The following is a 57,671-nucleotide window of genomic DNA, read 5'->3' on the forward strand; positions in this document are numbered from 1 at the left end:
TGGGGACTGGGGACTGGGGACTGGGGACTGGGGACTGGGGACTGGGGACTGGGGACTGGGGATTAGGAAAGAAGCAGGGAAGCAGGGGAAGTAGGGGAAGAATAACAATGACAAATGACAAATGACAAATAACTATGACAAATGACAAATAACTATGACTCAAGAAAGGGGCAAAGTCTACCTCGTAGGTGCTGGGCCTGGAGATGTGGCATACCTAACAGTAAAAGCTTACAATCTCTTAGTTGCTGCTCAGGTGTTAGTCTACGATGCTTTAGTAGATGCTCAACTATTGCAGTGCGTACCAGATGATTGCCTGAAATTGGATGTCGGCAAACGCGGTGGTAAACCCAGTACAAACCAAGCTGAAATTAACAAGTTACTAGTAAAGCACTGCCAGCAAGGAAAACAAGTTGTACGGCTAAAATCAGGCGATCCGTTGATTTTTGGGCGTTGCACTTCCGAAATTGAAGCGTTGAAAGCATCTGGTTGTGATTTTGAACTAGTACCAGGAATTTCCTCAGCCCTTGCAGCCCCATTGTTAGCAGGAATTCCCCTCACAGATCCAGTTCTCAGTCGCACTTTTGCAGTGTTTACAGCCCATGAACCAGAAGTTTTAGACTGGGAGGCACTCTCACGCTTAGAGACACTGGTAATTTTGATGGGAGGGCAACATCTACCGGAGATTGTACATCAACTGGTGCGGCACAGGCGATCACACTTAACACCCATTGCCATCATCCGTTGGGCAGGAACTCCTCATCAACAAGTTTGGACAGCACAACTGGGCAATATTTTGGAACAAACCACCGGATTATCCCTTTCTCCAGCAGTAATTGTGATTGGCGAAGTTGTTGGGCTACGCAAGTACTTACAACCTGAGAAAATAGATTGTCAGGATTCGACTACAGTCAAAACTTCTAGCCCCCCTGCTATGTCAAGCAATTTCTCCCTATCTCCCCTTCCCCTTACTGGTAAAACAATCTTAGTGACACGTTCAGTTGGCCAGTCCAGTCAATTTAGCGATCGCCTCATTGCATTAGGTGCAATAGTCATCGAAATGCCTACCTTAGAAATCGGCCCGCCTTCTGGTTGGGAAGCTTTGGATGATGCGATCGCTCATTTATCTGATTTCGACTGGTTAATTCTTACTTCTACTAATGCCATAGACTACTTTTTTGCAAGGCTAACCACCCAAGGTAAAGATACCCGTGCTTTAGCAGGCGTCAAAATTGCCGTTGTTGGCGAGAAAACAGCCCAAAGTCTCAAACAACGCTCTCTCCAAGCAGATTTTATTCCCCCCAACTTTATTGCCGATTCTTTAGTGGAAAATTTTCCAGAGAAACTGGATGGTAAAAAGGTTTTATTTCCCAGAGTTGAAAGCGGCGGGAGAGAAGTTTTAGTTAAGGAATTAACTCTCAAGGGAGCAGAGGTAATTGAAGTTGCCGCATATCAATCTTGTTGTCCTAGTGGTATTCCACCTGCGGCAGAGTTAGCTCTCCAAAACCGCAAGATAGATGTGATTACCTTTGCCAGTTCTAAAACTGTACAATTTTTCTGTCAACTTACTGACAAGATATTTTCCAACAACTCTGATGCTAGCCAATTCTTAGAAGGAGTTTGTATTGCCTCTATCGGCCCCCAAACCTCCAAAACTTGTCATGCTTTATTCGGACGTGTGGATGTAGAAGCTGAAGAATATACTTTAGATGGTTTAACCCAAGCACTGATAACATGGGCAACAAATTCTTAGATAGAGGAACAGGGGAGAATGACAAATAACAAATAACAAATGACAAAACATATAATCGGCTTAACCGGAGGTATTGCCACAGGTAAAACCACTGTCACAAATTATTTAGCTAGCACTTATAATCTGCCAATTTTGGATGCAGATATTTATGCTAGAGAGGCAGTATCTTTAGGTTCGCCTATTCTCAGTGCGATCGCTCAACGTTACGGCGAACAAATTTTACTACCAGATGGCAGCCTCAACCGCCAAAAGCTAGGCGAAGTTATCTTTAATCGTCAAGATGAACGCAACTGGATAGATGATTTGATTCATCCTTATGTGCGCGATCGCTTCCTCAAAGCAATTGCCCAGTCTTCCTCACAAACACTGGTATTAGTAGTGCCTCTATTATTTGAAGCGGGAATGACTGATTTAGTTACAGAAATCTGGGTAGTGCGTTGTTCCCAAGAGCAACAACTACAAAGATTGATACAACGAAACCATTTAAATAGAGAACAGGCACAAGCTCGGATCAACAGCCAACTACCTATCGAAGAGAAAGTGGCTCATGCAGATGTAGTTTTAGATAACTCTTCCACCCTAGAAGTACTACTGAAACAGGTAGATACAGCCCTAAAAACTATGAGCGGTAACTAGAGTTTATCTATCTTAAAAAAGATACATGAACGCCATTCTTAAGACATAAAAGATTGATAAATTCATATTATCTCTTTAAGCAAAAAACACTCATATCTGACCAAATATTGTCTAATAATTAGGTGATTTTACAGTTGAATCTGCGGTGAATCGTACTGTAAATTTAAGTGAATAGTGAAACAATGACTGCTATCATCTCTGGTATTGCATGAGATACTTAATATTGGAGGTAATAAAGTAGTCAATAATATTAACAATAGTGAAGTTTTTCCTGACATATAGCATCATCATGACATCAATAGTTTATCTTACAAAAGATACATTTAGTATAAATTAAACATTAATATCTCAGAATTAAGTCTTAAAACAACTGAATTTTGAATTATTAATTCTATTTTTAAATTGCTTTTAAGTGCCTTATCTTCAATCAGAACAGGTATGAACTTAAGTTTTAGTTTTTTAAATAAATTCCCTCTGGTTAGTTTTCCAGCTAATCTATTAAAACAAAAGAATAAAATCCATGATTATAGCCAACAAGTTTGGGGAAGCGACTATGTATTTGAGCGCCTTAATGAAGGAATGATCGGGTATATGACTGGAGTAGGGAAAGGTATCAAACCCTGCGATCGCATTATTTTACGAGAAGGTTGTGAATCTTATCAATATCAAATTGAAGAAATTGATTACTATTCCGATCCGTCTGATATGTGGATAGCTTTACTCAAAGAAATACCGACTGACTAAATATTAAAATCAATCGGTTAGTTTAATTTCATAGGTGAAGATTCTTCTTCTCTTGCTAGACAACTAGACAATAAGATAAGTGAGATATCTATTTTAAATTGAGCAAAAAATGAGCTATTAAAGTATTCCTTTCGTAGGATAGCAAGTAAAGATGTAAAAGATTTGGGTTATCTTTATCAAGGTGCATTACTGAACCATCAACTGCTAAGTGGTGATGATCTATCCAACGCTCTTGGGAATCTAGTAAAAAACTGAAGTAAGGGCTGACATCTGGATGATTTTTTGTTAATTCATCGTAGCTTTGATAAAAAGGAGGTATCCCAATTCCCATCGGCATATATAAGCCTTTAGGATACTCTTTCACAGGCAATTGAGGAAGGTTTTTCAGATTCATCCCACTAATAAATAATCTATTTTGTTCATTAGTCTTAGTATCTGTAAATACTAACTCAATTTCTTGTAAATTTGTTTCAACACCAATCGGTTTAATATTCCTTAGAATAGCTTTATCAAATTTGCCTATTCTCCAGTATTGATTTGCCCAAGGCTTATTTTGATCGTAAAATCCTGGGGGTCGAAAACTGGCAAATTTAATTTCATTTTTAGCGTCATAAAAATCTCTCCATTTTGTGATATTGGTAGCTAGCGTCGTTCTCACTTTTCTACTTTGCTCTCCCGATACAATTATCTTTTCATCAAGGGGAAACTGAGTAGCGACTTCTTTTTGATCAATGACATTTCTCAGAAGATTAGTTGTTACTATTGTGCCACTTGGATCTTGCCAGTGTTCTAATTTCCACCAATGCCGCCAATAAGAAATATGATTAATATTTTCAAAAATATTTTTGTAATGTCCCATTGGGAAAGTGAACCAACTTTGATAATAAAGAGATTTATTACCATCCTCTTTAGTAAAAAGTAAAATTTCCCAAAATCCTGCATTTAAGCAATTATTAGCCAAGGCGACCTCTACAAGGTTTTGCTTTTCAAAACCGTCTCCTCCAACAATTTCTATATTTTTGGAATTAGCAGGAAAACTAACCTGTTGTCTGTTCCACTCCCGGTCTGTAAAAGCGATTGTTTCTAAACCTTGATCTTTTTTAACCCATTCGGGTGCTTTCGGGACTAATAGCTCTAAATCAATATTTTTTATAACTATTTGTGCTGTTTTGTTATCTGTTGGCTCAAGCACAAAATCAAAATGCGTATCATCTCTCTTAATAATTGTTAATTTTCTCTGAGAATATCTTTGAAAGTTTTTGCCTAAAGGCGCAGGATTGACTGGATAATCGACATTAGATAATTCTTGTAACTTTACAGTCATCTTATTATCAAATTTATATCTGGATTTAAACCAGAAACCACCCAACCCCAGCAAACCAAGGCATAGGATGAGGGTACTAAATAAAATCTGTTTCTTCGTGACTCTGAAATTAGTTTTGCCAAATTGGGAAATGCCTGCAATTTTTTCCTTCGCAGAGGTATTTTTCATTGGACAAATTTCTTTTGGTGGAAATGCTGCTTAACAGCATACCGTTTTGTAAAACTAATTCCTCATTTTTATTGGCAAAGGTCACATTAATAAACAGTTATCTGGAATTAAGGGGGATTTAATACCCATTTTCTGCGGATGTGGAACGCTAGCTAGTTCTCTCTTGAAAAATTGCTCTTTTTGGGGAGACCACAAGAGGAGCAATTTTTCGCTACACTTAGTTTAAGTTTCAGTCATAGTCTAAGCTCGACAAGCTGCTAAAAGCGTCTATGCATAGGCTGAAACCTTTATTTATTAAGAAATTGAAAAAGTTCAATTTCACCATAATTAGTCACAATAGAAAAACTTTCACGCTCCAGAACAAAACTTTTGCCTAATAAAGTGGGCTACTTCCCTTAATTGGATAAAGTCGAACTCAGTTGTCGAAGAAACTCAATATTCAAATCTAGCTTTTCTCCTAACCATAGGGAATGAACCGCGTGGTCTGCCACAGCATCGCCTGTTTCAGGGTGGACGAGAATATCCAATCCCTCACGATTGAGCATTAACCAAGGAACAACTTTATCAAACTGATTCGGTAAGAAAGCAACTTGATACATTCCTTTTGTGTGGGGCCCGATGGGCTTGTCAAACCAGCGTCCGAGTTGCACGTCAAACCTAGCGCCCAATCCTTCACGTACACGCGCAGCTACATCGCGACTTGCAGGATCGAAGTAAACATGAGCGTGAAAACCAGTGATCTCGATAGTCTCTTCTTTCATAGATCCACCTTTCGCTCATATAGGTCATAGATTGAGGTAATTAAGTAGGCGAGAACAAAGTAAATTCAGAATTTGGCTCACTAAGACTTATGCAATATTAGTAGTTAATTAACGCTGAAAGTCCTTGTAGTTTCTTTGACTACTTCATCTTTTTTAGGAGTAACTGAAAGATGGACAACATGCACTGAACAAGGAGCATGGTGAAGGACATAGTTACTCACACTACCGATAAATAGTTCCACCAGCCCAGAATGACCCCGACGCCCCATAACAATTAGGTCAGCGCCATAAGTACGGGCTAAGTCACAAACAATCCGACCAGGATTACCAACATTTTGTGTAAATTCCGTAGTCACACCTGCTGTGTTAGCTTGAACACAGAAAGATTGCAACATCTGGATTCCTAGATTTTTAAAGATATCCCACTCTTTTTGGTATAACTCGAAGCTTTGATGGCTCAATCCTGGATAGTAGTCAAAACTGGACAGCATAGGCCCGTAAGGACTCCCCTCTTCTTCGGGAGATAAGACATGCAGTAGCATTAAGCTAGCTTGTGTTAACTTTGCTAAACCCAACGCTTCATCAAATACCTGTTGCCCTATTTCCGAGCGATCTAATGCAACTAGAATCTTTTTAAACATCATATAGACCTCCGATTTCATTGGTAATTGGTCTTTACGGTTTTGGGTTTCCAAATACTGGATTCTCAAAAATGACTAAACCCTCAACTATGTTTAGCAACTTTTTAATTTTAAATTTGTTAAAGATTTTTACCCCATACTTATGTTTATAGCAAAACAAGTTGAGGAACTTGTGAGGAAAGCAAGCATTTATCTTTGATTCTCAAGGAGCATCCCTTTTTGAAAGAAACACCTTTTGACTCTCACCAAAACAGTGCTTGTTAGCAGATAGCTAGGGTTTACCCCGTGCCCAAGAACAAGTGCTGAGTAAAAAACTTATTTTTATTATCTCAGTTATCTGAGTTTGATTTTCATAATTGATCGAATTGTTTACTAAAATCTGCAAAGCGATGTCTACAAGGGTCTATGCCTACGCACCTTGATATAACATACTTCGGATTTTCGTGAGCGATCACTCTCATAAATGTTAAGAAAAATGCGGGTAATATATGGCCTTTTAGCAGAGAGATTCAGATTGGATTGCATACATAGGGCGCGTGGCAGCTTCCCGCAGAGTTCGAGCGATCGCTATATGAGTAATCATTCATAAAAAACAAGATCCCCGCCTTCTCTAAGAAGTCGGGAATCTATATCTTGCGGGCACAAAAAAGCACTAGCGGAGGTTTAATCAAACCAAAGGCAATAAGATTTCAAATTTTGTACCTATACCAGTCTGTGAATGAAAATTCAATTTCCCACCATGTCTGACGGTAATAATTCGATAACTTACTGCTAAACTAGTATTTTTACCATTCTTTGTTTCCAGCGAAAAAGACTCCATAATTTGCTGCTGTAACTCTTCAGACATTCCAGAGCCATTGTCAGCAATGCGAATTAAAATCCAGCGAGAATCTGCTACATTAGGATTGCTTGCTTCTTGGGAAATAACTTCTGTGGTAATCTCAATTCGGGGTTTTTGAACAGTTTTAGCCTCTTCCAAATGCAACTGCTGTCGAACTGCTTCATTGAGTAAAGTATCTACAACTTCGCTTAAAAGATTCATCAATACCTGGTTTAATTGCCCCATAAAGCAATATACTGGGGGTAATTGTCCATAATATTTGACGATTTCAATTTCTCCTTGAATCCGGCTATTAATTAATAAAATGATACTATCTATGCAAGCATGTAAATCTACTGGTTTGGGATAAAGTTCATCGATATGACAGAAGTTTTGTAAACTAGTGACAAGTTTTTTTAATCTTTCGGCTCCCGTGCGGATACTCGCAAGCGATCGCGACAAATCTTGTTCTAAAAAATCAAATTCAATCTCTTCTTTAATCTGATTAATTGCCTGAGAAACTGATGGTAACTCTTGATCGTAAGCCGCTATCAGCTTGAGTAAATCTTGGCTGTAGCTGGAAACATAAGTTATGTTACCCCAAATAAAACCCACTGGGTCTAGAATTTCGTGGGCTACGCCGTCTACCAAACGTCCCAGGTTTGCCATTTTATCATTTTGAATCATTTGGGCTTGGCTGCGTTCATACCGCACCAGATTGTCGATTCCTCGAATTTGCCAAGAAATAATATTTAATTCTTGAACATCTAACAATCTATAAGCACCAGATTCAGTTTGTACTACAATTGGTTCTGCTAATAATTCTGGCGATCGCTTCAAGCTAAGTTGCATCGCAGTTAAAATCGATGTTGTATCAGCAACCAGCAAAATTGGTGTTCGCGCATAGCTGTAGAGAACGGCTAATGGTTGCTGAACAAATAACTCTTGTCCATAGGGGCGAATCAAAAATTCCAGCAGTCGCCGCCGGGAAATCATCCCAATGAATTGTCCCTGTTCTACCAAAATTACTCCTGGTAGTAGGGGATATTTTTCCAAAAAACTAGCCGCTTCCATACCGGTGTGGTTGATTTCTACCGGGAAGTTGTACATTGGTAGTTCTTGGAGGGTTGACTCTAAACCAAGATCGCGATCGCTACCCTCAGACAAAAATGGCGGTGAGATTTGGCAACTGAATTCTTCTGGCACTAGACACCCTGATTTTTACAAAGACAGGTAAACAATAAGTTAATATTTTACATTCTGCCACCCTTAAAATCCGGTTTCAGTTTGGGTATTTAGTAAGACTAGTGATCTGTCAAGGGCAACTGGAAGTAGGTGGCGGGCGATTTCTAATCTGGGTAGAGAATATTTAAAAGGTAATTTATTGTTGAGTGGCGATGAAAGAGCCGATCATCTGCCCAATTGCGTAGACGCAAAGCGGCTTGTCGTGAGAAGAAACCCAATGTTTTACCATGAATTACGAATTATGAATTAAAAAGGGCTGGTGTAAAAGAGTCATCTGTGGCTTAATTTGTTTAGATACAAATTTTACTGCTACCAGGGTAATCACGATGACGAATAGACCTCCTTCCGAACCGGAGTCATCCCAAAGAACTGCCCTTGGCTTTGATGAATTTATAGCCATTCTGGTTGCCTTCACCACTATCGGAGCGATTCTTTTTTGGTCATTGTCCCGCAGGGATTCTAGCTGGAACTTAAACGGGCTGCTGTCGCCTTCTTCCACTCCGTCTGCTAGTGTTCAACCAAATCAGGTATTGCCCTACCCTACTCCCAAGGTAGAACCAAATGCAGTCCCCAACAAGGCTTTGCCCTCTTCTCCACCTGAGGCTGTTGTTGAACCCCAGACACCTTCACTCCCCACGAACAGCGCAACTCCTTCCCCCGCAGTGTTGCCATCTGCTCAGGTAATCCCAACTCAATCTCCACAACCACAGACGCCTGTATCCCCTTCAACAGGTGTTGAGTCATCAATTACATCATTAGCATTGCCTTTAGTAACTCCGGCAAAACAAAAATCAATTATTCCGCCGCCAATTGCATTTAACGATGTGCCCAATAACTTTTGGGGTCGGCGTTTTATAGACGTTCTTTCTTCCCGTAGTATTCTCAAAGGGTTTCCTGATTATTCTTTTAGACCAAATCAGCCTGTAAACCGCGCCGAATTTGCTGCCATACTGCAAAAAGCCTTTGACCAAGAACCATCTAAAACTGCGATCGCATTTCAAGATGTACCAGCAAAATTCTGGGCAAGTCCAGCAATTGACCAAGCCATCAATGCCGGATTTCTCAAAGGCTACCCGAAAAAAACCTTTAAACCACAACAAAATATTTCACGAGTGCAAGTTTTAGTTGCCCTTGTCAGTGGGTTGAATTTGAAAGCACCCACTTCTCCAAATCAGATTTTAAGTGTCTATAAAGATGCTAAAGATATTCCAAACTATGCTATTGGCAAAATAGCCGCTGCTACAACTAATGGTCTGGTAGTTAACTATCCAAATCCACAAGTCCTTGATCCCAACAAAGTAGCTAGTCGGGCTGAAGTAGCGGCGATGATTCATCAAGCTTTAGTAAAACGCGGCAAGTTGGAGGCAATTCCATCTCAAAATATAGTGCGTAGGCGTAACCCGCCGCAGACATCGCGTAGCGTGTCTCCAGTCCCTTCACTCGCTCCAAAGCCGAACCTAAAAGGTAACTTGTCCGCAGGAAGCCCGTCTCAGTGAGTATTTTAGATTTTTAATTAAAAATTGGGATGCTCAACCCCCTGCGGGGAAATTCAAAATTCAAAATTAGAGACTTAAAATTAAAAATCTTTTTTTGAATTTTGAATTAGAGCATTCGCGCAGCTTCTTTGCAGGGGAAGCGATAGTCAGATATTAAGCTTCTGGAATTTGCTTACCAACCACTTGTGATTTCAGAGTGGTGATTTCACTAGTTAACTCTTTCCTGGTTGAGGCTTTGAGTAAATAGCGGTAAACAAACCAGGCAGAATAACCAATACCGATCAACTCAAAAGTAGGTGCTACCAAGGGGATATCATTCAAAGCATCTAATATTGCCAAGAGTACCTTAACCCCAACAATCGCTCCCACAATTAAACCAACAGTTACCAGGGGTTGCTTATATTGATTAAAAAAGCCTCCCAGATATTCTGGTAATGTTGCTAAAAAGGTAGAAATTTGTTCCCCATATTTTAGCCATTCGTCTTGAGACTGTGCGGGAGGCTGAAGTTTGGTGATAGTTCCGGTTTGGCTATTGATCTCTGCCACTGTAGTCTCTTTGGATGCGGTTTCCGTAAATTCTTGTTCTGGCATTTTCACTCCCATAAATTTGACAGTTGAGTTTTTCTAATCTGGATAATTACAACCAAAAGGCTGTTGATTAGGTAATGTACAAGTGCATCATTACAATTGGGTAAAGGGCACAAAAGGGTTTTGGTGTCCTATAACCATAATTGCCCCGTAATATCTACTGCATCAACTACAAGGTAGACAGTCAGTAGGAGGATAGAACTCAGAAGGCAGCAAGATGTATTATAATCAACCATCTGAGTTCTATTTTTTGGAATCAACTGGAATCCTCAGGTTGTGATTATCCCATTCCGTGTCATTTGCTCATAATCGTACTAAATCTAAGTACAAATCATGCAAAAATCAGTCCACCTCTCATTTATATAAGCCTAGAAGCGGATTTCATCTGATATTAAAGCTATCTTAAGCCGCGTTCGTCAATTAACCCATTCGTATTGATATTAATACGTAATAAAAGTTTTTGTGTATTCATATAGACTAGACTTTTAATCTATTTTATGATAGAGATGCCTGGAGAGCAGGGGGAGAAGAATTAATAACCAATGCCCAATGCCCAATGCCCCATACCCAATACCCAAGCAACTTCAAACCTTTTGTTTTTTTCCTGATTGTATTAATTTCATAAGGAAGCAGTAAGGTAGAGTAGTGGCGTACCTGATGGCAAGAACTCATTGCTATCAACTGCAAGAAGTGTGGTAAGGAAAAAACGCTCTCAGGCGGGTCTTTAGTGAAGGGAACTATTCGTTGCTGCTGAAAAAAGTGAATTCTGCTGATTTAGTAATTGTACTTATTAATGTTGCTATAAAAAGCACTCTCATAGTATAGACTATGCTAATTATTTAGTAAGAAATGATTTGCTCTTGCTATAAAAGAAGATAATGTAGATGTTAAAGACTAATTGAAGTGTTTGTACAAGCTAGACTAATTTGGTGATTTTTGCGGGAAGGCAAGGAGGTTTGAGAAATGCCAACTCAAAAGCCAACCCCTAACGACAGCAGTTCAGAAAGCAAAAAAGTGTCAGCCGAAGAGCCATCGACAGACGAACTCCCAACCATAGAATTTCCCTCACGAGGGAAACTCAAAGCTAGTTCTTGGCGTATCCATCAAAAAATTGGCTATGGGTACTTTGTAGCTATCGGAATTGGCTTTTTTGGCTCACTGACTGGATTAGTGATCGCCAATTACTACCGGGGAAGGGAAGTTAGACAATTCAATCAAGCCTATGAACAAGGGCAACTACTGAGTAATTATAAAGATGCAGTCATCGGGGCGCAATTACATAGTTCTAACCTAGTTGCTGTATTGGAAAATTCACAGCAACTGCAAAGCAAAAAAGCTGATTTTCTGAAGAATGTTGAAAAAGCCAAGCAACTAGAGTCAAAAATTGGCGGATTTATCGACAGTAAACCTAAAAGACTAGCAGCAACAAGTTCGACTTTACAGACGTTATTACTGGATTACAAGACTAATTTAAAAGCTTACGTTGACAAAATCGAGGTTGTCTTACAGAAAATTGACTCTCCAAAAGTGCAGCCTCAGCAGATTTCCTCTGCCCGATCGCAGTTATTGACAATTATGCGTGGTGAAACAGCCATGCGGCTAGACCAGCTTTCGCAAAACTTGACTAACATCCTGCAAACTGCTGAAGATCAAGAGCAAGAAAGGCAAAAAGCGGTTGAGCAGGCAAAAATCGTTGAGCGATTCATCGTGATCTTGAGTATGCTGGTTTCGGTAGCGATCGCAGCTATTGTAGCTTGGCGTACCAGTCGGGCGATCGCTGAACCAGTTATTACTGTCACCCAAGTCGCTGAACAAGTGGCGAGGAAACATAATTTTGATTTGCGAGCGCCCGTCACAACTGAAGATGAAATTGGCCTACTCGCCAAATCTCTAAATCGTCTGATTGAGCGGGTATCTGAGCGAACAAAAGAACTACAACAAGCTAAAGAATTAGCCGAAGCAGCTAGCAAGGCAAAAAGCATATTTCTGGCCAATGTCAGCCACGAATTACGCACACCATTAAATGCTGTCATTGGCTTAAGCCAACTTCTAGAAGACGACGCCACCGATCTTGGTTTATCGGCAGACTTTATCACAGACTTAGAAACAATTAACTCTGCTGGTAAACATCTGCTGCATTTGATTAACGAAATCCTCGACTTGTCAAAAATTGAAGCGGGGAAAATGACCCTTTATCCTGAGACATTTGAGATTGCGACGCTGATTCATAACGTTGTCCTGACTGTCAAACCAGCTATAGAAAAAAATGCCAATGTTTTAGAAGTGGATTTTGATGAGCAACTTGGTATCATGTACGCCGATCAAACCAGGATGCGGCAGGTGTTGTTAAATTTACTCAGCAACGCCAGTAAATTCACCACAAACGGTAAGGTGACGCTGACAGTCAAGAGAGAAAAGGATGAATTTCGACCGGAGGCTCCTTTGGGGAGCATTACTTTCACCGTTACCGACACTGGTATAGGGATGTCTCACCGTCAACAGCAGCAGTTATTTCAACCTTTTACACAAGGAGATACCTCGACTACGAAAAAGTATGGAGGTACGGGACTGGGGTTGGCAATTAGCCGCCACTTTTGCCAGATGATGGGCGGTGAGATTATTGTTACAAGTCAGCCAGGAATTGGCTCTACTTTTACTATTCGTCTACCAATGACTGTGCAAGATTGAAGGAGACAGGATTTAAGGTAAAATCGGCGGTTATAAACCGCGTCTACACGCGGCTTTCAAACACTCAATGTTTCCTACAGCCTGGTCTATTTACCTGAAAATAGCTGTAACAGGAGATGATAAGAGCAAGCAGAGAATGCTTGTCAGTACTGGCTTCTAGGTTAAACTGACACCAGTGAACTTCTGTGTGCCCCGACAAAAGGCTTATATCCATAAAATTCTCTAACTCTGATACCATTTTCTGTAATTTCCTGCTTGCTAAAAAAATTAGTCGAATAGAATTAAGTACTTAGATAAGGAAGAGTGAAATGGGACTTAGCGAAGGACTTTTGAATCCGACCAAAAAGGCTATGGTGATAGATGACTGTTGCAACATGATAGAAAGACAGCTTGCATCCAAGTCAGGGATGAGCGGCATTGCTATAAAAACTGCCTTCGCCGCCCTGAAGGGGGTCAAGCCAGGGTATATCCCATACGTAGTTGAGCAGATCCTGCCGCAGTGCTTCACAGCACTTGATCCTATGTGGAGTGAAGGCGTAGAGAAAGGCAACCCAATTGAACACCTGAGTGCAAATCGCTCTCATACGGCAGATGCGCTACTGGGTGTCACGGATGCGAGAGTCAAGAATGCAAAGCGCCAAATCGTGCGAGGAACCTATGAAAAACTTCGCGGTTCAGCCAAAAAGCACGTAGAAGAAGCGGTGCCAGACTTAGCCAAAGTCATCGATAATTACACTAAGGTCTGAGCCAGAAGGGAAGAATCACAATAAACGTATGCCGCCGTTCGATGCGTCGGTGGCTGGCATACGGGGCAGATATTTATTTAAGCATTTGCGCCCAGAATAGAAGAGTCATACTGCTGTAGCAAATCTTCTGGATCATTGTAAATTGCGATCGCTCCCGACAGTTGTTCATCGCTAAAGCCACCGCAGCGCAAAGCAATCACACCTACCCCTGCTTTGCCGGCAGACTCAATATCGTAGGGCGAATCTCCTAGCATCACGACTTTTTCAGGAGTCATTTGCCCTTTGTTCAAGGCAGCTTCTACAATGTCAGGAGCAGGTTTAGATGCTTCGGCATCATCGGATGTAGTTACTTCCGATAGCAAATCATCTACTTGGGCAATTTTGAGCATGATCTCAAGTTCTTCAGAACTGGCTGAACTAGCGACAACCAGATGCAAGCCCGATTTTTGCATCTTTAATATTAAGTTTCTGCTCCCATTAGCAGCAGTTATTTTCGGTATATATTTGTCAAATAATAGTTCTTTGCGTAGTTTAGCGATCGCTTTGCCAGTTCCTTCTTCACCATTTAATTCTGGCACTACTTTGGGAATAAGTTGATCTCCACCCATGCCCATAAGTGGTCTAACTTTTTCAAATGGCACTTCCAAATCATAAGCTGCAAATGCCTCTACCCAGGTATTTGCATGAATATCATTACTTAAAACTAGTGTGCCATCAATATCTAAAATCACCCCTTCTAATGCCATGAAAAACCTCGGCTGACGTTTTGTTTCATAGCTGATGATGGCATGGCAAATAATTTACTTCATCGTCCTATGAGAGGAGAAGGGGGTTAGAGAAGAGATGGCGATCGCTCTGGCTCACATTCGGGTTATTCTGCAACGCCTCATGTACTCACTTGCAAGCCTACAAAATTTGTGAAAGCGTTATCTATTTATCTCCTAGCCTGATAATTTAGGATTACTAACCAACGTTCGGCAATACTTTTAAAAGTTGCAGCTTCGTGACTAAAGCTTTCTGAGGGTAAGCTTACCGACAAAGAGCGCAGGGCAATTATTAACTCATCAAGCAATTCGCACTGTCGGTCTACTAACGTAATATCCAAAGCAGTTTGTACTTCTTGGCTAATTTGCAAAAATAGGGGTAATACAGAGTTAATAGCTTTTGGCAATGGCGAAGGCATCCAAGCTAACTGATTGGAAACGGTAGCTATGTCTTCAATCGTCTGACAAGAATTAAGTGCATCCATAGCAACAATAATTAAATCATTAATAGCAGCGCTTTTTCTGGGAGTGGAGTTGATGAGATATCCAACAGCTACGCGAGCATCAGCCAAATTTCCATCATAGGCTTCTATTATTAACTCTAAAGTCCGCTGGAAGTGGAGTTTATCTAAAGGATAGCTGGGTACTACTGGCACAGGAATAATAGAGCATAATAGTGTTACTATTGCAGGAATTAAAGGTAACCACCAACCTAATATCAAAGCCATGTAACAACCACCAGCAAGACAAATTATTGCTATAAAGATACTGGGGGTTGACAGTTGCAAAGAACGCAATCTCCATAACACTAAACTAATACTTGCTCCCACGGCTGACCAGGCGAAGATCCACAACCATTCCATTGGCTCAGACCAGGTTTTGATTAAAGGTCGCTTATCTATTACTGCACCAAGGATCTGGCTGACCATGTGAGCTTGTACCAGTACTCCTGGCATTTGCTCATATAAAGGAATGCCATAAGGTGTAGACCAGGTGTCTGGAGAACCCCCCTTTGCAGTCACACCAATGAGAACAATCCGGTTTTTGATGGCATTGGGGTTAATTGGACTAGATAAAAATTGCGTTAGCTTTACCTGTTCGGCTATTTCTTTTGAAGAACGATAGTTGAGTAAGATTTGACCGCCATTGGCATCGATATTGTAACTGGTACGAGACGAAAGGTTTTGAAAAATAGTCTTACCCAACTGCAAATTTCCTTCAGAGGTGAACTTTGTTTGAATTCCTAAAGGGCGCAGATAAAGGGATGCTAGTTGTAAACTGAAGGAATATGGAGCAGAACACAATGATGTCGCCTCTTGGTTCATAAAGAGAAGATGCCGACGTATTACTCCATCGCGATCGTGAATAAAGTCACTGAATCCCAGATTTGCTGGAGGGATTTCTGGTGGCGGCTTAATGCCTTTGATATTTCCTGAGCGATCGCTCCCCTTGCATACGCCAACCAAGTTCTGAGTTTGCTGGAGACGAGTAATTAAATCTGGCTCTTTGACCTTAAAATCACGGTAGATATATAAGCCGATCACTCTGGGTTTATACTGTTTTAGTTTTGCCAGTAGTTTGTTGAGAGATTTTTCGGAAATGGAAGCTCCGATCAAGGACTCGCCATTTTGTCTTTGAATGGCTAAATCTTCATCGTCAATTGTGATTACCAGCAGACGCGGATCAAATCCCTCAGCAGGACGCGATCGCATTATCTGATCATAAGCTGCTAATTCCAAAGGTTGTAGCAAGCCATAAAGACGTAAGACAGAAACACAGCCTGTAATGCTTACAGCTTTAATCAAGATCATTAATATTACCCACTTAATCTTAATTTTCTGCTCTAGAGGTTCCCGTTTTGCTTGCTGTTGAGCTGTTGTCAATATCTCGTTTGCATTTACTACACGAGTGAGTCTATCTTCACTAAGCTTACGTCGTGTTCTTTCTTTTTCAAGCTGTGTAACTAATGTCTCTCCCTGTTGTTGGCGAATCAGAGATACTAAATAATCATGCACCAGTTGATAACGGTCAGATGGAGATTCTGGTAGCAGCAAGACTAACCTTGATGCCACAAAAATCTCTAACACCAAATCCAGTTTATCGGCTTCTACTACCAAATCTGCTACTAATTCAGCACGAGTCTTCAGGGGACGAGTACCATTTTCATCTGTGAGTAAATATAAAACCAGTCGTGCAACACGTTCATGTTCAGCACCACAATCTGTAATTACTTCTTTTAAAAATCGCTCAACCAGTTTTTCTTTAGTACCAAACTGACGATACTTATCTAAAGTTGTAATTCTATCAGTTTGCAGTTGCATCCCCACAATTTGTAACTCAATCGGGCGTACCTCACCCAATTCACCTGCTAAATCCCGCACTAATTCATCAATCAGTACAGGCTCTAAGTAAAAGTGAGAGCGTTCTGTTAAACTCTGCACAACTGCTTTAGCATCGTCTGGCGAAAAGTTACCCAAATAATAGCGAATATTTTTATCGAGAATATTATTATTAATTGCACTTAAATTAAACAGACGTTCTAACTCTAATAAATAATGTAAATAATCTTCCCGCAAAGACAGAATTATTTTAACAAAAGGAATATCGAGACAAACGCGCAAAAACTCATAAAATGCTCGTCGTTGACCTTGGTCTGGATAAACAAAGAAGAACTCCTCAAACTGGTCAAACATTAAAACCGTCAACAAATTCCGGTCAGCATTTCTCCGTAATTGTTCTAAAATAGCCGCGGAAGAATCAAGATTAGCAAATAATTCCTTACCTCTAACTTCCTCAAAAGCCGTAGCCAAACTCCGCCCCAAGATCCCTACCCAATCTGTATAAACTCGCAACAAAATGGGTAAACCATCTCGCTCACCAATTGCTTCCTGTTGCAACGCCGGGATTAATCCACCCTGCAAAATTGAGCTTTTACCCACTCCTGACTGACCATGAATTATAGTCAATTTATGCTCAGTCCCACCAATTCTTTCTCGTAACTGCTTAACATCTTGTCCCCGACCAGAAGCTGCAATCTCTTCAGCAATGGTTTCAGGATTTTCTATTTGCAACTGTGCAGAATTAATTGCTTGTCGCTGCGGGTTGAGATAAGATGCACCAACAAAAGCGCGGAAACCGTACTGTTGTTCAATCTGTAATTGCTCTTGCTTAATATTAAAAGCTTTAAGATATTCACCTTGTTCAAAGTAGAGTAAACGCAACCTTTCTAATATAGATATATATAATTGTGGATTGTACTGATGATTACTTTCCTTTTTTGCATTTTTTAAACTATTAATTGCTACTTTATATTGACCTAAACCCTGTTGAGATTTTGCTAAAATAAACCGATACAACCCAAATTCATCTGATTGAAGATTAGGGATATCAGCTAATATTTGCAATGCTTGCCCCGCAAGTTTACGAGCTTCTTCCCAGCGTGACTGTTCTAAAGCTACTTCTGCCAAAAAACCATAATCTTTAGCCAACTGCAACGGCGTGCCATAATTTTGATGTAGCAGCAGAGATTTATCAACAAGGCTTTGCAACTTTGACCATGCTTGTAAACGTCGCAGCACTTCAGCCAGTTTAGTAATGTGTTTTGCAACTAAATCTGAACGTTGTGCTTGTTCAAAAATTTCAATAGCTTGCTGAAGGTAATTTTTAGACTCTTGCCAATAGCGTTGATTTTCTGTCTGATTTTTTTCAGCTTGGCGGTTATAAACTGAAGCAATATTAACAAGTAATATACCTTGTCGCTCTAAATAATTACTTTGTCGCCAGAACTCCAAGCTTTGTTGATAATATGTTAAAGCAGAATCTATCTCATCATGTAGATAATCATTTAAACCAAGCACAAATTTTAAACTTGCTTGCAGTCCTAGCTTTAATACCTTTTGACGGTTTTGCAAATCTTGACGAGCAGTTTCTAGTTCCCGGCAAATTTGGGGATTCGGCGTAACATCACCAGCAAAGATTTCATCGCTTTTTTTCTGAAGGAAATTGACTAACTCATCGGTAGGGTTTTCAAATTCAGTGATAGTTGCCCAATTTTCTAAATCAGTTGCTAATCGAATAAATTTTTGCAGAACTGAATCATTAACCCACAACAATATCGGAAACGGGAAGTTTTTTCTAAACTCCTCCCGTACTTGGTTAGCTGAAGTCAGAACTGTATCAATATCTTTAACTGACTCCAAACCAAAAATCATTAATGCAGGTGGCTGTTCATCTCCCAGTTGTTCGCGTATATTTGTGTAAAGCGTTTTGACTGATGCAGGTAAAGTAATTTCGCGAATGTGTACAGGAGATAATTGGCGCAGGCGTTCTACCATGCGCTGACGTAAATCAGTATAGTTACAGCGCAGTAAAATCAGCGAAAATGTTTCTTGAGAAAGGGTAATTGTTCGCACCAGAGTTTGCAATGAATGCTCATTGTCAAAGGCTAAATTTTCTGGCTCTTGCTGATTACTCATAACATACAGCAGTTTTCTTTTGCATGAAGTACAAAGCTACGGGTTTTGAGGCAGGGGGCAGGAGGCAGGGGGGCAGAAAGGATGATGAACGATTTCTGCTAGTTGTAAAAGCTGTAGTTGTGAAGATGACAACTGACACGGCTCCCGCACTTGTTGATATAGCTCCCGCACTTGTTGATATAGCTCCTGCACTTGTTGATATAGCTCCCGCACTTGTTGATATAGCTCCCGCACTTGCTGATATAGCTCCCGCACTTGCTGATATAGCTCCTGCACTTGTCGATTTAGCTCCCACACTTGCTGATATAGCTCCCGCACTTGCTGATATAGCTCCCGCACTTGCTGATATAGCTCCCGCACTTGCTGATACCGCTAACGTTGTGCCATTTTACAAAATACCTGATAGTTAAGGGCGTAGAACTCTACGCCTCACAGCCGATTTATAACTTAAATTCCTTGGCTTCTGCCAAAATCGGATTGACATCAAACCACGAACCATCCTCATTCCGGTATTCAAATACAAACATACTGCGGAGCAAAAGTTCGTATCTTTCATGACCTCTCAAGCTTTTCTCTTGCGTCACCTCACGCAGTAATTCCCATTCATCGGGCGTAATTGCCAAAGTTAGCTCATTGCGGCGTTGTTTAATCACCCTATTTACACACTCACGCGACAAAGGTGGGTCTTCTTGCTGAAGACAGCGAAACAATAACATCAACAAATTACGCAAATGACCACCGCTAACTTGGCAAAGTCGCTCTAAAGTATCAGGACTATCAAAAACCTCAGTAATTAAATTCCGACTTTGTTCCCAACTGACACCAGGAAAAGCCCTCGCCATGACCATCTGTTGCAGTAGCGTAATTCCTTGTGAGAATTGCGAACCATCTTGTAATTGCACAGGAACCATCGGTAAAACCTTGGGGTCTACGCCAAAGCGATTTGTTAACCTTCCTAAAGCGTTGGAAAAAATCAACACTAACGGAATGGTATAAACAACATGACAATTTAGCTGGTTTAACTGTTCACCCCGTTCCACAAAGAGATATTCTGGCTGGTAATGACCGGAAGGTTTCTGAGAGTTATCTACTCTGTCGAGATTATCTATAATTACCACCAGTCCTTTTTTACCCTGCTGCTTGAGTTTTTCTCTAGCAGGCTTGAGCAATTCTTTGTTAATTGATTCTAAAATGCCATTGGTGCGCGGTTCTAAATATTGCCGTAACTGACCGCGAAGTTTGGGACTATCTTTAGTTTTGGCGGTAATCTTGGCAATACCTACAGATAATTCCGCCTCAACGCCTATATCTAGCGGCGTTTGCAAAAACTCAGAAATTTCCGTAAACAGATTTTTAAAGTATCCTGGTTTGAGGTTAATTTTGATTGCTTCTAGACTTTGACTCACCTCACGAGCTACTGCTAATAAAATATCTGTAACATCAATATCAGCCATATCCAGGCTTTGGCTAGACTCGAAATAAACGACATGCAATCCCTGCTGCTCTAACTCTGCTTTCAGCCGCAGTAACTCAGTGGATTTGCCACAACCTATATGTCCTGTAAATAATTGACAGGTAGGTTCTTCAGGTGCAAGGCGGGTGATAGTTCGTCCTAATTCTTCAATAATCTTGGCACCACGAACTTTAGAGAAATCAATATAATACTGTCTATCTTCCGGTTTGCTTACAACCAGAGTCTTACTGGGGTTGCAAGCCTGAAAAAACCTGACTAAATCTAGTTTCATCAAAAATCACCTGAAATCAGCCTGACGCTCTTGCCCATTTCAGTGATTATACAGACGACAAAGCCGCTATTTCGGAAAAAACTTCTTCAAAATGACTGATTAAGAACTTCCAAGCGAAAAAATATCTAACTTTTCTTGTGGGGCGCGTGTCTCACCCGCCTACAACCAAGGGCGGACAAGATGTCATTGGTGTCAAGTTAAGCTCAAACTTCCTATGTCAATAAGCATTTAGGCTTAAAAATTCGGTTTGAAAGGGACAAAAAACGAACTTTTTCATGGACTATTAATGCTTTGTTTATTAGCATCACTCCCAGCTTGCGTATAAAAGTCAGAAAAAAGTTCACCTTTATACTTCGTTCCTAACAAAACCTATCGTTGACAAATGGGTTTTAACCTTAAGTTGACACTAATGACAAGATGTCCACCCCACAAGAAATATCTACAATTTCAATTTCTCACCGCGAATCGAATAATCTAACAACTCCATCGGGTGAATAACTGAAATCTTCTTACCTTGCAACTGCAAATGTTTTGTAATCTGCAAAGTACACCCCGGATTAGCAGAAGCAATTAACTCAGCACCAGTATTCAACAAATTCTCTACTTTTTGCCGACCTAATTCTTCAGAAACTTCTGGTTGCAGCATATTATAGACTCCAGCACTGCCACAACATAAAGCTGCGTCTATTGGTTCTCTCAACTTCACCCCTGGAATTTGCCGCAATATCTGACGCGGTTGGACGCTAATCTTTTGTCCATGCAATAAATGACAAGCATCTTGATAAACTAAATTCAAGGTTTTATCAGTCAGTGGCGATAATTTTGCTGTTAACCCAACAGTTGCCAAAAATTCTTGAGCATCTTTAACCTTAGCTGCAAAATCCTTTGCCTTTTCCCGATATTCTGGGTCATCTTCTAAGATATGACCATATTCTTTCAAAGTATGACCACAACCAGCAGCATTGATAATTACAAAATCCACATCCGTCTTGGCAAAACTATCAATCATCTGCCTTGCTAAAGCTTTCGCCTGTTCTGTTTGTCCTTGGTGTTCGGGAAGCGCCGCACAACAACCTTGAGATTTCGGAATCACAACTTCACAACCATTGGCTGTTAAAACGCGCACTGTTGCTTCATTCACGGGGGAGAAAAATAGCCTTTGGACGCAACCTAAAATCATCCCAACTCGGTAGCGCTTCTCACCTTTAGCGGGAATCACAGTAGGTAAACTATCCTGAAAAGATTTGAGAGTGATTTCTGGCAGAATTGATTCCATTGCTGCCAAACGGGGTGATATTTTATTGAGTAAACCCGTAGCCCGAAATAATTTGGCAAAACCCAACTTTTGATAAACCAACAACGGAACTAGTAAAACTCGTAAAAGATTGGGATAGGGAAACAGAGAAAATATCAGTTGACGAAAAAATTGGTCTGGTAAACTGCGGGGATAATTCCGTTCAACTTGGTGACGAGTTGCAGAAATTAACTTGTCATACTGCACACCAGAAGGACAAGTACTCACACAAGCAAGACACCCCAAACAAGAATCAAAATGTTCTACTGTTGCCGTATTCAGGGCAATCTCACCCTCATTAATCGCATCCATTAAATAGATACGTCCTCTAGGAGAATCCATCTCCTTGCCAAGTACCCGATAACTGGGACAAGTCGAGAGACAAAATCCACAATGTACACAACTATCAATCAACTTCGGGTCAGGCGGATGATTAACATCAAACCCCTTTAAATTCTTTAAACTAGCTGTATTATTAACAGAATTTTCTGAAACTTGCATATAACTTCTTGTCCCCTCTCTCTTTGCGTCTTTAGAATCCTTGGTGGTAGCCTGCGCCAAGTTGCTGGCTGCATGTCTACACTTTCTTAAAACTAAATTTCACCCACAAACCGACCAGGGCTTAAAATATTTTTACTATCAAATTGTTCCTTAATACGGCGCATCAACGGCAAAGCGTTGCCAGTATAACCCCAAACATCTATTTGTTGTTTAACCGCTATTGGTGCTGACAAAATTGTTAAAAAACCTCTATGAGCTTGAGTGCGATCGCGGATTTGAAAAACTTGATTTTTACTCTCTAATTGTAACAAACCTAAACCACTACTAATATGAATTAAACCCCACTCTACCTGAGTCAAAATCTCTATAGCAGCAGTAGGTAACACTCCTATTTTGCAGGTAATTACAGATTCTGTAGCAGTAGTATGTATTTGTTCTTGCAATCTCTGCCATAGATTAGCTTCATCAGTATCTGCAAAAATTGTCCCATCTAATCCCAACTTTTGCCCAACTTGCAAAACTCGGTTTGACTGTTCTTTAACACTCTCACTAATACTTTGAAAGCGAGCAATTAATCCCAGTCCTTGACCCAACCCTAAACTAGACACCAATTTAGTTGATAGCAAATCAGCCTGGACTGGTGTTAACGCCGAACCTCGAAGGATATCAGCCGCTTGGGATACAGCCTCTGCACTGCCGGTCAATACCACCGTCCCTGATGCTTCTGATAGCGGATACAGGCGAAAAGTTAGCTGACTAATAAAACCTAATGTGCCATAAGACCCCGTAAGCAACTTCATTAAGTCATATCCAGCAACATTTTTAACTACTCTTCCCCCAGCTTTAGCAATTTCTCCATCAGCACGGACAAAGGTAATACCTAGTAACTGGTCGCGCACACTACCATAGCGTTGCCGCAGAGAACCTGTATCACCTGTGGCAACAATACCGCCAATAGTAGCTGACTCTGGTGCTGTGGGATCAAGGGCGAGAAATTGCCGCGACTTTGCCAAAAGTGCTTGCAAATCGGAGAACTTCATCCCCGCTTCTACTGTGACAGTCAAATCGCCAACAGCGTGTTCAATCAGTTGGTTGATGCGTTCCGTACTAACTACGACATCAACACCCTTAGCTAAACCACCCCAGTTGAGTTTACTGCCACTACCACAGGGGAGGACACGCCAGTTGTTTGTGTGAGCAGTAGCGATGACTGCGGCTAGCTGTTCTTGGCTACGAGGATAGACAATACAACTGGGAAGTTTCCCAGAAGCTATAGCCTGCTGGATACGTTTTTGCTGACCTAGTTCGAGATTTTCCCAAAGACAAATAGCATTTTCTTCATCGACGATAGATGCAAGTTCAGAAGCGCAGACGCCTTGCGGCTTGTCGTTAGACATCGCTTTCATTGAGTTTATTTTTTTACGCCCTACTTCTAATTTACTGGCTAACTTGACCAAAAAAGCGCATTGCCATTAATACACGGTGGGTAATTCTGTTGCGAGTTCTGCTTCAAAAGAGTCAAGGGAGCAAATCCCCTGTCTTGACTCTTTTATAAATTTCTTGCAAAAAAAGCCTTAATATCAATCAGCGATGAAGATGCACCTAACATTTATTAAACGAACTGCCAAATACGCCAAGAGTCAGGGGAAGCATCCCAAATTTGGAAATTTCAGGAGAGAAAGTAGCAGGTGAGTAAATTTTACTAACCTACTACAGGTAGAGTTAGGAGACAGTTGGAATATTTACAACATCTTAATATGGGAAAAATCATAAATTACAGCAGTATTTGTTGAATAGACTAGAGAGGTTTGGAGAGATATTTAGGCTTAGTCTATTCATTTGAATATTGCTATATAAGTATTATTTTTAATAATAAATTTATGTCGCTCTGATTAACTTTAAAAAAAGGTAGCAGATGAGTATAATTACCCCTCTGCTACAAGCAAACGGAGGTATAAACTTGATTATTTAATTGGCATGAACCAATTCTTGAGGCGCTGCGGCATCATATTCTACAGCTTTAACAAATTCCTTGAGAACGTCTTTGAGTCTTTGCTCAATTTCCTCATCTAACAGGACGCTGTTATCAGCTTGTCGTTGAACTTGTTTGTCTACCGCATAAATAGTAGCTAGGATATGCCGCGCTCCTAATTCAGATAACACAGGTTTAAGAGCATATTCAATTGCCAATAAATGAGCGATCGTCCCACCCAGAGCAATTGGTAACACAGGTTTACCTGTCAATGATTTTTGTGGCAGCAAATCTAGAAATGTTTTTAGCACTCCTGTGTAAGCAGCTTTGTAAATTGGCGTGGCAATAATCACACCATCTGCTTTTGCTAGTAAAGCTTTTGGCTGTTCTAAAGCAGGGCTGTCGTATCGTCCAAAAACTAAATCTTCAGCAGGCAAATCTCGAACTGAAATAATGTCTACATGCAAGCCTTCTTGTTGTAAAAGCTTGGCAGTGTATTCGACAAAACCGTAAGTTCTAGATGGATGGGTTGGACTACCTGCGATCGCTAAAATATTTGCCATTGAATTAAACTCCTATGTATTAATGGGGATTGGGGAAGGTGGGGCCCCCTCTGGGGATAAGGGGTAATGGGGGACTGGGGATTGGGATTGGGGATTGGGGACAAGGGGGAATTATTCAACAAGTCTCTTCCTTGTCTACCCCCTCTTCCTTTTCTCCCTTGCCTCTTCTGCATTTTCAATGCCCAATCCCTAATACCCTAAACTTTACTAGGATATGGATGTGGCTTTCTGGTTATGCTGCTGCTTAGGGAAATCTTCATTTGCAACAATCTCGCCAAATGGACTTAAGACATGTTGCTTCTCTACTGCGGGTAAGTTCTCTAAAGGCAAATGGGGAAACAGAAGTTCTGCAACTCGATAAGCTTCCTCTAGGTGGGGATAGCCAGAAAGGATAAAGGACTCAATACCTAAATCTGCATATTCCAACATCCTCGCCGCTACAGTTTGGGGATCGCCTACTAAGGCTGTTCCCGCACCACCGCGTACCAAACCGACTCCCGCCCACAGGTTCGGGCTAATCTCTAATGCCTCACGATTACCGTGGTGTAATTGAGTCATCCGTTGTTGTCCAACTGAATCCATCCGCGCATAAGCTTTTTGGGCTTTAGCGATCGCCTCGTCATCTACATACTTAATCAATTGATTGGCCGCATCCCAAGCTTCACTCTCGGTTTCGCGCACAATCACATGTAGGCGAATCCCAAACCGCACAGTCCGACCTTCTGATAAAGCAAGTCTGCGAACTGATGCAATCTTCTCGGCTACTTGCGCCGGTGGTTCACCCCAAGTCAGATAAACATCTATATGCTTGGCAGCAATGTTTTGAGCAATGGGAGAGGAACCACCAAACCACAAGGGCGGATATGGCTTCTGAACAGGTGGAAACAGTAGCTTACCATCCTGAATGTTGAGATAGTCGCCTTGGAGATTGGCTTGTTCACCACTAGCGATCGCTCGCCATACTGTCAAAAATTCATCTGTTAATTCATACCGCTGATCGTGATCCAAATGCAAGCCATCTCCCGCTAACTCCACGGGATCGCCTCCTGTCACGACATTTATCAGCAAGCGTCCTCCAGAGAGGCGATCAAAGGTCGCCGCCATCCGCGCTGCCACTCCAGGTGATACCAAGCCAGGACGAATCGCCACCAAAAAACGCATCTGTCGTGTCAGTGATACCAAGGTTGACGCTACAATCCAAGCATCTTCGCAAGAACGACCAGTGGGCAGTAATGCCCCTGTATAACCAAGGTCATCCACTGCTTGGGCAATCTGCCGTAAATAAGGAAAGCTTACTGCCCGTCCACCTGTAGCAGTTGCAAGGTAACGTCCGTCACCGTGGGTTGGGATGAACCATAGTAGCTGCATGAGTCCTGTCCTTTTAAACTACGGCAATTCGATAGAAATACCGTGCTTTATTTCTAGATTTAGAGTATCACACATTCTACTTAAGCAAGCAAGAAGTTTTCAGAAAACTCCGGTATTCCTATCAGACCAATGTATATTAGGCAGTGTTCAATAAGCTAGCGATCAAAAAAATTCGGGATTGGGGTATTGTGATTCTCTTCTGCTCCTCTGCCCCTTTCCTTCCGTCTCTGGGAAGAATACAGCGATGGTAGCATTGTGTATATTAGTTTACTTATCCCTAACCTTCTGTTAAATTAACCTTAATGTACGCCAAGCTGATTGACTTAATGTACTTAGTTTTCAGCTATGAACGTGGGTAGCCATCCAGCCCACTGGCAATAGGCGCAAAGTTTCGTTCTGTCTCTAGGAGAAATAAAGCAATGGGGCCGATGTTTATTGCTGCCAACGATTGGCCACATATAGCGTTGAGATTGTCTTTGGCACTCCTGGTTGGTTGCTTGATTGGATTTAACCGTCAGCAAGGGGGTAGACCAGCAGGGATGAGAACATTCATGCTTGTGAGTATGGGGGCAGCACTATTCGTGATGATTCCTTTGCAGGCTGAGGGTGAGAGTCCCTATGCTGCCACCAATGCACTGAGTCGCACAATTCAAGGTGTAGCTACCGGGATCGGATTTCTTGGAGCTGGATTGATTTTACAAGAGTCTCCGAGAAAATCTGCAACGCCAAAAGTAAAAGGTTTAACTACAGCCGCTTGTGTCTGGACTGCGGCCGGATTGGGGGCTGCGATTGGTTGTGGTCTGTGGCAAATGGGATTATTGGGAGGGCTACTGACCCTAATTACCCTAAGTGGTGTGAAGCGGCTCAATCACGCATTTGTGTTTTTGACGAGTCGGGGTAAACAGGGGACTACTCAGGATATCACAACCACCTCTGATGAAGATGATGATTGACCGTGGCTATGCTCCAATTTAAATCTATACTTACCTATTGCCCAAAATCGGAGCAAATTGATCGGATTCCCGCCTCGTATTTTGTTGAAAAATAATTTGTTGTTTCTTAGCTAATTTTAATCAGTTTATCAGGGCTAACTCAGGGCGATCGCTAATTATAGTTATTTATGTAGGGAATCCCGTACTGGAATTGATTGGCCAGTTAACCGGAAAATAGAAAATAATAGATATATGGACAAACGGTATTTTTTACAGGCTAGTGCAGTAATAGTCGGCACGGCATTGTTATCAAGGTATATAAATTGGGGGTCAGAAGCAATGACAACTTCTAAGAGTGGATTTGAAATTACCAAACCAGAGTCAGAATGGCGCACAATTTTAACGCCAGAACAGTTTAATGTATTGCGTAAACATGGGACTGAACGCTCTCACACCAGCCCACTAGACAAGGAATACGATCCAGGTACTTATTTTTGTGCAGCCTGTGAACAACCATTGTTTACATCTGATACCAAATTTAACAGTGGTACTGGCTGGCCTAGCTTTTTTAACCCGATTGAAGGTGCGATCGCTACTACTGTAGATAAGTCGTTATTTACGACCAGAACTGAAGTGCATTGTAGTCGCTGTGGTGGTCATCTGGGACATGTTTTTGATGATGGCCCTGCACCCACTGGCAAACGCTACTGCATGAATGGTGTTTCGCTAACGTTTGTCCCTGCTTGATAAGTTGCGACGCCGATAGCGAAGCGGTAGCGAGTCATCGAGCGTCATAGCCCGTTGTAGAAATCGCAGATACAACCTAAATTCTTAGATTTTGAGGCTTGACCAAGGGTGAATAAATTTTTGACAATATTTTTTCCTATTCAGTCCTACTGGATAAAATATTGTCAATTTAAGGAAATACAACTCTTGGTCTTCGCTAGAGCTATTTACCTAAATCGTCCTATTTGCTTGGATCTTTTTTATCCTTTTTGTCTTTGGGATCTTTTTTAGGTTTTTTAGCTTCTTTGTTACTTTTTCTTTCCTTTGACATCAGTGTTCTCCAACTAGGTTAATCAGTGAAAGCTTTCACATTTTGCCGTTAGTAAATCAGGAAATGACTTACCTGATATTCTTTTAAGGCAAAAAAGAAATTATCAAACATAAATGCTACTAACTACCATGATACGGTGTTGTTTGATTTTCTTCTTACAGCCTTTTTGATCTATTTGAAAAAGAATTTCCTGTAAGGTAGCACAGCTAGCTGTGCTACCTTACTTATTTACAACGTCGCTACCAGATCCAGTAAGCGATCGCGTCCATCACGAAAAACGGGCCAACCATCCCCCACCAGCACTGCTTCTATCCGACTCAGTTGAGCTAACCTCCGCACAGAAGCAACAGCCTCTTCTCGATTCAGCAGTTTGTCATCTGGCAAAATCGTTAAGCTACCTGCTTTGCGTGCCCGGACTAAATCCCCTGTAATTAAAGTTGTCTCCTCTAGTAACAGAGCCAATTCACCGGGAGTTTTAGAACCGTGGAGTTCAATCACCTCCAATCCTGGGACAAATTCTTCTCCATCAGACAGCCAGCGATCGCAATGTATGGGAAAAGTGTCTTTTTCTGCCACAGGGCCAGCTACCTTAGCATAAGTTTGATCGGCAATTTCTTTACTTGCCCTGATATGCTCAGAATTTGTCAGCACAATCCAAACCACACCACCGAGGGATTTCAGATGATTCCAATCATGGTTTGATAGGGCTACTGGGTCAATCAAGATGTTGCCATCTGGGCGAATCCAGGCAATCCCATTGAAATCAATATTTCTTGCCGGATTGAAATTAGACCAGCTATAGAGATCGGGACGGTGCAAAGATTTCATGATGATTCTGGATCAGTACGTTCAATAATTGACTATTAATCTCAATAATTCAGTATATAGATAATAAGGTTCTATTCCCTCTGGATCTGGAATTTGAGTATACTACGATAAATCTATCGATATTATGGATTCTATCGGGTTTACAGAAATTTCCGCGTAACTGCAATACGGAGGTATAGGGGTGAGTGAGATTGTGCGCCAAAAAATATCAGCGAAGGCAGAACAGTTTACAGAGTCTGTGATTCGAGAAATGACGCGGGTGGCACTGCAATACAGTGCAGTGAATTTGGCGCAGGGGTTCCCTGATTTTCCCTGTCCCTTGGAGTTGAAACAGGCAGCATATCAGGCAATAGAGGCAGATGTAAATCAGTATGCCATTACTTGGGGCGATCGCCCATTTCGTCATGCGATCGCTAACAAAGTTCGTTGGTATCTCGGCTTAGATATCGATCCCGAAACCCAAGTCACCGTTACCTGTGGTTCCACAGAAGCAATGGCAGCTGTGATGCTGGCGACAGTCGATCCTGGTGACGAAGTAATTGTATTTGAGCCGTATTACGAAAACTACGGCCCTGATGCGATTTTAGCTGGTGCTATACCCCGCTACGTGACACTGCATCCCCCCCATTGGACATTTGACGAAGCACAGTTGCGTCAAGCTTTCAATGCCAATACCAAAGCTATTATTATCAACACACCCCACAATCCCACAGGTAAAGTCTTCACCCGTGAAGAACTCACCCTAATTGCTGAACTTTGTCAAAAGTGGGATGTATTAGCGTTCACTGATGAAATCTATGAACATATTCTCTATGACGGCACTCAACATATTGCCCTAGCAACCCTTCCCGGAATGGCAGAGCGCACCGTTACTATTAACGGTTTATCTAAAACTTATAGCGTTACCGGATGGCGAGTCGGCTACATTTTGGCAAACCCCGAATTGACAGGGGCGATTCGCAAAGTCCATGATTTTCTCACCGTTGGCGCACCTGCACCATTACAACGAGCCGGAGTTGCCGCCATGCAACTACCACCATCCTATTATGAAGAACTAGCCAAACTTTATCACCAGAAGCGAGACAGCATTTTGCAAATTCTAGACCAAGTTGGTATTCCCTATTTCGTCCCTAAAGGAGCTTATTACGTTCTTGCAGATATTTCCAAATTTGGCTACAAAACCGATATTGAATTTACTTACCATCTAATTAAAGATATTGGTGTTGCGGTAGTTCCCGGTTCCAGCTTTTTCAGCCAACCAGAAAAAGGACATTCATTGATCAGATTTTGCTTTAGCAAAAGACCTGAAACATTACAAATAGGTAGCGATCGCTTACTCAAATTGCAATCAAATGTATAACTAACATCCTAATATTTATTTATTCTCTTATCTTATCTTCTCAAAGGCTAGGAAACAAAGATAAGAAATAAAAGATTTTACAAATCATTTAGGGCTGCTATATGGCTACTTACGACAACATTTTACAATCAATTGGTAGAACTCCATTAGTCAGACTAAACAAAATTACCGAAGACATTCACTCAAGTATTTATGCCAAAGTAGAATATCTCAATCCTGGCGGGAGTACCAAAGATAGAATTGCTCTCACCATGATTGAAGCCGCGGAAAAAACAGGTCAATTGCAACCCGGTGGCACTATTATTGAAGCTACCGCGGGTAATACTGGTGTGGGACTGGCATTAATTGCAGCAGTGAAAAAGTATCGCTGTATTTTCATCATGCCTGATAAAATGAGCCAGGATAAAATCAATCTACTCAAAGCTTATGGTGCAGAAGTAGTTGTTACTCCCACATCTGTACCGCCTGACTCACCAGAAAGTTATAACGGTGTAGCGGAAAGACTCGCCAAAGAAATACCAGGAGCCTATAGACCAAATCAATTTGAAAACCTGAATAATCCTTTAGCACATTACTTAACTACAGGGCCAGAAATTTGGTCAGATAGTAATGGGAAAGTTGATGTTTTTGTTGCAGGGATGGGCACAGGTGGGACAATTTCCGGAGTTGCTAAATATCTGAAAGAGCAAAATCCCAATATAGTAATTGTTGGTGCAGATCCAGAGGGTTCAATTCTTTCTGGTGATAGTCCCAAATCTTATAAAGTTGAAGGGATTGGTGAAGACTTTATTCCCAAAACATTTAATCGTCAATTAGTTGATGAAATGGTTCGGGTTAGCGATAAAGAATCTTTTAATATGGCTCGTCGTTTAGCACGAGAAGAAGGTTTATTGGTAGGAGGCTCTTGCGGGACAGCAGTAGCCGCAGCGCTCAAATATGCAGCCAGATTAACAGAGCCGAAGTATATTGTAGCCCTATTACCAGATACGGGAAGAAACTACATTAATAAAATCTACTCCGATGCCTGGATGCAGGAAAATGGTTTTTGGGAAGGTACAACAGTAAAAAGTATCAAAGTTGGTGAAATTCTTGCTCAAAAAATAGATTTTCCTTCTCTAGTTGCCGTCAGCCCCCGTGATACCTTAAGTAAAGCCACAAACTACCTACAAAAGCTGAATATTTCGCAGCTACCGGTGATTGATAATAATCATGTAGTAGGAAGTGTCAACGAAGCTTCTTTAATGAAATTTCTCCATGATGGGATCAACTTTTCTAACCAGGAAGTTTCGGCAGTCATGGGTAAACCGTTACCGATGCTTGATGAAGAAGTCGATGTTTCCGAAGCTTATCGAGTTCTGTTATCAGGAACCACAGGAATTATTATTAAGCGGCATGATGTTCCCATTGGTTTAATTACCAGAGCCGATTTAATCAGATATTGGATTAGTCAAACCCAAGAATAAACAAGGAAAAATCATGGAATTTGAGACTAGAGCAATTCATGAAGGTCAGCAATCAGACCCACAAACTGGTGCTGTAATTGTCCCTATTTATTTAACTTCTACTTATGAGCAAGAAGCTATAGGTAAGCACAAAGGATATGAATATTCCCGCACAGGAAACCCAACCCGCACAGCTTTAGAAGAAGCTTTAGCTTCTATTGAAAATGGAAAGTTTGGTTTAGCATTTGCCTCAGGCTTGGCTGCAACGACCACAGTATTAAGTCTACTCAAAAGTGGCGATCATGTTGTTGCTGGTGATGATTTATATGGTGGAACTTATCGTTTGCTAGAAAAGGTTGTGAAAAATTGGGGTGTGACAACTACCTATGTAGATATTGATAACATCGCTAATTTTGAAACTGCCATTCAACCAAATACGAAGCTGATTTGGATTGAAACTCCTACTAATCCTTTGTTAAAAATTATTGATATTGCTGCACTAGCAAATATTGCCCGTAGAAACAATATCATCTTAGTAGTTGATAATACCTTCGCTAGTCCTTATTTTCAAACGCCGTTAGATTTAGGTGCTGACATTGTAGTTCACAGCACTACCAAGTATCTAGGGGGACACAGCGATATTATTGGTGGCGCAGTCATCACATCTAACGAGCTACTATACACCGAACTGAAGTTTTATCAAAATGCGATCGGGGCGATTCCTAGTCCTTTTGATAGCTGGTTAGTACTGCGAGGGATTAAAACTCTAGCTGTAAGAATGCGAGAACATGAAAAAAACGCTTTATTTTTGGCTGAATTTTTAGAGAAGCATCCCAAAATTGAGCGCATTTATTATCCAGGATTACCCAGTCATAAACAGCATCAATTAGCAAAAGAGCAAATGTCTGGCTTTGGGGGGATGATTAGTTTGGAATTAAAAGGCGGTTTTGCTGAAGTTGAAAGATTCGCTTCTCGACTCAAGTTATTTTTGCTGGCTGAAAGCTTGGGTGGTGTAGAATCACTGCTTTGCTATCCTACTAAAATGACCCACGGTTCATTACCAGAAGCTGAACGACTTAAGCGCGGAATAAAGGATAATTTAGTCCGTCTTTCCGTAGGAATTGAGCATCTGCAAGATTTGCAAGCTGATTTAGAAAATGCTCTAGGTTGAAAATTAGGCATTGAGCATGGGAAAAACCGATTTTTATTCTGCGCTATAAACTTAATTGCTCATAATTAAGTATAGAGTTTGTGACCCCTACCTTCAGAGGTAATTTTGTTTGAGATGGGGTTGAAATATCGTTAGGAATTACAAATTTTTAAGTGTGTCTGTCTTCTAGTTAATAGAAGTTAGTAAATACTGGGTTAATATAAGTTCATAAATAATTTGTTTAGGTATTTGTTAAAAAAAATGACATTATTTTTGATCCAGATTTCACTCTAACTTTTGATCCCCGATGAAAAGTTTATTCGCTCAATAAAACCCCACTGCCAAGCAGGGGTTTGTAAATCTTGGTACATAGCAATCCTCAGAAAAACAACACTAATTGAGTGTAGAATTCGTTCCCATTCCCGGTAATTATATCGGGATAGTAGACTTATAAATTAGGAATTAAAAACCCCATTGACTCTTTAAAAAGATAGGACTAATGTTATGAGTAGTCCTTCAAAGGACACTATTTAAGCATCAAAAAATCAGGAGGTATTTCCGATGATGATGATGATGATGACTGAAACCATGACTCCAGAAATGCAAACTTGCATGGATGCCTGTATGGACTGTCATAAAATGTGCATGGAAACCATGACTTACTGCATGAGCAAAGGTGGTAAGCAGATGGACAAGAACATGATGAACATGATGAGCATGATGCGCGATTGCTCTGAAATGTGCATGATGTGCATGAATATGATGATGAGCGGTTCTGAGTTCATGGAACGGACTTGTATGCTTTGTGCCCAAATGTGCGATCGCACTGCAATGGCTTGTGAGATGATGAGCGATGACGCGAAAATGATGGAATGTGCTGCCGCTTGCCGTAAGTGTGCAGAGTCTTGCAAAAGTATGCAGATGATGCCCGCATAATTCCACAAAAATCTAGCAGAAGTTTCTCTGCAACCTAATATTCAAGCGCTCAGACTCTTTGGGGTCTGGGCGTTTGAAGTAAGGACTGAACATTATTAATGTGAGTTCGATGAACCTCTCCCTCCCAGCCTCCCTCTGGGAAACGGAAAGGGAGGAGCAACGAAAAATTCAGCTTTTTGCTCCCCTCTCCGTGTCGGATAGGTCAAATAAGACTTGTCGAACTCACGTATTATTAGAATTACTAAAACCAGTTCCGGGGTTAGAAGCGATCGCACTAAATCTTCTCAGCTAGACAGAAACGAGTAAATTCAGCAATGCTTTCTTCTGTCTATACATCTCTGCGTTTATTCCATTAAAATCAAGCGCAGGGGATCTAAACGCACATACCAAGGAAAAGGTTGATCTTTCATCGTTGCCCATTTTTCTTTGAAGACTTCAGCTTGCAGATGGTAATCTTGAGAATTCTTGCCAGCAGAATGTAATTTGAGAAACAACGTCATTCGATGGGGCGTTTCACTTGTTCGGACTACCCAGCAGGGAAAGGTATTTTCCTGTGATGAGTCGTTGGTAAAAATGAACTGATGGGCACGAATGCCGACGTGGGATAATTCGCTCTTGACTGGTTCAATTACTTGCAGAGTACAACCCCAATCAGTCGCTTCTACCTGTTGTGATGACTGGAGAACAGCACGGGAGAAGTTTTTACATCCGGTAAGTTGGGCAACACTCACAGTAGCAGGATGCTGGAAAATATCGTATTTAGAGCCATAATGAACGGCTCCACCATGCTCTAATACCAACAGATTTGGACAAATTCGATAAGCTTCTTCCATATTATGCGTGACAAATAGAGTCACACCTTGGTAATCAGCTAGAGTGTCTGTCATTTGCTGCTCTAATTGGCTACGCAGATGGGTGTCAAGTGCCGAAAACGGCTCATCTAAAAGCAATGCTTCCGGTTGACTTGCCAATGCTCTTGCCAAAGCTACCCGTTGTTGTTGACCCCCAGAAAGTTGGTGTGGATAGCGATCGCCTAATCCTTGCAGCTGCATCGCTATTAGTTGCTCCTCTACCTGTACCCGAATACTCCCAGCAGATAGTTTTTTGGGCAAGCCGAAAGCGATATTTTGCGCCACACTCATGTGCGGAAATAGGGCGTAATTCTGCACTAAAAAACCGATGCGGCGATCGCGGCTGGGTAAATTAATTCCTTGTTCCGAGTCAAATAGGACTCTGCCATTTAAAACTATCCGCCCGATTGTGGGCGTTTCTATCCCCGCAAGGCAGCGCAAAATCATGCTCTTACCCGCTCCAGAACCCCCTAACAATCCCAAGGGTTGCTCATCAGTAGTGAAAGCAACTTTTAAATGAAAGCTAGGAAGGATTTTTTCAATGTTGACTAACAATCCACCAGATTCAAAGCTAGAGTGCGGCGTGTAGAGAATTTCTCCCCCTGCTCCCTGCTCCCTGCTCCCTGCTCCCCCTCCTCTCCTCTTTTCCCTCAATTCTTGCCAGAAGTTGACTGCAATAATTCCAGATAGAGAAATCACCATAATCGCGATCGCCCAAAACCAAGCTTCATTCATTGCTCCCGCTTCCACAGCAAAATAAATCGCCATTGGGATTGTCTGCGTAACTCCTGGAATATTACCAGCCAGCATCAACGTCGCCCCGAATTCTCCTAAAGCACGGGCAAAAGCTAGCATTGTGGCGGCGACAATGCCGGGTAGTGCTAGGGGTAAACTGATCTGCCAAAAGATTGTGGCTTCAGTTGCACCAAGGGTTCTAGCTACTCGCAGCAGATTACCATCTATTTGTTCAAAGGCTCCCAGTGCAGTTTTATACATCAATGGGAAAGAAACTACCGTGGCTGCGATCGCTGCACCATACCAAGTAAAGACGATGGTGAAGTCAAAAGTCTGCATGAGTTTCCCTACAGGGCCATTTTTACCAAAAAATAGCAGCAACAAGAAACCGACAACGGTGGGAGGCAAAATCAATGGCGCAATAAAGACACCCTCAATCAACGATTTACCTTTGCCACGATATCCCAGCATCCAGTAGGCAGCAGCGATACCCAAGAAGAAGGTAATAAATGTGGCAAGTAATGAAGTTTTGAGTGATATCCAAAGAGGCGATAAATCCAACGGCATAGTTGTCTGGGGAAGAATTAGCTCAACTAATCCATAATTTACCAACTTTAGCTTCAATATGTTGGAAAAAGTTGGTAAACTACATCACAATCAATGAAGGAAATCCCAAAAACTATCCAAACTTTAAACAAGATTCCCGTTCGGTCGAGTATAAAGTGTCAGAGTGGAGATTGTAACCGTCAAAACATCGTCATGAGGAGTATCAACCTTTCAGTTGTAACTTTTGACTCTCCTCCTGAACGATTACGCTCGATTAATACATATCAAAAATAAATAGCTGAGTCAGGTCACATACAACTTCATATTATCTTGATAAATTATCTATTAATTAGTATTTAATATTATTTAATATCCAAAATGTATTTTTATAAAAGACATAATTCCAGGAATTTTGTCCTAAAAAATATTTTTTTTATTTACTTTTTAATAGAAATTATATATAGAATGCTTAAAATAATAGGTAAGGTCATACGATGCTAGACAAGCAACAATAATTGTGAGTATGTAATGATTATTTATTAATGAGATATTTAGGATGAACATTAAATTTCCACTAACTGCTGACCGTCCCCTCAAAGATTTTCCAGTAATTGAAACCGAAAAATATATTCTCCGGCTTGCTTCTACTAAAGAAGAATTAGAATCTGTTTTTCGATTGCGCTTTGAAATTTTTAATATTGAATTAGGCTTGGAATACTCTGCTTCTAACCTTACCCGGATAGATCAAGATGAATTTGATCCGGTTTGTCATCATTTGATACTCATCTTTAAAGCAACTGGTAAAATTATTGGAAATTACCGAATGCAATCTTATACAATGGCTTCTCAAGCATTGGGCTTTAGTGCTGCAAAATATTTTAATATCAATGACATTCCTGATTCTATGCTTCAGGAAACTGTAGAACTTGGGCGTGCATGTATAGCAAAAGAATACCGTAATATTCAAGCACTTTTATTGCTCTGGAAGGGGCTAGCAAATTATCTTATCTGGAGTCGAAATCAATATTTTTTGGGGCGTGTAACATTTCAAACACAAAATCCTTTGCAAGCTCGGTGTGCTTATAATTATTTTCAGCACAACAACTTGATGCATCCAAGTATTTTGGTTTATCCAAAATCAGAATTTAGTTTAGAATTACCTCAACAATGTCCTAGTTCATATAATGTTGAAATTCCGCATATTTTACAAGCATATTTTGCTTGTGGAGCTAAAATATGTAGCCTCCCATCTATTGGTCAATTTAAGTGCATTACTTTTTTAACCATATTTAATAGTACAGATGTTGCTAGATATCAGTAATAAATTATGCCTTCCTAGCTGGAGTTTCTACTAAATAATCGAACTCCAAGCAAAAAAGTATAAGACAGAGTTCATACAATATGGTTCGGATAAGCATTTTTCACTTTCCTTGTGGTCTACGGAAAGGGGAAGGGGTAAAAGATGTATTCAAAACCTTTCCCCTTTAACCGAACCTTATTGAAAGTTCATAAGTATTTATTGTAAAAATAAAAGCACAACATTGTTGTGCTTCTGTAGTTTTCTGTATTAAGTTAATTGTGACAATAAGAGAGTTTCTTAATTAGTCCAGTTTAGTACTGTAGGCACTAAAGCCATAAGCTAAAGTTTCTTTTAAATTACCAGATGGCTTGAGACTTCTGTTTATCGTTTTAGCAAATGGTACTGGGATTCCTTTGATGGTTTCTGGCAAAATTGCATATTCTTCTGTTGGTTCGACAATGTATTGTGGACACTTTGTTTTTAGACCAGCAGTAGTTAACATTTCCTCTATTTCAGCGGCTGAATATTGCTTGAGATAAACTGGATTTCTGACAAATGGATTCAGCTTTCTCACAAAATTATGGATAATATGAGAAGGACAAGACTTGTTATGAAAGGAATGATTAAAAACAAAAATTCCCCCAGGCTTTAGCACACGAGATATATCAGCCAATAAATTTCTTAATTGTGCATCTGGGATATGCATAAAAACGCAATTAGAAATTACCAAATCTATAGAATTATCTTCTAAAGGCAATATTTCAGCAGAAGTGCAAATCAAGTTAAATTCAGCTTCTGGAAAAAAATTATATTCTTGTTTAACCTTGATTAACCTCCGCAATAAAGGTTCAGAAATATCAATTCCATAATATTTCTCGCATCTCAGATTTTTCGCTTTAGAGAGATGTAAAGGTGCGCGACCATAACCAGAACCAATTTCCAGAATAGAATTAACAGATTTATTCAACGGAAATTTGTTCCAAGTACCTCCAGGTGTGCCAGTTAACAGAGTGTAATCTTGTTTAATAGGCGATGTCTCTGCAACTTTTTCAATTTTTTGGGAACCATAATATGTTTTACCAATTGCGTCCCATGTTTTTTTATGTTGAGTATTATTCAATTGTTCATAGTCACTAGGAAAATAAATTCCATCTCGTAATTCAAAGTCATTCAGACTAAATTTTACATCTGCTAATTGACTCATTATGATTATTCCTCATGAATAGCTAAGTCTGTTTTCTGTTATACTCTTAACTCAGCATTAACCGCAAGTGATTTTTACTGAACCGCTTCCCCTGAGCCTTTTTTTAAAGTCTATAGCTATTTTAATTCGATGGAATATGGTATGGGTGTACAGATGTGCGCTTAAAGCGCCTATTGCATCCATAGATGCGTAGCGACTTCCCGCAGGATACGAAAATCGCTATAATAACAACCCTTGCCCGATCAGAACACAAGTTCGTATACATTAGTTGATGGACTGCAACAATTGGAGGCTGTGATGGTAGGAGGGTTACAACAAAAACGGGTGGTAGTTGTAGGTGCTGGTTGGGCTGGTTTAGGAGCAACCTACCATTTGGCAAAACAAGGCTATGATGTGACACTTCTCGAAGCAGGCCCCTATCCTGGTGGATTGGTGGCGGGTTGGCAAACAGCCACCGGAAAATCTGTCGAAGCTGGCATTCATGGCTTTTGGTATCCTTACAAAAATATCTTTTCCCTAATTAATGAATTAGGAATTAATCCTTTTACTACGTGGACTCGTTCTTCGCAATATTCGCCAGCAGGTTTGGAAGTTGAATCACCGATTTTTCAAGACTTACCGCGACTCCCCTCGCCACTGGGAACTTTTCTCTACACTCAGTTTAAGCGGCTGCCACTAATTGATCGTCTTAGCGCTCTACCTTTACTTTATGCTGTCGTTGATTTTGACAATTCTGATGCAGCTTGGCGGCGCTATGACTTTGTAACCGCCCGTGAATTGTTCAAAGACTTTAATGTTTCAGCACGACTTTACCGCGAGGCTTTTGAACCGATGTTATTAGTGGGCTTATTTGCCCCTGGCGAACAATGTTCAGCCGCCGCAACTTTAGGGATGCTTTACTTTTTTATTCTGGCTCATCAACCGGATTTTGATGTGGTTTGGTGTCGGGGGACTGTTGGAGAAAAGATATTTCGTCCTTGGGTGGAACGTATCGAAAAAGCTGGTGTGCGAGTGTTGCCCAAGCGTCGGGTTACAGATTTAATTGTTGATAGTAATCATCGAGCCAAGGGTGTGGTTTGCGGTGATGAAGTAATTGAAGCAGATGCCGTGATTTTTGCGGTTGGAATCACGGGAATGAAGAAAATTGTCTCAACTAGCCCTAGTTTACAAAGCCGTGAAGAATTCCGTAATTTGAGCAATTTAGGAGCAATTGATGTTTTAGCAACGCGACTATGGTTTGACCGTAAAATTGATATTCCTCGTCCTTCTAATGCTTGTTTTGGATTTGACACAACTACAGGTTGGACGTTTTTTGATTTGAATGCTTTACATGATGAATATCGAGATGAGCCGGGAACAGTGATTGAAGCTGATTTTTATCATGCGAATCAGTTTCTGGGTTTGAGTGATGAGGAGATTTTAGCAATAGTTCAGGGTTATTTAGCAACTTGTGTACCAGCATTTCGAGAGGCAAAGATTATTGATAGCAGTGTAATTCGGCTACCTCAAGCAGTGACTCACTTTGCACCTGGTAGCTATCGTTATATGTTGCCCGCGAAGACAAGTTTTGAGAATGTGTTTATGAGTGGGGATTGGATTGTGAACCGTCATGGTTCCTGGTCACAGGAAAAGGCTTATGTTACTGGTTTGGAGGCGGCGAATTTGGTGGTGTCTTATTTAGGAGAAGGTCAGCCATCTGAGATTTTAGCTGTAGAAGAGGATGAAGTGCATATCCAAGTGGCGCGATCGCTCAACCAAACTTTGCGTGACTTGAGCAAATCTATCCTGCCTGACTTTTGGTTGCCGTAATCAGTAAGGTAGCACAGCAGTGCATCCCTAATGTATGTATATCTCTCGCAAATCTAGTTAATCATTAATTATAATCTAAATTCGGTAAGCTAAAGAAAGCGATCGCGATACCATCCTTATAATGTAAATCAAATCACATAAGCTTATGGAGCCAGACTCTTTACAAACTGAGGTGATTCTGACGCACCCGCGTGAGTCCCTCGGTAGAGTGCAACTTGATTGGACACCCCAACCCGGAAACTATCTCGATTTTCAAGGTAAAACCTACGCGGTTTTAGAGCGCCGCCATAGATACCAACTTCAAGCTGGGCGCTACCGCTTGCACAATATTGCCATTTATGTGCAATCAGCTAAACGACCATCTGAGAAAAGTTTGGTAGCGGGACGTTGGGTAATCGGTGATGCCACCTGCTGTTACAATGCTCATTCAGAACTAATTCGCTGTGCAGTCAGCCCAGATGGCCCTTGCGAATCTTGCCGCTTTTATGAAAAGTTAGGAGTTACAAGTTAGGAGTTAAAAGTTAGTTTTTTTACTCTCCCTCAATAAAAAGGGATGTTGTTGCAACAGAAATAAGAGGATGTTTTATACCTCTACTAGCCAGGATAAGAACAAGGGTGTGTGATAAACACTAAGTTATTGAAGAGCCGTGTGAATTAAAAGATTCAAGCACGGTTTTGTAGCCGAGTCAGGGAGGTTACTTGCTGACTTAGGCATATACTTAACTGCGTGATAATTGCTTATAAACATCGAATAAGCCATCTGAAATGTCTGAACTCTCTGGACACAAAACCTTATGTGACTCTAGTAGTTTGTACCAGGGAATAGTCGGGTAAAGATGGTGAAGATAGTGATACCCAGTATTATGAGTTAAAAGATTAATTATCAAGTTCAGGTTTGATCTCGTACCGGATACAGTATTAAAGTGTTCGTGTACCTCAGACCAAACTTATCCTCGACTCTCTATTATATGCAAGCTCAACGTAAATTGATATTACATAATTGTGCGATGATATCAATTTAGGTTAAATACTTAGGTAGATGTGGATCTTTTATCTCGCTAAAAAATGATTCCATCTGTTCTGTTAGGGCAGTAGCATTGGCTATAATCAAAGCCTTTGAATTTTTAGTTTGCCACGAAGAGATTTGAATTCTAATGCCATGAGACTGCCCCCGATCAGGAGCAACGCGAAAAAGTGAGATCCTCATGAAATGGGCAGGAGGAGCAGGGGGAGTGAAGAGACATTTTTAGTACTTTTTACTACTGAAACAGATTGCTTATACTGTCAAAAATTTTTACTTTACCATAAAATAATTCTGCAAGAGGTCTATTTCGACTATGTACAGATATGTGAATTTTTTGTGAGGTAATTATAAATTTTTATGTTAGTGTACTTAATAATTAGTAGTATGAAAAGCCTGTACTGATTAGACAGCATGACTCGTAGCCCAGGTAGAAAAATGGTACAACAAAGCCACTTTGAGCTATGGCCGATTTTAAAAAATCACATTCTGTCAATTTTTAATGCTCCGAACTTCAAGGAGCAACCCAGAGTTCTTGTTGAACTGGGCTGCGGTAACGGTCTACTGCTACAACAGATATACTTATGGATTCGAGATCATAGTCTTCGCGGTAATGTCCTAGACGAGCATGATCTGACACTAGTTGGTATTGAGCAATGCCCAGATTTAATTCAGACTGCAACTCGTAACCTTGGAGATATCCCCGCTGATGTCATTTCAATGCCTTTGAATTGCCCAGAGCAGATATTGCGTGAACTGGACGGTCGAATAACTGCTAAAAAGCAAGATATCTTGTTCGTTCAGTCCGTTTGCCATCTCAACGATGAAGAATCTGACTTAAGCGACATCAGGGACATAACCGAATATAACAGGCAGATGTTGAGCGAGTGGAGCAACGTCGTGGGTCGTCACGGACTCCTGATTTGCCAATCTCACCCTGTCTTACTGCAATTGACTAAGGACATCAATTATTTAAGCCACGACTTCAATAACTTGCCAAATGAGGCGGTTCCCAAAACCAGCGATATCGGTGCTGAATCTTTCCTGATACTGGCAGCTAATGTTGGGTTATTTCCGGCTAGCCAACTGACACCAACCGATACATCGGTCGTGCATTTTCAGAAAGTGGACTATCGCATTCGCCACACTCGCTCATCAGATTTGCCCGCACTAGTGCAATTAGAAAAGGAATGTTGGTCGATTGAGTTGCAAGCTACATCTACCAACTTGGTCGATCGCCTGAACAATTATCCGGAAGGACAGTTAGTGCTGGAGTTGCCCGATTATGATAATAATTACAAAGTCGTCGGGGCTATCTACTCACAGCGGATTGAAAGTGCCGATCAAATTCAAACCATAGCCGCAAATCGAGTCTCAGAGTTGCATTCCCAGAACGGTTCTATTGTCCAGTTGCTGGCGGTAAACATTCTTCCCAAAGTTCAGGAGAGGAGACTTGGGGATCACTTACTGGAGTTTATGCTTCAGCGGTGCAGCGCGATCGATGGTATCGAGTCTGTCGTGGCGGTCACGTTGTGCAAGGAGTTCCATCGCCACGAGTTTTCCTTTGAAGAGTACATAAGGCAGCGCAATGTCCGTGGTAAGCTAATCGATCCAATTTTGAGGTTTCACGAACTACACGGCGCGAACATTGAGTGGATTGTGGAAAATTATCGACCATTGGATCGAAACAATCAGGGGCATGGGGTACTCGTCCGCTATCCAATTCATCAGCGTAGACGCGACGATCGGCGAATTAATGACGCAGCAAAGTGGGATGCTGAACCACAAGCATGGGACACCGAATTGGCTACTGCATTTTTGGAAGCGACGGTTCAGTCCTGTCTGGATGATGAAAAACGGAGTGGATACAAGTTCGATCGTCCCTTGATGGAGATGGGTCTGAATTCAGTCGATTTGCTGATTCTCAGCGAACAAATCAGCGCTCGCTTCGGGCTGATTTTAGACCCAGCCTTCTTCTTCAGCTACACCACGCCCGAAAAGGTGTTGATGTTTCTGATCGAGAAGCAGAAACTCTCGGTAACGCAGAATGAAAAAGCAGGGGGGAAGGGGGCAGGGAGCAGGGGAGAAAAACCATCCCCATCCCTTGTAGATGGGGTTTCAACCAAGAGTGAAAGGGAGCAAGGGAGCGTTCACCCACAAGGGGTGAGGTTTGTACCTCCAGTCCCCTCTTCTCCCTGCCCCCTGCCCCCTGCCTCTTATCAAAATGTCGCGTCCCCATTCGTCGCCCCTACAGATACCTTGTTGACAACTACTCCCAAATCTGCAATATCGTGGCGAACCGAAGCAACCGACTCGGACGACGCTGTTGCCATTGTTGGGTTAGCCTGTCGGCTCCCCGGTGGCATTAACAATCCCGAATCGCTGTGGGATCTGCTCAAAAACGGTGGTTCAGTGATTGAGAAACTTCCAGAAGGACGTTGGCAATGGCCTAGGGACATCGACCCAGAAGGCAAGCACCAAGGTATCGATTGGGGTGGTTTTTTATCCCAAATCGATCTGTTTGACGCTGGCTTTTTCCGCATCAGTGCGATCGAAGCTCAGAGCATGGACCCGCAACAGCGAATTCTCATGGAATTAGCTTGGCAAACACTAGAAAACGCTGGCATCACTGCGAACAAAGTTGCTGGCAGCAGTACGGGAGTTTTTGTGGGTGCTAGTGGCTCTGATTACTGTCGGGTAATGGAGCAGGTAGGTATTCCGATAGAAGCCCACGTTGCAACGGGCACGTCGTTGGCGGCACTGGCAAATCGCATCTCTTACTTTTTTGACTTGCGAGGCCCAAGCATCGTCATTGATACGGCCTGTTCCAGTTCGCTGATGGCAGTGCATCAGGCGGTTCAATCTATCCGAGCAGGTGAGTGCTTACAAGCACTTGTGGGCGGCATACATATCATGAGCCATCCGGCTAACAGTATCGCATATTACAAGGCTGGGATGTTGGCGCATGATGGCAAGTGCAAGACATTTGACGATCGCGCAGATGGGTACGTTCGCAGTGAAGGCGCTGTCATGTTTCTGCTCAAGCAATTGCGTCAGGCAAAAGCAGATGGCGATCTAATTTATGCGACGATCAAGGGGTCAGCCTCAAATCATGGTGGACAGTCCGCCGGTCTCACTGTACCGAATCCGCAACAGCAGGCAGCACTCTTAACCAATGCCTGGAAAGCCTCTGGTGTAGCCCCTAACACCATTAGTTTTATCGAAGCCCACGGAACGGGCACAGCCTTAGGAGATCCCATTGAGATCCAGGGAATTCAACAAGCTTTTTCGGAATGGAGTCAGACTCCCCAAGTCGCGATCTCCTGCGGTCTGGGTTCGCTCAAAACCAACCTGGGGCATTTGGAGGCGGCTGCGGGTATAGCAGGTCTGCTGAAAGTCGTGCTATGCCTCCAACATCAAGAACTGCCAGCAAATCAGCATTTCGGACACCTGAACCGTCATATCAATCTCGCCGACAGCCCGTTTTATATTGTGGATCGACATCAGAAGTGGGATCGCCCCAACGAATCTATTCCCAGACGGGCTGGTGTAAGTAGTTTCGGCTCTGGAGGTGCAAATGCTCACGTTGTGGTGGAAGAATATGACGTAGGGTGCAGCGTTGAACTAGGGACTGGGGATTGGGGACTAGGGATTGGGGACTGGGAAGATAAGTCTGTGGATTCAGACCCCAGCCAAATCTTGTTCGCGCAGCGTTCGCACGAGAAGAAATTTCTTGCCGAGTCCCCAGTAAAGAGTACCCAGTCCCCAAGCGGCCAGGATTCCCCAACAAGCTTGGCCGAAGTTGTGGAATCTTGGGCGCTACCTGCTGAAAAGGTGGATGACCGAACTTCTGAACCTTTTCTTTTCGTGCTGTCGGCTCAGAATACTGCACAGCTAAGGGATTATGTCAAGCAATTTGAGCAGTGGCTCAGTTCGCTCTCTGACGAGCAATGCTCCTTGGCAGAACTGACTCGGTTTCTGCAAAGCCACAGGCAGGCATTCGAGGAACGGCTGGCTGTGGTAGCCGCAAGTCGCGTTGACCTGGTTAATAAGTTGCGTCAATTTCCAGATATAGGCGAATCGGGTTTTCAAGGTAACATCAAGCATCCTAGTCGTGAGGTTAAGACTTTAATTCGGGGGACTCTGGGAGAACAGGTGATTCAAGCAGCGCTCGCAGGGCGAGATTGGGAGCAGTTGGCAGCTCTTTGGGTCGCCGGAGTTTCCCTGGACTGGTGTTTGCTGGATGAAAATAAATTGCCGACGGCATCCTCAAAACATTGGCGGTTCTCCGTGCCAACCTATCCTTTTGCGAAGAATCGGTTTTGGCTTCCAGGCACAACGTCACTACAAGAGTCGGCTTTGCCAGATGCCAATGCTTCCGTCAAGCTGGAACAAGCTGATGAACAGTCTGCTTCTGAGGCGGAACTGTTTACGTTAAAGCTGGTTTGGCAACCAGTAGACATTTCAAGCTGCGAAAAATCTGGCTCGAAGATGCCCGACGGTAAGACGGTGATTATTGGTGGCACCCCTGAGCAAAAGCAGGTTTTGCAAACGTATTTTACCCAGTGCGAATTCATGGCGATCGCCACTGATGCAGATATCCACGATCTCGTTGAGCAACTCAAGCTGCTGGGGCGGATTGCTCATATTATCTGGGTCGGAGGCAGTAATTCGGCCAGACATGACTTTCCTGAGAATCTTCTGGTTAATCAAGCAAGCGATCTTGTACAAGTTTACCGTTTGCTCAAGGCGGCGGCGGTTATTTATGGAAACGAAAGGCTGCAATGGACTGCGATCGCACTACAAAGTCAAGTGGTCTTTTGTGGTGAAGATCCCGATCCCACCCAAGCGGGTATTCATGGATTTATCGGCAGTATAGCCAAAGAATTTCCCCAATGGAAATTTCGGCTGCTGGATATGCCTTCACCCGCAGGTACATCATATATATGGCCAGTGCCAGAGATGTTCGTCCCCTTTGATTCGGATGTGCGATCGCTGGCGTGGCGGGACGGCAAATGGTACAGACCGATCCTGGCAAAGCTGTTTTTGTCAGAACCTGGTCGATCGGCCTATCGTGCCGGCGGTGTATACGTAGTCATCGGTGGTGCCGGAGGTTTGGGCGAGGTATGGAGCCAATATCTGAGCGAAAAATATCGAGCGCAAATCGTTTGGATTGGTCGCAGCCCATTGAATGAGACAATTCAGCAGAAACTAGAGGCGATCGCTAACTTGGGGCCAATGCCGAGATATATTTCGGCAGACGCAACGAGTCAGGAGGAACTTCAGCGCGCCTATGAACAGATTAAACGTGAGTTCGGCTCGGTGCAGGGTGTCGTTCATGCGGCGGTGGGTCTTTTCGATCGCAGCTTCAAGGACACAGACGAAGCTAGACTTCGCACAGTTTTGTCTGCCAAAGTAGACGTGAGCGTGCGGCTAGCTCAGGTCTTTCACACCGAAGATTTGGATTTTGTTTTATTCTTCTCCTCCATTGAGGCGCTGTCGCAAAGCGGCGGACTGAGTGGTTATGCCGCAGGCTGCGCCTTTAAGGATGCCTTTTCCCAGTGCCTCGCCAGCCGTTGGAACTGCCCAGTCAAGGTGATTCATTGGGGGCACTGGGCGATCGGCACCGGAGACAGAATCTCCCAGGCATCTAAGACTCGCCTCAAACAACGTGGCATCGGACTTCTAGAGTCTAAAGAGTCGATGCAGGCGTTAGAGTGCCTAGTGAGCAACAATCGCCTGAATCAGCTTGCTTTAATTAAGAGCGCAAGTGTCGAGGCAATCGATTGGTACGACGGGGGCGAATTTGTTGTTAGCTTCGAGGAAGTTACGCCGTCAATCATACACGAGATTCGGCACATCGATGTCGCGCCCAACCAATCGATCGGGCAACTACAGGCGGATAGCATCTTTCAATGCAAACAGATGCAGCCGCTTTTAATCCGCCTGCTGCGAACTAGCCTCAATGCACTAAACCTGCATTCGTCTGGTAGTGTACCTGACTTCTACGCAAAATGGCTGGCAGCTAGTATATCTATTCTTACTCAAAACGAAGCGGGGGCTGGACTCGAATCCCCGAACATAGTTTGGCAAGCCTGGAAGGAGGCTAGGGACAATTGGCCAGAAGCCGACAGCAAACAGCGGGCGTTTTCCTTAGTTGAGACTTGCGTTCGGGCGTTGCCAGAAATTCTATCCGGGCAGAAGCGAGGGACGGACAGTCTGTTCCCGAATGGTTCCCTACAGATTGTCGAAGGTATTTATCGTGACAATTCTGTTGCCGATTATTTTAACGAAGTGTTGGCAAAATCGCTACGGTCGGCGATCGAGGCGCGGTTGAAGCACGATCCACACACAAAGCTGCGGATATTAGAAATTGGTGCGGGAACAGGCGCAACAACAAAAGCCATGCTGTCCAAATTAGCCGGACTTGAGGATAGCATTAGCGAATACCGCTACACCGATATCTCCAGAGCATTTCTTTTGCACGCCCAAGAGAAATTCATCCCTGACCATCCCTTTGTTGAAATCGGCATCTTTGACGTTGAACAGCCGTTGGCAGGACAGAAAATTGCAGGCGGTACTTATGATTTCGCGATCGCCACAAACGTACTGCACGCGACTCGTAACATTCGGCAAACGCTGCGGAATGTCAAGGCTTGTCTGCGGACTAATGGTTTAATTTTGCTCAATGAGCTTTGCGACCAAACGCTGTTCGGTCATCTCACGTTCGGGCTATTGGAGGGATGGTGGCGACATGAAGACCCAGAGTTGCGAATTGACGGGACGCCGCTGTTGTCAGTTGAATCTTGGGAGCGAGTGCTGCAAACAGAAGGGTTTCAATCTCCCTGGTTCCCGGCGGCGATCGCGCGATCGCTCGGACAACAGGCGATCGTTGCTGAGAGTGATGGACTGGTGCGGCAGAATCGCCCGTCAGTTGGTAATGCAACTCGTACTGTTGAAAGTGGTTCTGGCATCAGCAGTATAGATGCAATCAACGAATCCGATGATACTAGCCTCCGCCAAAAAGCCACCCGGTTTTTCCAGCAACTAGTAGCCAAAATACTCCGCATGGACCCAGAGCAGATCGAAGCTGATGAGCCGTTCCAGAGTTATGGAATTGATTCCATCTTAGTGGTGCAGATCGCAGGGGCGCTACAAGAAAAATTTGGAGGAATTCATAGCACGTTACTTTTTGAAGTGCAGACTCTCGGCGAACTAGTCAACTACTTCGTTGAGTACCGCCGCTCGGACTTGATCGCGCAGCTGAGTAATAATCGGGAATCCGCCACTACACTAGATCAAAATGCCGCAAGTGAATCGCCGGATGCCGAACCTGCCGCCGCGATCGCTACTAATACTTCCCGATTAGCTGCTCGGTCGAGAAGCAATACCACAGATGCCATCGCCATCATTGGCATGAGCGGTCGCTATCCGATGGCTAAGGATCTGTCCACCTTTTGGGAGCGTCTGAAAGCCGGAACCGACTGTATTTCGGAAATTCCGCGCGATCGCTGGTCTTGGGAAGATCATTTTCATCCTCACGTCGAAGAGGCAGTCGAGCTTGGCAAGAGCTATTGCAAGTGGGGCAGCTTTCTGGATGATGCCAAGGAATTCGACGCCCAATTCTTCGGTATTTCCCCGCACGAAGTGGTAAATATCGATCCCCAGGAGCGAATTTTTCTTCAGGCGGCATGGGAAGCATTGGAGGACGCCGGTCACACCAGGCAGATGCTAGAATCCCAATACCAACAGCAAGTCGGCGTATTTGTCGGCGTGACCAGAACCGGATTCGATCTCTACGGGTCGGAACTCTGGAGACAAGGTAAGATCGGACACCCCCACACATCTTTTAGTTCGATCGCCAATCGCTTGTCGTATTTTCTGAATCTTCGCGGGCCCAGTATGCCCATCGATACTATGTGTTCTTCGTCGCTCACAGCAGTGCATGAAGCTTGCCAACACCTCCAAAATGGTTCAGTGCAACTCGCCTTTGCTGGCGGTGTCAATCTCTATTTGCATCCATCCAGCTACAACATTCTGTGTGCCAGCAAAATGCTGTCTAAAGATGGTTGTTGCAAGAGTTTCGGCAACCACGGCAATGGTTTTGTTCCCGGCGAAGGTGTGGGGGTGGTATTACTGAAGCCCTTGTCTGTTGCGATCGCCGATCGGGACAACATCTATGCCGTAATTCGCGGCACTCATGTCAATCATGGAGGTAAAACCAACGGCTATACAGTGCCCAATCCCAAAGCACAGGCAGAACTAGTGTTTGAGGCGCTAGAAAAGTCTGGGGTCGATGCCAGAGAGGTGAGCTATATCGAAGCACATGGAACGGGAACTGAACTTGGCGATCCCATTGAAGTTGCGGGTCTGACTAAGGCGTTTCAACTGCATACTCAAGACACAAGCTTTTGCGCCATAGGCTCTGTCAAATCCAACGTCGGTCATCTGGAGGCGGCCTCTGGAATCGCGGGTTTGACCAAAGCGATCTTGCAACTCAGGCACAAGCAACTCGTTCCCAGTCTGCACGCTGACGAACTTAATCCAAATATCGACTTTCCTCAGACACCGTTTTACGTGCAGCGTCATCTTCAGCATTGGCCGCAACCGATCGTGGAAGTAGACGGAAAAACGAAAACAGTCCCTCGCATCGCTGGCGTATCGTCCTTTGGGGCTGGCGGTGTCAACGCCCATGTTGTTGTCGAGGAGTATGACGAGGAGCCAACCAGCGAGTCCGAAATCGGTGACACGCCAGTATTAATGCTGCTATCTGCGAGAAATAACGGGTGTTTAGCTGCTTATGCCAATAAACTGCATCAGTTTCTAGAAGCAGGGGCGGTGAATCTCCAGAACCTAGCTTATACCTTGCAAGTGGGGCGTGAGGCACTACAGTCACGGATTGCCATGCTCGTATACTCGCAATCCGATGCGATCGCCAAACTTGATGCTTTTATTAAAGGTAAATCCGATATTGATGACTGCTATGTGGGGCTAGCTGGTAAAGATAAAGCTACAGTTCTCAAGTGGAATTCTGACCCCGATTTGCTCAAACAAATAACAGCCTGGACTGAAGAGGGCTGTTACGCTCGTCTAGCGGAACTCTGGGTCAAAGGCGTAAATATTGATTGGTCGAGGCTTCGTCGCACATCGACCATTTCCCCCCGGCGAATTTCGCTGCCAACCTATTCTTTTGAGAGAAAACGGTATTGGTTGGAACTGGAAGGCAACAATTCTAGCCAGATTACTCCGACAGTAAATACACAGGCGACAAGCGGCGAACAAAGTAGCAAAGCCATTGAGTTGAACGACCAACAGCAGACAATAGATTCACCTAAAAGTAGGAAGTTAATTACTTTGGTGGACACTGACAAGGTTCAGTGCGATAAAGTTAATCGCCGCAATCGACAACCGATTCGCCTGAGCGATCCAGCCGATCTGACACCGCAGACCAAAGTAACGTCCTCTTTTCTCAGTCTTTCCCCCCAAGGTGAGGGAATAGTCGAAATCAGGATCGCTGCCGCCGATCGCCCCTTAGATGCTTCCAGGCTCAGTACTGAGCTAAGGGATAAGATGCGATCGCTCGCCTTGAGGGATGAAGTGCGTGTCTTATTGCTGGTTGACGATGGCGGCTTGTTTTCTGGCAGCATAACTCACAACGATGTGCCAGTCATGCGGGCGTTGATTGGTTTTCTCCTGGAATTAGAATTACCTCTAATTGTGTTACTTAAAAGTGATATTCGTGGATTGGGTTGGAACTTAGCCAGCCTCTGTGATTTCCTCATCTTCCGTGAAAGCGGTCAGTTTTGTCACCGAGGTTTGAGCGATCGCGATCGCTCGATAATTGAGGAGCGATTTGGCAAATCATTCGCGTCTCGATTTTTTGCACTGCCACATCTTTGTAGCGGACAGGCATTGGTAGAAATGGGTCTGGACTGCCTGGTTGCTGCCGACGATCGGCTCGACGATCTTGCCTGCGATTTCGCAACTCAAATTTCTCACTCACCGCAGCGATCGCTGATTGAATTGAAAAAACAGCTATCACGTAGCGTCCAAAGCCTAGTGCGTCATGCTTATTTCCCATCTCCAGCCAATAGCAATATCGAGTTGAGCGACGTGTCGGCAGTTCCATTCTTTACCCACCAGGATTTAAAACGAATGGTTGAGGAAAATGACCAATGGCTTGCCAGTCCGACCTTAGTGGCTACGTATTGCGATGTAGTCCACGTCCATACATTTGGGAACGGCGTTGTGCAGGTTACACTTGCCGATACAGCCAATAAAAATATGTTCTCCAACGCCTTTAGCGAAGGATTAACTCAAGCGTTCGAGCATATTGAAAGTGTGCCCACTTATAAAGTTGTCGTACTTATTGGTTACAACCAATACTTCGCGTGTGGTGGAACAAAAAGCGGCTTGCAAGATATATATAACGGCAGGGCGCGATTTACCGACAACGATATTCACAGCCTGCCCCTGCGATGTCATCTACCTGCGATCGCAGCCATGCAGGGTCACGCGATCGGGGGTGGTTGGTCATTAGGGATGTTCTGCGACGTAAACATATTCAGCGAAGAAAGCATCTATCAAACTCCTTATATGCAGTACGGCTTTACGCCTGGAGCCGGATCGACGCTGATTTTTCCTGCACGTTTGGGGCCAAACTTAAGTCGTGAAATTCTGTTCGGAGGACGAGAATACAAGGGAGCCGAGTTAAAGGAGCGAGGTATCTCAATGCCTGTGCTTCCTCGTAGCCAAGTTCTTGGTTATGCCCTGAAGCTTGCTCATCATCTCGCCAAGTTTTCCCAAAATGAGCTTGTTCAGCGAAAAAACCAGGCAACCGCAGGGCTAAAGGATTTATTGGACGCGGTTCACACGCAAGAGTTGGCAATGCACGAGAAGACATTTGTTGGTCAATCCCAGGTGCTGAAAAACATTCACGAACGGTTTGATCGGGGCATTGAACTAGGGATTGGGGATCGGGGACTAGGGACTGGGGATTGGGAAGATAAGTCTGGGGATTCAGACCAGAACCAACTCGTTATCCAGACACTCAGAGAAACGATCGCGGCGGAATTGTTTTTAGAAACCGAGGAAATTGACGAAGATGCAAAGTTTGTCGATCTGGGACTAGATTCCATCTCTGCGGTCATGTGGATCAAACGCATCAACGTCAAGTTCGATCTCTCTCTCCCCGCCACGAAGGTTTACAGCTATCCAACTCTGCGAGAATTCGCCAACTACGTGCAGCAGTCTAGCAACGTCCTTAATGGTTTGAAAAACAGGCAAGGGAGCAGGGAGCAGGGAGCAGGTGAGAAGGTTCAGATGGGGATTCGACCCCGCCTGAACGAGAACCACTTAACAGAAGTGGGGGACTCAGACCCATGTTCCGCTCCGCTCCACCGCTCTTGGTTGGGATCGTTTCCCCCTGCTCCCTGCCCCCTTCCCCCTGCCTCTTCGCTGAAGGAGCAGACAGCCACTCCCGAAGCAACGATCGTTGGCGATCGCGTTGAGAATTGTCCGCCTGCTCCGATGCCATTAAACAGAGAGTTACCCTCATCACCATCGATTCTGAATATCCTCACCGAATCTCTGGCGGAAGAACTATTCATGGAAGCAACCGAGATCGACGAAGAGGCGAAGTTTGTTGACATGGGGATGGATTCCATTACTGCGGTCACGTGGATCAGGAAGATAAATCAGTTATTTGGATCTTCGTTGCCAGCAACGGATGTCTACAAATATCCTACACTCAGCGACTTTGCCCGCAACATTGAGCAAACCGTTGCCAGAATGCAGTCCAACAATGCGGTGGCACTTTCCCCCCAAACAGCGTCCGCTCACCAAAAAAGTGCTGAGTTGAAAGTGCTGAGTGCTGAGTTAGAAATGAGAAAAAATATATCCTTGCTTCAATCCCCTAGTTTTAAGGATGAGGTACGACTGGACACTCAGCACGGACTAAACGCCCCGATATTACTTAGCACTACTGAAATACCAGAGGAGTCTCTGCCTACCCCTGCCGACAGAAATTATTATAGCAGTGACGCGATCGCCATTATCGGTATGGCCGGTCGATTTCCGCAAGCGAAAAATTTAGCAGAGTTTTGGGAGAACATCGCCAACGGCAAAAACTGTGTCTCGGAAATAGCAAGCGATCGCTGGAACCTTGCTGATTTCTATGACCCGGATAGGAATGTAGCAAACAAGACATACTGCAAGTCGATGGGTGCGCTGGAGGATATCGATCAGTTCGATCCCCTCTTTTTCCATATTTCCCCACGGGAAGCGGAATTCATGGATCCCCAGCAAAGGCTGTTTCTCCAAACTAGCTGGCAATGCATTGAAGATGCGGGATATAACCCCACATCCTTTGCAGGCAGCAAGTGTGGCGTATTTGTCGGCTGCGAAACGGGAGACTATGGAAAGATTGTGCAGCGATATGAGTTGAACGCTCTCGGATTGCTAGGCTCTTCTGCGGCACTGCTTCCAGCAAGGATCTCCTATTTCCTCAACCTCCAGGGCCCTTGTATGGCGATCGACACAGCCTGCTCTGCATCGCTCGTTGCCATAGCCAACGCCTGCGACAGTCTGCTACTGGGTCACTCCGATGCAGCCTTGGCTGGAGGAGTCTACGTCCTCTCCGGGCCGGAAATGCACATTATGATGAGCAAGGCTGGTATCTTGTCACCCGATGGCAGATGTTTCACCTTCGATCGGCGTGCTAACGGCTTTGTACCGGGCGAAGGTGTGGGCGTCATGTTACTCAAACGCCTTGCTGATGCCGAAAAAGACGGTGATGACATCTGCGGTGTGATTCGAGGCTGGGGGGTGAATCAAGACGGCAAGACCAATGGAATTACAGCCCCTAACGGACAGTCACAGCAACGATTGCAGAAACAGGTCTACGAACGGTTTCAGATTCAGCCAGCAGACATTCAACTGGTTGAGGCGCACGGTACAGGAACGCGACTCGGCGATCCGATTGAGGTAGAAGCGTTATGCGAAACCTTTCGTGAGTTCACCAATAAAGAAAAGTTTTGTGCGATCGGGTCGCTCAAAAGCAACATTGGTCATCTCGCCACCGCCGCGGGGGTGGCTGGGGTAATCAAAGTGTTACTTGCCATCAGGAATAAAAAACTGCCGCCGACAATCAACTATGAATCGTTAAACGAACACATCAATCTTGATAGCTCCCCGTTTTACATCAATACAAAATGTACAGACTGGATTGTCGATGCAGAGCCTCGGCGTGCTGCCATCAACTGTTTTGGCTTTAGCGGCACAAACGCACATATGGTCATTGAGGAATATGTTAATCGGAGCGATCGACATCCAGCTATCACCGATGTTGCACCCGCTCAACCTTATCCGATCCTACTTTCCGCCAAGAACGAACAGCGCCTGTGGGAATATGCAGAACAACTGCTAAAACACCTGGAATCACAAACGCAACCTGGCCAACAGCCAACCGCCTTGAGATATCGGCTATGTGACCTTGCGTACACATTACAAGTGGGGCGTGAACCAATGGATGCCCGTCTAGGATTTGTTGCTGATACCTTGACTGAAGTAAGGCAAAAGCTGCGCCGCTTTCTTGACCGCAGTCTGTCTACTCAGATGAAAAGTTTTGATAGTATCTATTGTGGCTTGGTTGGATCGGATTCCTCGGATTTTATAAAATTTGCTGCTGATAGTGACATTGTGACGACGACTAATTCTTGGTTGTCTCAACGAAAATACTCCAAGGTAATGGAACTATGGGTGCGAGGTGTGGCGATTGACTGGACGCAGATTTATACCACTGGTGTAACAGCGCCAAAGCGGATTCGCCTACCAACCTATCCATTTGCCAGAGAGCGTTACTGGATTGGCAAAGAGATGGGAGCGATCGCCGATTTATCAGTCAAAAAATCAGAATTTGCCGATCGTCTCGACTCAGCCAGTCAACTTGGGGACTTCCAAGAAATAAATTATCCATCTTGTGGGGTGGGCATCCTGCCCGCCCTGAATATGGGACGGGTGAGGACACCCATCCCACAAGAAAATTTGGGATGTTTTTTTACTTGTCAGTCCCTTGAGTGGACTCCCGAAGCACTTCCAGAGGATATCCCGTGGAGCGATCGCTTTGCTGATTATCAAGACCAAAAAATCCTCATCGTCTACGCCAGCGATCGGGATAAGGAAGGGATCTGTAGTCTTCTGAGAAAAATTGAGGCTTCCGTTGGGCTGGAGCGATCGCTAAACTTGCAATGTCTTAGCTTCGATGCACTCACCACTATTTCCATTGGGCAACCGTTGAATGTTGTCCTTGCCGTGGAATCTAAAGATGATACCGCACGCAACTATTTTGAGATCCTTGGCGAATGGTTAAAATCCCAGCAAGGATTGTTTGATACATATTATCTGACTGCCAATACCGAAGGTTTTGCAGATATAGAAAACGATCCGGCGACGGGCGCGATCGCAACATCGCTCTCTAACAATTGTCGAATTATTAGTGTGCAGCAGGGTACATCTTGTGCAGAGAAGTATCAGGTTCTCCTGCGGGAATGGTTGAGCCGCAACCCATTGGATGAACGGTCGAGATTGGAATGGGTACGCTACGATGGGGTCGAACGATTCGTTTTGCATCGCGCTAAATACCAGCCTGTCGAGTCTGAGGAGAAATCAAAGCGCCTCTATTCTATCCAGAAAAAGTGGAAACAAGGCGCTGTTCGACCGACAGAAACCTCGTCTTTCCAGGGCGAGATGCTGATTTTGGTAAACGAAGAAACCGCCGATTTGGGGCAATGTTTATTCAATCAACAACGGGCTGTGATTGTCTACTGTGCAAATAATGACAGTGACCGAAATCGTCAGATATCAGCACAAATACTTGATTTTCGCGATTCCTCCTGCGGATTGGAAAGTGCAAAGACGATCCTCTCCCAACTTGAGCGGATTCGCATCGTTGTCGATCTCAGCGCTCTCTACCAAAGTTCTAAGGATTGCGATCGGGATGCACTGGGAAAAATTGCGTTTTATCAACAGCTGATAGCTGTCAGTTCCGATCTGGACATATTATATGTCACAAAGGGGTTACAGCATTTCCGCTCAGATACGATTAGTCTTGCCGGAGCGAAACTTGCCGGACTGATTAAGGTACTCAGTGCCGAACACGCATACGTCGCATCTCGACATATCGATATTGATACAGCGATGCTGCGTAATCCAGGGTTGCTCGAACAGGCACTCACTCAGGAGCTTACCGCTAACCTGGAAGAAACAGAAATTTGTTATCGCCAGCAAGAACGGTTCGTCCCATACCTGGAAGCTGAACTTGAAAAAGGGACTGGGGACTGGGGATTAGGGACTGGGGACTGGGAAAACTTGGAAGGGGATTCAGACCTAAACCAAGTTTTGTTCGCGCAGGGTCTCGTAGAGAAAAAAACTCTTCCTAGTCCCCATTCCCCCTTATTTCCAGAGGCTACCCCACCTTCCCCAGCAAAGAGTCCCGGAGCGCCATTCCTCCCAGACTTCGGCGCCTCTTGTCGGGGAGGAATGGCGGGACATGTTGAAGAACCAAGGGCGGATTTCTCGATTCGTAGCGACGGAGTTTATGTTATCAGTGGAGGAACGGGAGGAATTGGGCTGGAAATAGCTGATTATCTCGTAGCCAAAGGCGCGAGGAAACTCGTCTTGATGGGACTGAACCCGTTACCACCCAAAACAAAATGGGGGGACGATCGCGAACAATATTCCGAACACCTAAAAGTGAAACTTGGTAAGCTAGCCTCGTTAGATCGCCAGGTTGAGCATTTGAGCATATATACGGGATCGTTAACCGAATCTCACCAGTTAGCGGACTTCTTTGCTGAAATTCGCGATCGCGTTGGTTCGATCGGCGGTGTGATTCACAGTGCTGGTATCACTTCTGACTTCAAAAAGCCTGCTTTCGTAACCAAAGATTTGGCTGGCATAGCTGCCGTCCTCGAACCCAAAGTAGCAGGACTCGAAGCACTTGCCGCCGTTTTTGCGAACGACACCCTCGACTTCTTCGTGGCCTTCTCTTCATTGACGGGATTAATCCCTCGGTTCGCAAAGGGAAGTTGCGACTACGCCTTGGCAAATGCTTATGTTGACTGGTTCATGGCTTATCAAAACACTCAACCGCATAAACGAGGCTATAAGTCAATCACCTGGGTGGACTGGCACGAAACTGGAATGGCGGCACG

33 protein-coding genes and 1 pseudogene (1 of these 34 running past the window's edge) are annotated in these 57,671 nt (G+C 43.3%); 18 read left to right on the top strand and 16 right to left on the bottom strand.

Going from position 1 to position 57,671, the window contains the following annotated elements; all coding sequences use genetic code 11:
* Positions 1-154 precede the first annotated feature (154 nt).
* From cobA to HWQ44_RS15895, 3 genes are all read left to right on the top strand, one after another.
* Positions 155-1,750: a uroporphyrinogen-III C-methyltransferase gene (gene cobA / locus HWQ44_RS15885; protein WP_292720187.1), complete on the top strand. Its 1,596-nt coding sequence runs from the start codon at positions 155-157 to the stop codon at positions 1,748-1,750.
* 39 nt (positions 1,751-1,789) lie between these two features.
* Complete coding sequence (coaE, locus tag HWQ44_RS15890) at positions 1,790-2,386, top strand: dephospho-CoA kinase (protein WP_292720189.1); 597 nt, start codon at positions 1,790-1,792, stop codon at positions 2,384-2,386.
* A gap of 438 nt (positions 2,387-2,824) precedes the next feature.
* Positions 2,825-3,130 carry a hypothetical protein gene (locus HWQ44_RS15895; RefSeq protein ID WP_292720192.1) on the top strand — a complete coding sequence of 102 codons (306 nt, stop codon included), beginning with the start codon at positions 2,825-2,827 and terminating at the stop codon, positions 3,128-3,130.
* 88 nt (positions 3,131-3,218) lie between these two features.
* On the opposite strand, the gene HWQ44_RS15900 is transcribed toward HWQ44_RS15895, so the two are convergent.
* The 4 genes from HWQ44_RS15900 to HWQ44_RS15915 all read right to left on the bottom strand — a co-directional run bounded on the left by HWQ44_RS15900 (position 3,219) and on the right by HWQ44_RS15915 (position 8,050).
* Positions 3,219-4,622 carry a hypothetical protein gene (locus HWQ44_RS15900; protein WP_292720195.1) on the bottom strand — a complete coding sequence of 468 codons (1,404 nt, stop codon included), beginning with the start codon at positions 4,620-4,622 and terminating at the stop codon, positions 3,219-3,221.
* 395 nt (positions 4,623-5,017) lie between these two features.
* The gene (locus tag HWQ44_RS15905; RefSeq protein WP_292720197.1) at positions 5,018-5,383 is read right to left on the bottom strand and encodes a DOPA 4,5-dioxygenase family protein; all 366 of its coding nucleotides are present in this window, start codon (positions 5,381-5,383) and stop codon (positions 5,018-5,020) included.
* A gap of 104 nt (positions 5,384-5,487) precedes the next feature.
* Positions 5,488-6,024: a universal stress protein gene (locus HWQ44_RS15910; protein ID WP_292720293.1), complete on the bottom strand. Its 537-nt coding sequence runs from the start codon at positions 6,022-6,024 to the stop codon at positions 5,488-5,490.
* Positions 6,025-6,691: 667 nt separating this feature from the next.
* On the bottom strand, positions 6,692-8,050 hold the full coding sequence (locus HWQ44_RS15915; protein ID WP_292720199.1) for an ATP-binding protein: 1,359 nt from the start codon (positions 8,048-8,050) through the stop codon (positions 6,692-6,694).
* A gap of 365 nt (positions 8,051-8,415) precedes the next feature.
* Here HWQ44_RS15915 and HWQ44_RS15920 point away from each other — a divergent pair, with 365 nt between their 5' ends.
* Positions 8,416-9,585 (top strand): S-layer homology domain-containing protein, encoded by a 1,170-nt coding sequence (locus tag HWQ44_RS15920; RefSeq protein WP_292720201.1) that lies wholly within the window; start codon positions 8,416-8,418, stop codon positions 9,583-9,585.
* Between the two features lie 153 nt (positions 9,586-9,738).
* On the opposite strand, the gene HWQ44_RS15925 is transcribed toward HWQ44_RS15920, so the two are convergent.
* The gene (locus tag HWQ44_RS15925; protein ID WP_292720203.1) at positions 9,739-10,176 is read right to left on the bottom strand and encodes a CAAD domain-containing protein; all 438 of its coding nucleotides are present in this window, start codon (positions 10,174-10,176) and stop codon (positions 9,739-9,741) included.
* A 960-nt stretch (positions 10,177-11,136) separates the two neighbouring features.
* Between HWQ44_RS15925 and HWQ44_RS15930 the strand changes: the two genes are divergently transcribed.
* Complete coding sequence (locus HWQ44_RS15930) at positions 11,137-12,861, top strand: ATP-binding protein (RefSeq protein ID WP_292720205.1); 1,725 nt, start codon at positions 11,137-11,139, stop codon at positions 12,859-12,861.
* A 308-nt stretch (positions 12,862-13,169) separates the two neighbouring features.
* Positions 13,170-13,607 carry a hypothetical protein gene (locus tag HWQ44_RS15935; RefSeq protein WP_292720207.1) on the top strand — a complete coding sequence of 146 codons (438 nt, stop codon included), beginning with the start codon at positions 13,170-13,172 and terminating at the stop codon, positions 13,605-13,607.
* Between the two features lie 77 nt (positions 13,608-13,684).
* Here HWQ44_RS15935 and HWQ44_RS15940 read toward each other — a convergent pair whose 3' ends face one another.
* Together HWQ44_RS15940 and HWQ44_RS33580 are read right to left on the bottom strand one after the other, a co-directional pair.
* Positions 13,685-14,353, bottom strand: coding sequence for an HAD family hydrolase (locus HWQ44_RS15940; RefSeq protein ID WP_292720209.1), 669 nt, complete (start codon positions 14,351-14,353; stop codon positions 13,685-13,687).
* A gap of 188 nt (positions 14,354-14,541) precedes the next feature.
* A complete protein-coding gene (locus HWQ44_RS33580) occupies positions 14,542-18,846 on the bottom strand; it encodes a CHASE2 domain-containing protein (RefSeq protein ID WP_335202242.1) in 4,305 nt (1,434 codons plus the stop codon).
* Between the two features lie 23 nt (positions 18,847-18,869).
* Between HWQ44_RS33580 and HWQ44_RS15950 the strand changes: the two genes are divergently transcribed.
* A complete protein-coding gene (locus tag HWQ44_RS15950; RefSeq protein WP_292720212.1) occupies positions 18,870-19,256 on the top strand; it encodes a hypothetical protein in 387 nt (128 codons plus the stop codon).
* 30 nt (positions 19,257-19,286) lie between these two features.
* Here HWQ44_RS15950 and HWQ44_RS15955 read toward each other — a convergent pair whose 3' ends face one another.
* The 5 genes from HWQ44_RS15955 to ssuD form a co-directional block, all read right to left on the bottom strand.
* Positions 19,287-20,591 (bottom strand): P-loop NTPase fold protein, encoded by a 1,305-nt coding sequence (locus tag HWQ44_RS15955; protein WP_292720214.1) that lies wholly within the window; start codon positions 20,589-20,591, stop codon positions 19,287-19,289.
* A 439-nt stretch (positions 20,592-21,030) separates the two neighbouring features.
* Positions 21,031-22,386 (bottom strand): (Fe-S)-binding protein, encoded by a 1,356-nt coding sequence (locus HWQ44_RS15960; protein ID WP_292720217.1) that lies wholly within the window; start codon positions 22,384-22,386, stop codon positions 21,031-21,033.
* A 92-nt stretch (positions 22,387-22,478) separates the two neighbouring features.
* On the bottom strand, positions 22,479-23,792 hold the full coding sequence (locus tag HWQ44_RS15965) for an FAD-binding oxidoreductase (RefSeq protein WP_292720220.1): 1,314 nt from the start codon (positions 23,790-23,792) through the stop codon (positions 22,479-22,481).
* A 562-nt stretch (positions 23,793-24,354) separates the two neighbouring features.
* Complete coding sequence (ssuE, locus tag HWQ44_RS15970; RefSeq protein ID WP_292720223.1) at positions 24,355-24,921, bottom strand: NADPH-dependent FMN reductase; 567 nt, start codon at positions 24,919-24,921, stop codon at positions 24,355-24,357.
* Between the two features lie 207 nt (positions 24,922-25,128).
* On the bottom strand, positions 25,129-26,289 hold the full coding sequence (gene ssuD / locus HWQ44_RS15975) for an FMNH2-dependent alkanesulfonate monooxygenase (protein ID WP_292720226.1): 1,161 nt from the start codon (positions 26,287-26,289) through the stop codon (positions 25,129-25,131).
* A gap of 419 nt (positions 26,290-26,708) precedes the next feature.
* On the opposite strand from ssuD, the gene HWQ44_RS15980 reads away from it, so the two are divergent.
* A complete protein-coding gene (locus HWQ44_RS15980; RefSeq protein ID WP_292720229.1) occupies positions 26,709-27,242 on the top strand; it encodes an MgtC/SapB family protein in 534 nt (177 codons plus the stop codon).
* 231 nt (positions 27,243-27,473) lie between these two features.
* Positions 27,474-27,968, top strand: coding sequence for a peptide-methionine (R)-S-oxide reductase MsrB (gene msrB, locus HWQ44_RS15985; protein ID WP_292720231.1), 495 nt, complete (start codon positions 27,474-27,476; stop codon positions 27,966-27,968).
* Between the two features lie 538 nt (positions 27,969-28,506).
* On the opposite strand, the gene HWQ44_RS15990 is transcribed toward msrB, so the two are convergent.
* Positions 28,507-29,106 (bottom strand): MBL fold metallo-hydrolase, encoded by a 600-nt coding sequence (locus HWQ44_RS15990; protein WP_292720234.1) that lies wholly within the window; start codon positions 29,104-29,106, stop codon positions 28,507-28,509.
* A gap of 181 nt (positions 29,107-29,287) precedes the next feature.
* Between HWQ44_RS15990 and HWQ44_RS15995 the strand changes: the two genes are divergently transcribed.
* From HWQ44_RS15995 to HWQ44_RS16015, 5 genes are all read left to right on the top strand, one after another.
* The gene (locus tag HWQ44_RS15995; RefSeq protein WP_292720236.1) at positions 29,288-30,466 is read left to right on the top strand and encodes an aminotransferase class I/II-fold pyridoxal phosphate-dependent enzyme; all 1,179 of its coding nucleotides are present in this window, start codon (positions 29,288-29,290) and stop codon (positions 30,464-30,466) included.
* A 101-nt stretch (positions 30,467-30,567) separates the two neighbouring features.
* The gene (locus tag HWQ44_RS16000; RefSeq protein ID WP_292720238.1) at positions 30,568-31,929 is read left to right on the top strand and encodes a cystathionine beta-synthase; all 1,362 of its coding nucleotides are present in this window, start codon (positions 30,568-30,570) and stop codon (positions 31,927-31,929) included.
* Positions 31,930-31,942: 13 nt separating this feature from the next.
* Positions 31,943-33,079 (top strand): cystathionine gamma-synthase, encoded by a 1,137-nt coding sequence (locus HWQ44_RS16005; RefSeq protein WP_292720241.1) that lies wholly within the window; start codon positions 31,943-31,945, stop codon positions 33,077-33,079.
* A gap of 543 nt (positions 33,080-33,622) precedes the next feature.
* Positions 33,623-33,994, top strand: coding sequence for a four-helix bundle copper-binding protein (locus HWQ44_RS16010; protein ID WP_292720295.1), 372 nt, complete (start codon positions 33,623-33,625; stop codon positions 33,992-33,994).
* A 109-nt stretch (positions 33,995-34,103) separates the two neighbouring features.
* Positions 34,104-34,286, top strand: coding sequence for a hypothetical protein (locus HWQ44_RS16015; protein WP_292720244.1), 183 nt, complete (start codon positions 34,104-34,106; stop codon positions 34,284-34,286).
* Positions 34,287-34,338: 52 nt separating this feature from the next.
* On the opposite strand, the gene modB is transcribed toward HWQ44_RS16015, so the two are convergent.
* A complete protein-coding gene (modB, locus tag HWQ44_RS16020; protein ID WP_292720297.1) occupies positions 34,339-36,147 on the bottom strand; it encodes a molybdate ABC transporter permease subunit in 1,809 nt (602 codons plus the stop codon).
* A gap of 535 nt (positions 36,148-36,682) precedes the next feature.
* Between modB and HWQ44_RS16025 the strand changes: the two genes are divergently transcribed.
* Positions 36,683-37,447 (top strand): GNAT family N-acyltransferase, encoded by a 765-nt coding sequence (locus HWQ44_RS16025; RefSeq protein WP_292720247.1) that lies wholly within the window; start codon positions 36,683-36,685, stop codon positions 37,445-37,447.
* A gap of 280 nt (positions 37,448-37,727) precedes the next feature.
* Here the strand turns inward: HWQ44_RS16025 and HWQ44_RS16030 are convergent, their stop codons facing one another.
* Positions 37,728-38,630: a class I SAM-dependent methyltransferase gene (locus HWQ44_RS16030; protein ID WP_292720249.1), complete on the bottom strand. Its 903-nt coding sequence runs from the start codon at positions 38,628-38,630 to the stop codon at positions 37,728-37,730.
* Positions 38,631-38,927: 297 nt separating this feature from the next.
* Here HWQ44_RS16030 and HWQ44_RS16035 point away from each other — a divergent pair, with 297 nt between their 5' ends.
* On the top strand, positions 38,928-40,439 hold the full coding sequence (locus HWQ44_RS16035; RefSeq protein ID WP_292720300.1) for an FAD-dependent oxidoreductase: 1,512 nt from the start codon (positions 38,928-38,930) through the stop codon (positions 40,437-40,439).
* A gap of 145 nt (positions 40,440-40,584) precedes the next feature.
* Positions 40,585-40,950, top strand: coding sequence for a DUF6464 family protein (locus tag HWQ44_RS16040; RefSeq protein WP_292720252.1), 366 nt, complete (start codon positions 40,585-40,587; stop codon positions 40,948-40,950).
* A 208-nt stretch (positions 40,951-41,158) separates the two neighbouring features.
* On the opposite strand, the pseudogene HWQ44_RS16045 reads toward HWQ44_RS16040, so the two are convergent.
* Positions 41,159-41,356: pseudogene (locus HWQ44_RS16045) on the bottom strand (fatty acid desaturase); the annotation flags it as partial.
* A gap of 542 nt (positions 41,357-41,898) precedes the next feature.
* Here HWQ44_RS16045 and HWQ44_RS16050 point away from each other — a divergent pair.
* Positions 41,899-57,671, top strand: the 5' portion of a protein-coding gene (locus HWQ44_RS16050) for an SDR family NAD(P)-dependent oxidoreductase (protein ID WP_292720255.1). Its footprint extends 922 nt past the window's final position; only the first 15,773 of its 16,695 coding nucleotides appear in the window; its start codon is at positions 41,899-41,901; its stop codon lies off the right edge, out of view.

Source organism: Nostoc sp. JL34, assembly GCF_017114945.1.
Classification (GTDB): Bacteria; Cyanobacteriota; Cyanobacteriia; order Cyanobacteriales; family Nostocaceae; genus Nostoc.

What these genes read in the sequence shown, in the direction of transcription:
- cobA (WP_292720187.1), top strand. Translation starts at nt 155, where the DNA reads ATGACTCAAGAAAGGGGCAAAGTCTACCTCGTAGGTGCTGGGCCTGGA.
- coaE (WP_292720189.1), top strand. Translation starts at nt 1,790, where the DNA reads ATGACAAAACATATAATCGGCTTAACCGGAGGTATTGCCACAGGTAAA.
- HWQ44_RS15895 (WP_292720192.1), top strand. Translation starts at nt 2,825, where the DNA reads ATGAACTTAAGTTTTAGTTTTTTAAATAAATTCCCTCTGGTTAGTTTT.
- HWQ44_RS15900 (WP_292720195.1), bottom strand. Translation starts at nt 4,622, where the DNA reads ATGAAAAATACCTCTGCGAAGGAAAAAATTGCAGGCATTTCCCAATTT.
- HWQ44_RS15905 (WP_292720197.1), bottom strand. Translation starts at nt 5,383, where the DNA reads ATGAAAGAAGAGACTATCGAGATCACTGGTTTTCACGCTCATGTTTAC.
- HWQ44_RS15910 (WP_292720293.1), bottom strand. Translation starts at nt 6,024, where the DNA reads ATGTTTAAAAAGATTCTAGTTGCATTAGATCGCTCGGAAATAGGGCAA.
- HWQ44_RS15920 (WP_292720201.1), top strand. Translation starts at nt 8,416, where the DNA reads ATGACGAATAGACCTCCTTCCGAACCGGAGTCATCCCAAAGAACTGCC.
- HWQ44_RS15925 (WP_292720203.1), bottom strand. Translation starts at nt 10,176, where the DNA reads ATGCCAGAACAAGAATTTACGGAAACCGCATCCAAAGAGACTACAGTG.
- HWQ44_RS15930 (WP_292720205.1), top strand. Translation starts at nt 11,137, where the DNA reads ATGCCAACTCAAAAGCCAACCCCTAACGACAGCAGTTCAGAAAGCAAA.
- HWQ44_RS15935 (WP_292720207.1), top strand. Translation starts at nt 13,170, where the DNA reads ATGGGACTTAGCGAAGGACTTTTGAATCCGACCAAAAAGGCTATGGTG.
- HWQ44_RS15940 (WP_292720209.1), bottom strand. Translation starts at nt 14,353, where the DNA reads ATGGCATTAGAAGGGGTGATTTTAGATATTGATGGCACACTAGTTTTA.
- HWQ44_RS33580 (WP_335202242.1), bottom strand. Translation starts at nt 18,846, where the DNA reads ATGAGTAATCAGCAAGAGCCAGAAAATTTAGCCTTTGACAATGAGCAT.
- HWQ44_RS15950 (WP_292720212.1), top strand. Translation starts at nt 18,870, where the DNA reads ATGAAGTACAAAGCTACGGGTTTTGAGGCAGGGGGCAGGAGGCAGGGG.
- HWQ44_RS15955 (WP_292720214.1), bottom strand. Translation starts at nt 20,591, where the DNA reads ATGAAACTAGATTTAGTCAGGTTTTTTCAGGCTTGCAACCCCAGTAAG.
- HWQ44_RS15960 (WP_292720217.1), bottom strand. Translation starts at nt 22,386, where the DNA reads ATGCAAGTTTCAGAAAATTCTGTTAATAATACAGCTAGTTTAAAGAAT.
- HWQ44_RS15965 (WP_292720220.1), bottom strand. Translation starts at nt 23,792, where the DNA reads ATGAAAGCGATGTCTAACGACAAGCCGCAAGGCGTCTGCGCTTCTGAA.
- ssuE (WP_292720223.1), bottom strand. Translation starts at nt 24,921, where the DNA reads ATGGCAAATATTTTAGCGATCGCAGGTAGTCCAACCCATCCATCTAGA.
- ssuD (WP_292720226.1), bottom strand. Translation starts at nt 26,289, where the DNA reads ATGCAGCTACTATGGTTCATCCCAACCCACGGTGACGGACGTTACCTT.
- HWQ44_RS15980 (WP_292720229.1), top strand. Translation starts at nt 26,709, where the DNA reads ATGGGGCCGATGTTTATTGCTGCCAACGATTGGCCACATATAGCGTTG.
- msrB (WP_292720231.1), top strand. Translation starts at nt 27,474, where the DNA reads ATGGACAAACGGTATTTTTTACAGGCTAGTGCAGTAATAGTCGGCACG.
- HWQ44_RS15990 (WP_292720234.1), bottom strand. Translation starts at nt 29,106, where the DNA reads ATGAAATCTTTGCACCGTCCCGATCTCTATAGCTGGTCTAATTTCAAT.
- HWQ44_RS16000 (WP_292720238.1), top strand. Translation starts at nt 30,568, where the DNA reads ATGGCTACTTACGACAACATTTTACAATCAATTGGTAGAACTCCATTA.
- HWQ44_RS16005 (WP_292720241.1), top strand. Translation starts at nt 31,943, where the DNA reads ATGGAATTTGAGACTAGAGCAATTCATGAAGGTCAGCAATCAGACCCA.
- HWQ44_RS16010 (WP_292720295.1), top strand. Translation starts at nt 33,623, where the DNA reads ATGATGATGATGATGACTGAAACCATGACTCCAGAAATGCAAACTTGC.
- HWQ44_RS16015 (WP_292720244.1), top strand. Translation starts at nt 34,104, where the DNA reads ATGAACCTCTCCCTCCCAGCCTCCCTCTGGGAAACGGAAAGGGAGGAG.
- modB (WP_292720297.1), bottom strand. Translation starts at nt 36,147, where the DNA reads ATGCCGTTGGATTTATCGCCTCTTTGGATATCACTCAAAACTTCATTA.
- HWQ44_RS16025 (WP_292720247.1), top strand. Translation starts at nt 36,683, where the DNA reads ATGAACATTAAATTTCCACTAACTGCTGACCGTCCCCTCAAAGATTTT.
- HWQ44_RS16030 (WP_292720249.1), bottom strand. Translation starts at nt 38,630, where the DNA reads ATGAGTCAATTAGCAGATGTAAAATTTAGTCTGAATGACTTTGAATTA.
- HWQ44_RS16035 (WP_292720300.1), top strand. Translation starts at nt 38,928, where the DNA reads ATGGTAGGAGGGTTACAACAAAAACGGGTGGTAGTTGTAGGTGCTGGT.
- HWQ44_RS16040 (WP_292720252.1), top strand. Translation starts at nt 40,585, where the DNA reads ATGGAGCCAGACTCTTTACAAACTGAGGTGATTCTGACGCACCCGCGT.